This window comes from Streptomyces sp. NPDC051183, from assembly GCF_040682455.1.
Classification (GTDB): Bacteria; Actinomycetota; Actinomycetes; order Streptomycetales; family Streptomycetaceae; genus Streptomyces.
In genome coordinates, this window is the sequence record NZ_JBFBBA010000039.1 from 3,642 (window position 1) to 60,317 (window position 56,676).

The 56,676-nt window shown below is 71.7% G+C and carries 53 protein-coding genes (1 of these 53 cut by a window edge); 38 read left to right on the forward strand and 15 right to left on the reverse strand.

Features of this window, described 5'->3' with window-relative positions; all coding sequences use genetic code 11:
- Positions 1–161 precede the first annotated feature (161 nt).
- The 8 genes from AB0M99_RS28935 (at position 162) to aroC (ending at position 10,433) form a co-directional block, all read left to right on the forward strand.
- Complete coding sequence (locus AB0M99_RS28935) at positions 162–1,931, forward strand: non-ribosomal peptide synthetase (RefSeq protein WP_365925515.1); 1,770 nt, start codon at positions 162–164, stop codon at positions 1,929–1,931.
- Positions 1,928–2,656, forward strand: a complete 729-nt coding sequence (locus tag AB0M99_RS28940) for an alpha/beta fold hydrolase (RefSeq protein WP_365925517.1) — start codon at positions 1,928–1,930, stop codon at positions 2,654–2,656. Before AB0M99_RS28935 ends, AB0M99_RS28940 begins: the two co-directional genes overlap by 4 nt.
- Before the next feature lie 24 nt (positions 2,657–2,680).
- Positions 2,681–4,729, forward strand: a complete 2,049-nt coding sequence (locus AB0M99_RS28945; protein WP_365925519.1) for a chorismate-binding protein — start codon at positions 2,681–2,683, stop codon at positions 4,727–4,729.
- A gap of 35 nt (positions 4,730–4,764) precedes the next feature.
- Positions 4,765–5,943 carry a 3-deoxy-7-phosphoheptulonate synthase gene (locus AB0M99_RS28950; protein ID WP_365925633.1) on the forward strand — a complete coding sequence of 393 codons (1,179 nt, stop codon included), beginning with the start codon at positions 4,765–4,767 and terminating at the stop codon, positions 5,941–5,943.
- A 17-nt stretch (positions 5,944–5,960) separates the two neighbouring features.
- Positions 5,961–6,623, forward strand: a complete 663-nt coding sequence (locus tag AB0M99_RS28955) for an isochorismatase family protein (protein ID WP_365925521.1) — start codon at positions 5,961–5,963, stop codon at positions 6,621–6,623.
- Positions 6,620–7,939, forward strand: coding sequence for a peptide ligase PGM1-related protein (locus AB0M99_RS28960; RefSeq protein WP_365925523.1), 1,320 nt, complete (start codon positions 6,620–6,622; stop codon positions 7,937–7,939). Before AB0M99_RS28955 ends, AB0M99_RS28960 begins: the two co-directional genes overlap by 4 nt.
- A gap of 71 nt (positions 7,940–8,010) precedes the next feature.
- Positions 8,011–9,252 (forward strand): MFS transporter, encoded by a 1,242-nt coding sequence (locus tag AB0M99_RS28965; RefSeq protein WP_365925525.1) that lies wholly within the window; start codon positions 8,011–8,013, stop codon positions 9,250–9,252.
- On the forward strand, positions 9,249–10,433 hold the full coding sequence (gene aroC / locus AB0M99_RS28970) for a chorismate synthase (RefSeq protein ID WP_365925527.1): 1,185 nt from the start codon (positions 9,249–9,251) through the stop codon (positions 10,431–10,433). The genes AB0M99_RS28965 and aroC overlap by 4 nt, the downstream gene beginning before the upstream one ends.
- 71 nt (positions 10,434–10,504) lie before the next feature.
- Here the strand turns inward: aroC and AB0M99_RS28975 are convergent, their stop codons facing one another.
- Positions 10,505–10,993, reverse strand: coding sequence for a glutathione peroxidase (locus tag AB0M99_RS28975; RefSeq protein ID WP_365925529.1), 489 nt, complete (start codon positions 10,991–10,993; stop codon positions 10,505–10,507).
- Positions 10,994–11,052: 59 nt separating this feature from the next.
- On the reverse strand, positions 11,053–11,865 hold the full coding sequence (locus tag AB0M99_RS28980; RefSeq protein ID WP_365925531.1) for a hypothetical protein: 813 nt from the start codon (positions 11,863–11,865) through the stop codon (positions 11,053–11,055).
- 265 nt (positions 11,866–12,130) lie between these two features.
- On the opposite strand from AB0M99_RS28980, the gene gcl reads away from it, so the two are divergent.
- A complete protein-coding gene (gene gcl / locus AB0M99_RS28985) occupies positions 12,131–13,909 on the forward strand; it encodes a glyoxylate carboligase (RefSeq protein ID WP_365925635.1) in 1,779 nt (592 codons plus the stop codon).
- 107 nt (positions 13,910–14,016) lie between these two features.
- Here the strand turns inward: gcl and AB0M99_RS28990 are convergent, their stop codons facing one another.
- Positions 14,017–14,574, reverse strand: coding sequence for a TetR family transcriptional regulator (locus AB0M99_RS28990; RefSeq protein ID WP_365925638.1), 558 nt, complete (start codon positions 14,572–14,574; stop codon positions 14,017–14,019).
- A gap of 199 nt (positions 14,575–14,773) precedes the next feature.
- Here AB0M99_RS28990 and AB0M99_RS28995 point away from each other — a divergent pair, with 199 nt between their 5' ends.
- From AB0M99_RS28995 to AB0M99_RS29025, 7 genes are read left to right on the forward strand one after another with little or no spacing between them, the layout of a single operon-like run.
- Positions 14,774–15,871, forward strand: a complete 1,098-nt coding sequence (locus AB0M99_RS28995; protein WP_365925533.1) for an agmatine deiminase family protein — start codon at positions 14,774–14,776, stop codon at positions 15,869–15,871.
- Positions 15,868–16,806, forward strand: coding sequence for a nitrilase-related carbon-nitrogen hydrolase (locus AB0M99_RS29000; protein ID WP_365925535.1), 939 nt, complete (start codon positions 15,868–15,870; stop codon positions 16,804–16,806). Before AB0M99_RS28995 ends, AB0M99_RS29000 begins: the two co-directional genes overlap by 4 nt.
- Positions 16,807–16,856: 50 nt before the next feature.
- Entirely contained in the window at positions 16,857–18,485 is a 1,629-nt protein-coding gene (locus AB0M99_RS29005) for an ABC transporter substrate-binding protein (RefSeq protein ID WP_365925537.1), read from the forward strand.
- The gene (locus tag AB0M99_RS29010; protein ID WP_365925539.1) at positions 18,485–19,447 is read left to right on the forward strand and encodes an ABC transporter permease; all 963 of its coding nucleotides are present in this window, start codon (positions 18,485–18,487) and stop codon (positions 19,445–19,447) included. The genes AB0M99_RS29005 and AB0M99_RS29010 overlap by 1 nt, the downstream gene beginning before the upstream one ends.
- Positions 19,444–20,304, forward strand: coding sequence for an ABC transporter permease (locus AB0M99_RS29015; RefSeq protein ID WP_365925541.1), 861 nt, complete (start codon positions 19,444–19,446; stop codon positions 20,302–20,304). Before AB0M99_RS29010 ends, AB0M99_RS29015 begins: the two co-directional genes overlap by 4 nt.
- Complete coding sequence (locus AB0M99_RS29020; RefSeq protein WP_365925543.1) at positions 20,301–21,245, forward strand: ABC transporter ATP-binding protein; 945 nt, start codon at positions 20,301–20,303, stop codon at positions 21,243–21,245. Before AB0M99_RS29015 ends, AB0M99_RS29020 begins: the two co-directional genes overlap by 4 nt.
- Positions 21,242–22,039 carry an ATP-binding cassette domain-containing protein gene (locus tag AB0M99_RS29025; protein WP_365925545.1) on the forward strand — a complete coding sequence of 266 codons (798 nt, stop codon included), beginning with the start codon at positions 21,242–21,244 and terminating at the stop codon, positions 22,037–22,039. Before AB0M99_RS29020 ends, AB0M99_RS29025 begins: the two co-directional genes overlap by 4 nt.
- A gap of 409 nt (positions 22,040–22,448) precedes the next feature.
- Here the strand turns inward: AB0M99_RS29025 and AB0M99_RS29030 are convergent, their stop codons facing one another.
- From AB0M99_RS29030 to AB0M99_RS29040, 3 genes are all read right to left on the reverse strand, one after another.
- Positions 22,449–23,906, reverse strand: a complete 1,458-nt coding sequence (locus tag AB0M99_RS29030; protein WP_365925640.1) for a catalase — start codon at positions 23,904–23,906, stop codon at positions 22,449–22,451.
- A gap of 215 nt (positions 23,907–24,121) precedes the next feature.
- Positions 24,122–25,012 carry a 2-hydroxy-3-oxopropionate reductase gene (locus AB0M99_RS29035; protein ID WP_365925547.1) on the reverse strand — a complete coding sequence of 297 codons (891 nt, stop codon included), beginning with the start codon at positions 25,010–25,012 and terminating at the stop codon, positions 24,122–24,124.
- Between the two features lie 75 nt (positions 25,013–25,087).
- Positions 25,088–25,921, reverse strand: a complete 834-nt coding sequence (locus tag AB0M99_RS29040) for a TIM barrel protein (protein WP_365925548.1) — start codon at positions 25,919–25,921, stop codon at positions 25,088–25,090.
- A 126-nt stretch (positions 25,922–26,047) separates the two neighbouring features.
- Here AB0M99_RS29040 and AB0M99_RS29045 point away from each other — a divergent pair, with 126 nt between their 5' ends.
- From AB0M99_RS29045 to AB0M99_RS29075, 7 genes are all read left to right on the forward strand, one after another.
- Complete coding sequence (locus tag AB0M99_RS29045; RefSeq protein WP_365925550.1) at positions 26,048–26,299, forward strand: thiamine-binding protein; 252 nt, start codon at positions 26,048–26,050, stop codon at positions 26,297–26,299.
- Positions 26,296–26,694, forward strand: coding sequence for a helix-turn-helix domain-containing protein (locus tag AB0M99_RS29050; protein WP_365925552.1), 399 nt, complete (start codon positions 26,296–26,298; stop codon positions 26,692–26,694). Before AB0M99_RS29045 ends, AB0M99_RS29050 begins: the two co-directional genes overlap by 4 nt.
- 154 nt (positions 26,695–26,848) lie before the next feature.
- On the forward strand, positions 26,849–27,370 hold the full coding sequence (gene uraD, locus AB0M99_RS29055; RefSeq protein ID WP_365925554.1) for a 2-oxo-4-hydroxy-4-carboxy-5-ureidoimidazoline decarboxylase: 522 nt from the start codon (positions 26,849–26,851) through the stop codon (positions 27,368–27,370).
- A gap of 2 nt (positions 27,371–27,372) precedes the next feature.
- Entirely contained in the window at positions 27,373–27,762 is a 390-nt protein-coding gene (uraH, locus tag AB0M99_RS29060; RefSeq protein ID WP_030715205.1) for a hydroxyisourate hydrolase, read from the forward strand.
- A gap of 1 nt (position 27,763) precedes the next feature.
- On the forward strand, positions 27,764–28,687 hold the full coding sequence (pucL, locus tag AB0M99_RS29065; protein ID WP_365925556.1) for a factor-independent urate hydroxylase: 924 nt from the start codon (positions 27,764–27,766) through the stop codon (positions 28,685–28,687).
- Positions 28,688–28,875: 188 nt separating this feature from the next.
- Positions 28,876–30,279, forward strand: coding sequence for an 8-oxoguanine deaminase (locus tag AB0M99_RS29070; protein ID WP_365925558.1), 1,404 nt, complete (start codon positions 28,876–28,878; stop codon positions 30,277–30,279).
- Positions 30,280–30,561: 282 nt separating this feature from the next.
- Complete coding sequence (locus AB0M99_RS29075; protein WP_365925560.1) at positions 30,562–31,947, forward strand: nucleobase:cation symporter-2 family protein; 1,386 nt, start codon at positions 30,562–30,564, stop codon at positions 31,945–31,947.
- 135 nt (positions 31,948–32,082) lie between these two features.
- Here the strand turns inward: AB0M99_RS29075 and AB0M99_RS29080 are convergent, their stop codons facing one another.
- On the reverse strand, positions 32,083–32,688 hold the full coding sequence (locus tag AB0M99_RS29080; protein WP_365925562.1) for a 3'-5' exoribonuclease: 606 nt from the start codon (positions 32,686–32,688) through the stop codon (positions 32,083–32,085).
- A gap of 161 nt (positions 32,689–32,849) precedes the next feature.
- Between AB0M99_RS29080 and AB0M99_RS29085 the strand changes: the two genes are divergently transcribed.
- Entirely contained in the window at positions 32,850–33,230 is a 381-nt protein-coding gene (locus AB0M99_RS29085; RefSeq protein ID WP_365925564.1) for a VOC family protein, read from the forward strand.
- Positions 33,231–33,290: 60 nt separating this feature from the next.
- Here the strand turns inward: AB0M99_RS29085 and AB0M99_RS29090 are convergent, their stop codons facing one another.
- From AB0M99_RS29090 to AB0M99_RS29100, 3 genes are all read right to left on the reverse strand, one after another.
- The gene (locus AB0M99_RS29090) at positions 33,291–34,412 is read right to left on the reverse strand and encodes a GDSL-type esterase/lipase family protein (protein WP_365925642.1); all 1,122 of its coding nucleotides are present in this window, start codon (positions 34,410–34,412) and stop codon (positions 33,291–33,293) included.
- A gap of 440 nt (positions 34,413–34,852) precedes the next feature.
- Positions 34,853–36,472, reverse strand: a complete 1,620-nt coding sequence (aceB, locus tag AB0M99_RS29095; protein ID WP_365925566.1) for a malate synthase A — start codon at positions 36,470–36,472, stop codon at positions 34,853–34,855.
- 274 nt (positions 36,473–36,746) lie between these two features.
- Entirely contained in the window at positions 36,747–37,373 is a 627-nt protein-coding gene (locus AB0M99_RS29100) for a nucleotidyltransferase family protein (RefSeq protein WP_365925568.1), read from the reverse strand.
- Positions 37,374–37,601: 228 nt separating this feature from the next.
- Here AB0M99_RS29100 and AB0M99_RS29105 point away from each other — a divergent pair, with 228 nt between their 5' ends.
- The gene (locus tag AB0M99_RS29105; RefSeq protein ID WP_365925570.1) at positions 37,602–39,092 is read left to right on the forward strand and encodes a PLP-dependent aminotransferase family protein; all 1,491 of its coding nucleotides are present in this window, start codon (positions 37,602–37,604) and stop codon (positions 39,090–39,092) included.
- A 24-nt stretch (positions 39,093–39,116) separates the two neighbouring features.
- Here AB0M99_RS29105 and AB0M99_RS29110 read toward each other — a convergent pair whose 3' ends face one another.
- A complete protein-coding gene (locus tag AB0M99_RS29110) occupies positions 39,117–39,746 on the reverse strand; it encodes a response regulator transcription factor (RefSeq protein ID WP_365925572.1) in 630 nt (209 codons plus the stop codon).
- Entirely contained in the window at positions 39,746–40,957 is a 1,212-nt protein-coding gene (locus AB0M99_RS29115) for a sensor histidine kinase (RefSeq protein WP_365925573.1), read from the reverse strand. The genes AB0M99_RS29110 and AB0M99_RS29115 overlap by 1 nt, the downstream gene beginning before the upstream one ends.
- A gap of 134 nt (positions 40,958–41,091) precedes the next feature.
- On the opposite strand from AB0M99_RS29115, the gene AB0M99_RS29120 reads away from it, so the two are divergent.
- Both AB0M99_RS29120 and AB0M99_RS29125 read left to right on the forward strand, forming a co-directional pair.
- Positions 41,092–42,177, forward strand: coding sequence for an ABC transporter permease (locus AB0M99_RS29120; protein ID WP_365925575.1), 1,086 nt, complete (start codon positions 41,092–41,094; stop codon positions 42,175–42,177).
- Positions 42,174–42,869 (forward strand): ABC transporter ATP-binding protein, encoded by a 696-nt coding sequence (locus tag AB0M99_RS29125; protein ID WP_365925577.1) that lies wholly within the window; start codon positions 42,174–42,176, stop codon positions 42,867–42,869. The genes AB0M99_RS29120 and AB0M99_RS29125 overlap by 4 nt, the downstream gene beginning before the upstream one ends.
- Before the next feature lie 69 nt (positions 42,870–42,938).
- On the opposite strand, the gene AB0M99_RS29130 is transcribed toward AB0M99_RS29125, so the two are convergent.
- Entirely contained in the window at positions 42,939–43,742 is an 804-nt protein-coding gene (locus AB0M99_RS29130; protein WP_365925579.1) for an IclR family transcriptional regulator, read from the reverse strand.
- A 325-nt stretch (positions 43,743–44,067) separates the two neighbouring features.
- On the opposite strand from AB0M99_RS29130, the gene allB reads away from it, so the two are divergent.
- Both allB and alc read left to right on the forward strand, forming a co-directional pair.
- Positions 44,068–45,411, forward strand: coding sequence for an allantoinase AllB (gene allB / locus AB0M99_RS29135; RefSeq protein ID WP_365925581.1), 1,344 nt, complete (start codon positions 44,068–44,070; stop codon positions 45,409–45,411).
- Between the two features lie 2 nt (positions 45,412–45,413).
- Positions 45,414–46,532 (forward strand): allantoicase, encoded by a 1,119-nt coding sequence (gene alc / locus AB0M99_RS29140; RefSeq protein ID WP_365925583.1) that lies wholly within the window; start codon positions 45,414–45,416, stop codon positions 46,530–46,532.
- 121 nt (positions 46,533–46,653) lie between these two features.
- Here alc and AB0M99_RS29145 read toward each other — a convergent pair whose 3' ends face one another.
- A complete protein-coding gene (locus AB0M99_RS29145; protein WP_365925585.1) occupies positions 46,654–47,478 on the reverse strand; it encodes an ion transporter in 825 nt (274 codons plus the stop codon).
- Between the two features lie 301 nt (positions 47,479–47,779).
- Between AB0M99_RS29145 and AB0M99_RS29150 the strand changes: the two genes are divergently transcribed.
- The gene (locus tag AB0M99_RS29150; RefSeq protein ID WP_365925587.1) at positions 47,780–48,394 is read left to right on the forward strand and encodes a dihydrofolate reductase family protein; all 615 of its coding nucleotides are present in this window, start codon (positions 47,780–47,782) and stop codon (positions 48,392–48,394) included.
- A 261-nt stretch (positions 48,395–48,655) separates the two neighbouring features.
- Positions 48,656–49,576 (forward strand): DMT family transporter, encoded by a 921-nt coding sequence (locus AB0M99_RS29155; protein ID WP_365925589.1) that lies wholly within the window; start codon positions 48,656–48,658, stop codon positions 49,574–49,576.
- A 66-nt stretch (positions 49,577–49,642) separates the two neighbouring features.
- On the opposite strand, the gene AB0M99_RS29160 is transcribed toward AB0M99_RS29155, so the two are convergent.
- Complete coding sequence (locus AB0M99_RS29160) at positions 49,643–50,671, reverse strand: Gfo/Idh/MocA family oxidoreductase (protein ID WP_365925591.1); 1,029 nt, start codon at positions 50,669–50,671, stop codon at positions 49,643–49,645.
- 235 nt (positions 50,672–50,906) lie between these two features.
- On the opposite strand from AB0M99_RS29160, the gene AB0M99_RS29165 reads away from it, so the two are divergent.
- From AB0M99_RS29165 to AB0M99_RS29195, 7 genes are all read left to right on the forward strand, one after another.
- Complete coding sequence (locus AB0M99_RS29165) at positions 50,907–51,887, forward strand: sugar ABC transporter substrate-binding protein (protein ID WP_365925593.1); 981 nt, start codon at positions 50,907–50,909, stop codon at positions 51,885–51,887.
- Positions 51,884–52,918: an ABC transporter permease gene (locus AB0M99_RS29170; RefSeq protein ID WP_365925595.1), complete on the forward strand. Its 1,035-nt coding sequence runs from the start codon at positions 51,884–51,886 to the stop codon at positions 52,916–52,918. Before AB0M99_RS29165 ends, AB0M99_RS29170 begins: the two co-directional genes overlap by 4 nt.
- Positions 52,915–53,730: an ATP-binding cassette domain-containing protein gene (locus AB0M99_RS29175; protein ID WP_365925597.1), complete on the forward strand. Its 816-nt coding sequence runs from the start codon at positions 52,915–52,917 to the stop codon at positions 53,728–53,730. Before AB0M99_RS29170 ends, AB0M99_RS29175 begins: the two co-directional genes overlap by 4 nt.
- A 16-nt stretch (positions 53,731–53,746) precedes the next feature.
- Positions 53,747–54,925 carry an ROK family glucokinase gene (locus AB0M99_RS29180; protein WP_365925598.1) on the forward strand — a complete coding sequence of 393 codons (1,179 nt, stop codon included), beginning with the start codon at positions 53,747–53,749 and terminating at the stop codon, positions 54,923–54,925.
- Positions 54,926–54,936: 11 nt separating this feature from the next.
- Positions 54,937–55,515, forward strand: coding sequence for a hypothetical protein (locus tag AB0M99_RS29185; protein WP_365925644.1), 579 nt, complete (start codon positions 54,937–54,939; stop codon positions 55,513–55,515).
- A 67-nt stretch (positions 55,516–55,582) separates the two neighbouring features.
- Complete coding sequence (locus AB0M99_RS29190) at positions 55,583–56,215, forward strand: MBL fold metallo-hydrolase (protein ID WP_365925600.1); 633 nt, start codon at positions 55,583–55,585, stop codon at positions 56,213–56,215.
- A gap of 30 nt (positions 56,216–56,245) precedes the next feature.
- A protein-coding gene (locus tag AB0M99_RS29195; RefSeq protein WP_365925602.1) for an exodeoxyribonuclease III crosses the window boundary here: on the forward strand, positions 56,246–56,676 show its 5' portion. Its footprint extends 358 nt past the window's final position; only the first 431 of its 789 coding nucleotides appear in the window; it begins with the start codon at positions 56,246–56,248; the stop codon falls past the right edge of the window.

The window sequence follows — 56,676 nt, forward strand, 5'->3', positions numbered from 1 at the left end:
CGTCCGGGTCCGCGTCCGCGTCCGGGTCCGCGTCCGCGTCCGGGTCCGCGTCCGCGTCCGGGTCCGCGTCCGCGTCCGGGTCCGCGTCCGCGTCCGGGTCCGCGTCCGCGTCCGGGGCCGGAGTCACGTCCGCCGAGTACGCCACCGTGTACGAGTGGGTCATGGCCACCGCGGCCGAACACCCCGAGCTGACGGCCATCGTCGCCGACGGCGCCAGCACGTCGTACGGCGAGCTCGCGCGGACCGTACGCGCCATCGCGGACGGCCTGGCCGACCGCGGCGTGGGCCACGAGAGCGTCGTCGGCGTCGCCACCCGGGGACTGGCCGCGACCGTCGCGAGCGTGCTGGCGATCCTGGAGCGCCGGGCCGCCTATCTCCCGCTCGATCCCCAACTCCCCGCCGAGCGGCTCGACATGATGACCGCCCAGGCCGACTGCCGGCTCGTGGTCGGCGAAGGCGGCTTCGGCGCCGCCACCGTCCTCACCCCGGAGCTGCTGGCGGCCCCGCGCCCGGAGGGGGACGGGCAGGCGCATCGAGTTCCGCCCGCCGAGCGGGGCCCCGGGGACCCCGTCTACGCCATGTTCACCTCGGGCTCCACCGGGCGTCCCAAGGGCGTGCTCATGGGCAACGGGGCTCTGGTCAACCTGACCCGCTGGCAGCTCGACGTGCTCGCCATGGACGCCACCACGCGCTTCATGCAGTACGCGCCGATCGGCTTCGACGTCTCCTTCCAGGAGATCTTCCCGACCCTGGCCGCCGGGGGCACGCTGATCTCCCGCGAACCCGTGGACCGGCGCGACCTGCCCTCCCTGGTGCGACGGGTGGCCGAGACCGGGGTGACCCACCTCTACCTCCCGGTGGCGGCGTTGCGCCCCTTCGCCCTCGCCGCCGACGAACTGGCCGAGGGATTGGTGACGCTCCGTCACATCTGCGTCGCGGGCGAGCAGTTGCAGGTCGACCGCGCAGTGCAGGAGTTCTTCGCCCGCCGCCCCGGCATCGGCCTGTTCAACATGTACGGCCCCACCGAGACCCATGTCGTCACGGCGCAGGAACTGTCCGCCGACACCCAGCCCTGGCCCTCGCACGTACCGATCGGCCTCCCGATCCCCGGCGTCGGAGCCCAGGTCGTGGACGTCACCGGCCACCTGGCCCCGGCCGGCGTCCCCGGCGAGCTGCTGCTCGGCGGCGACTGCCCCGCCCAGGGCTACGTCAACGACCCCGAACGGACCGCGGAACGCTTCGTCCCCGACCCGTACGGCGCCGGCCCGGACGCACGCCGCTACCGCACCGGCGACGTCGTGTTCCGCGACGAGCGCGGGGTGCTGGTCTACGCGGGACGGGACGATCACCAGGTCAAGATCCGCGGCCACCGCGTCGAACTCGGCGAGCTGGAGAACGCGGCCCTGGCCGTACCCGGCGTCCGCGCCGCGGTCGCTGCGGCCCACAAGGAGGGCGCGCAGCGGGAGTTGGTGCTCTTCCTGGTCCCGGACGAGGGCCACCCGGCCCGTCCCGCGGACATGCGCGCCGCGCTCGCCGCGACACTGCCCTCCTACATGGTCCCGGCCCACGCCCTGACCGTGGCCGCCATCCCCACCAGCCACAACGGGAAGCTGGACCGGGCGGCGCTGCTGCGCGCACTGCCCGAGCTGCTCCCCGCCACCGCGTCGGCCGACGCGGACCCCGAGAGCACCGAGGGCCTCGACCCGTGGCTCGTCGAGGGACTGCGCGAGATCTGGAGCACGCTGCTCGACCGGCCGGTGACGGTGCACGGCTCCCTCTTCGACCAGGGCGCGCACTCCCTGAACGTACTGACCGCCCTCACCCGGATCGAGAACCGGTTCGGCGTACGGATCCCGGTCCTCGACTTCTTCAAGGCGCCGACGGTGGGAGCCCTCGCCGAAGCCGTCACCGCACGGAGGAACAAGGCATGACCACAGCGACCACACACCCACCGCTCCTCATCCCGCTCGGCGAGGGCGAAGGCGGCGACCAGACCGTCCTGCTGCCCGCGGCCGGCGGCGGCATCAGCCCGTACTACCAACTGGCCGGCGAACTCGTCCGCCGGGGCCCGGTCCACGCCATCCGCGCCGCGGGACTGCTGCCCGGCGAGCGGCCCGACCGCGACGTACCCGCCATGGTCGAGCGCTACCTCGCCGAACTGCGCACCCTGCCCCGCCCGCCCCGGTACCTCGTGGGCTGGTCCCTCGGCGGCGTACTGGCCTGGGAACTGGCCGCCCGGCTCGCGCAGGAGGGCGGCGCCCCCGCCCCGGCCGTGGTCATGGTGGACAGCTACGCCGAGCTCTCCGCCCGGCCCGGCACCGACCGCGAGGCGTTCCTGGACCGCATCGGCCGGTCCATGGGTTCGCGGCCCGACGGCGAACAGGGCGAGCGGCTGCGCGAGGTCGCCGCCGCCCACCTGGAAGCCGCCTACGCCCACCGGGCGTCCGACGCCCACACCGGACCCGCGCTGCTGGTCTCCTGCACCGCCGACCGGCACTCCGACCAGCTCGGGCAGTGGGCGCGGCGCGCACCGCAACTGCGCGTACGGGAACTGGAGTGCACCCACTTCGAAGCACTCGACGCCACCCGCGCACCCCTGCTCCACCACCACATCGACGGCTTCCTGACGGATCTCGCGCAGGACTCCGAGGGCTGACACGGTTCGACAAGGAAGAGCGACATGGTTACCACGGACACCAGCCCCCTCGACGGCGACATCACCGTCCCACTCGACGGCACCCCCTTCGCCCTGCTGCACCGCCCGCACGCAACCGGCCCCGACCGGCTCGAACTCCTCCTCGGGGACATCACGACGGTCGAGCACCTGGCCGCGATCCCGCTGGACGAGGACCCCGGCACCGCGACCGGCACCGCGACCGGCGGTCACGACCTGCTGGCGCTGCTCCCGTACCGGCAGATCGCCGAACGCGGCTACACCTGCACCGACGACGGCGCCCCGCTGACCGTCCTCAAGGTGCGCGAGCAGCACTCCCTGTCCACCGGCCGGTTCCTGGCCACCCTGCCCGAGGCGCCGCTCGCCCTGCGCGACGAGGCGTTCGACATCCCGGACGCCGAGTACGCGCAGATCGTGCGGAAGGTGATCGCCGAGGAGATCGGCCAGGGCGCGGGCGCGAACTTCGTCATCAAGCGCGCGTTCACCGCCACCATCGACGGCTACACCCCGGCCGCCGCCCTCACCTTCTTCAGCCGGCTCCTCGCCCGGGAGGCCGGCGCGTACTGGACCTTCCTGGTCCACACCGGGGACCGGACGCTCGTCGGGGCCTCGCCCGAGCGGCACGTCAGCCTGGAGTCGGGGACGGTCACCATGAACCCGATCAGCGGCACCTACCGCTATCCGGCGACGGGCCCCACCGTCGCCGGAGCCCTCGGACTCCTCGCCGACCGCAAGGAACGCGAGGAACTGCAGATGGTGGTCGACGAGGAACTCAAGATGATGTCCCGGATCTGCGAACCGGGCCTGCGGGTGGAGGGCCCCTTCCTCAAGGAGATGGCCCGGCTCGCCCACACCGAGTACTTCATCAGGGGCGAGAGCCGCCTCGACGTACGGGACATCCTGCGCGAGACGATGTTCGCCCCGACGGTCACCGGCAGCCCGGTGGAGAGCGCCTGCGAGGTGCTGCACCGGTACGAACCCCGCGGCCGCTCGTACTACAGCGGGGCGCTGGCGCTCGTCGGCCGGGACGCCGCCGGACGCCGGGCCATGGACTCCGCGATCCTCATCCGCACCGCCGAGATCGATACGGAGGGCCGGCTGGAGATCGGGGTGGGCGCCACCCTGGTACGCCACTCCGACCCCGAGAGCGAGGTCGCCGAGACGCACGCGAAGGCCGCCGGACTCCTCTCGGTCCTGCGCGAGCACCCGGCCGCGGCCGCGGCCGCCGACGCCGCCACCGTCGACCGCCCCGTACCCGTCACGGCCCGGCGGCTCGGCGAGCACCCGGAGGTGCGGAGGGGCCTCGCCTCGTACAACGAACGCCTCGCCCGGTTCTGGCTGGACCCGATGCCCGCCGGGGCGTACGCCGTACCCGAGCTCGCGGGGCTGCGGGTGGCCGTCGTGGACAACGAGGACACCTTCACCGCAATGCTCGCCCACCAACTGGGCTCCCTGGGGCCGTCGGTGACCGTACATCCCTGGCGCGAGGTCTCCGACGAGGACCTGGACCGGGCGGATCTGGTGCTCCTGGGCCCCGGGCCCGGGGACCCCCGGCGCACCGAGGACCTCAAGATCGCCACCTCGCGCCGGCTGGCCCGGCGGCTGCTGGCCGCCGGGACCCCCCTGGTCGCCGTGTGCCTCGGGCACCAGGTCGTGTCCTCGCTGCTCGGAGTCGAGCTGGTCCGCAAGGAGACCCCGAACCAGGGTCTCCAGCAGGAGATCGACTTCTTCGGCCGCCGCGCACGAGCAGGGTTCTACAACACCTTCGCGGGCCGGTCCGCCACCGACCGCCTGGACACCGCCACCGACGAGGACCACGACGCCGCCGGGCCCGCCACCGGCCCGGTCACCGGCCCCGCCACCCGGACCGTGGAGGTCAGCCGCGACCCGCACACCGGCGAGGTGCACGGACTGCGCGGACCCGGCTTCGCCACCGCCCAGTTCCACCCCGAGTCCCTGCTGACCGAGGACGGGCCCGCGCTGCTCCGCCAACTCGTCACCGCGGCCCTCGCCGACCCGACCGCCACGCCCACCCCGACCGGGAGCAACCGGTGAACACCCTGACCCGTCCCCGCCCCACCGACGCGGCCCTGCTGCCGCTCGCCGCCGCCGAACACGACGCGCTGCGCGCCCTGCCCGCCGCGCAGCAGCCGCACTGGCCCGACCAGGACCTCCTGGCCAAGGCCGTCCGCGAGATCCGCGACAGCCCGTCGCTCGTACCCTCGCGCGAGATCCTGCGCCTGCGCACGCTGCTCGCCGAGGTCGCGGCCGGCAACGCCCTGATCGTCCAGGCGGGCGACTGCGCCGAGGACCCCGCCGACCGCACCCCCGAGGCCGTGGCCCGCAAGGCAGGCCTCGCCGAGTGCCTCGCCGGCGTCCTCCAGGCGCGCTCCGGGCTGCCCGTACTCCGCGTCGGCCGGATCGCCGGACAGTACGCCAAACCCCGCTCCCAGCCGACCGAGCGGCGGGGCGGCGTCGAACTCCCCGTACACCGCGGTCCGATGGTCAACGGCCCGGAGTTCGACCCCCTGCTGCGCACACCCGACCCGCTGCGCATGCTCGACTGCCACCAGGCGGCCGGGGACGTACTCGGCCTGCTGCGCGAACGCCAGGACGGCTCCGACGGCGCTCCGCTCTGGAGCAGCCACGAGGCCCTCCTGCTCGACTACGAGCTGCCCCAACTGCGCCGCGACGCCTACAACCGGACCTTCCTCACCTCCGCGCACTGGCCGTGGATCGGCGAACGCACCCGCCAACTCGACGGCGCCCACGTCGCCCTGCTCTCCCAGGTCGCCAACCCGGTGGCCTGCAAGGTCGGGCCCGCCATGGACGCCGCCCACCTGCTCGCGCTGTGCGACCGCCTCGACCCCAACCGGCAGCCCGGCCGCCTCACCCTGATCCCCCGGCTCGGCGCCGACCTCGTCGCCGACCGCCTCCCCGCCCTCGTCGCGGCCGTACGGGACGCGGGGCACCCGGTGATCTGGCTGTGCGACCCCATGCACGGCAACACCGTCACCGGACCGGCCGGCCACAAGACCCGCTCCGTCGCCACCGTCGTACGGGAGGTCCAGGCCTTCCACTCCGCCGTGCTCCAGGAGGGCGGCGTACCGGGCGGGCTCCACCTGGAAGCCACCGCCGCCCCCGTCGTCGAGTGCTGGGCGGACGAGGCCGAGCTGAGCGCCCTGGGCGAGGCCTACACCACGCTGTGCGACCCCCGTCTCAACCTCGGTCAGGCCATCACGGTCGCCGAGTCCTGGCCCCACCAGTGAGAGGTTCCCCAACTCCCGTGTCCCTGCCAGCAATCCAGCCCTACCCGATGCCGGCCGAAGCCGACCTCCCGGCCAACACGGCCGACTGGACGGTCGACCCCGCACGCGCCGTGCTGCTCATCCACGACATGCAGCGGTACTTCGTCGACGCCTTCCCGGCCGGCACCGACCCCGTGCTCTCCCTCACCGCCAACGTCCGCAAGCTGCGGGAGCAGTGCGCCGCGCAGGGGATTCCGGTGGCCTACACCGCCCAGCCCGGCGGCATGAGCGAGCAGGACCGCGGCCTGCTGCGCGACTTCTGGGGGCCGGGCATGACGGTCGGCCCCGAGCAGCGCGAGGTCGTCGACGGCATCGCACCGCGGCCGGGCGACCAGGTGTACACCAAGTGGCGCTACAGCGCCTTCCACCGCACCGGACTCCTCGGCTTCCTGCGCGAGCAGGGCCGCGACCAGCTGGTCATCTGCGGGATCTACGCCAACATCGGAGTCCTGGCGACCGCCGTCGAGTCGTACACGAACGACATCCAGACCTTCCTGGTCGCCGACGCCGTGGCCGACTTCACCGCGGAAGACCACCGCAGCGCCCTGCACTACGCGGCCGGCCGCTGCGCCGTGGTGCTGCCCACCCAGACCGTCGCCGACCAGATCGAGCGGCTCGAAGCAACCGTGGAGACTCGATGAGCACCCTGTTCATAGCCAACAACCGCACCGCCCAGATGGTCGGCGACCTGGCGGAACTCACCGCGGAGCACCGCAGGACGGCAGGCGTGACCGCCCAGCGCATGATCTGGTACGCCTCCGAGGGCGACGTCCTCGTCGTACCGCACGTACCCAGCGAGGAGTTCCTCGCCTACGTCACCGCCCTGACCGGCGCCGACCGCGACCGGATCACCGTCCTCGCGCCGCCCGCGGGCGCCCTGGGCGTCGACGTCCTCACCCCGGAGCGCTGGGAGGACCGGCAGTTCGTCGAGGAACTCCGGCGCAGCGCCGAGGAGTCCGGCGTCGACCGGGTCTTCCCGATCTACTATGACAGCCCGGTCGTGCGCCTCGCCCACTCCCTGGAGCTCGGCCGCACGACCCCCGGATTCCGCTACATCCACCAGGGCGGCGGACAACTCCTCAACAGCAAGGCGACGTTCCGGGCGCTGGCCGCCGGCATCGGCAACCCCATCCCCAGGGGCGTGGTGGCCTTCGCCCGGGCCGAGGCCGAGGAGTTCCTGTGGGAACTCCTCGGACAGGACCGGCACGCCATCGTGAAGAAGGACTTCCACGTCGCCGGCTACGGCAACGCCATCCTCAGCCGCGACTCCGGCGTCACCCCCATCGGCGCCCCCGAAGTCACCGTCCTCAGCAGCCGGGAGGACCTCGCCCGCCACCTGGACCAGCGGTGGTCCTGGTACTCGGACGACGACAGCCGCCCGGTGGTCGTCGAGGACTACACCCCGGACAGCGTGCCCGTCTACGCCGAGTTCCGGATCGGCGAGGAGGAGACCGAGCTCTTCGGGCACGGCGAGATGCTCATGGGCCCGATCTTCAACGGTCTGGTCATTCCGGCGAAGTCGGCCGACCACCCGGGCTTCCCGCAGTTCCTCGCCGAGGCGCACCGCCTCTGCGAGACGGTCCGCGCCATGGGCTACCGCGGCCCGATCAGCGTGGACGCGATCGTCACGCCCGGCGGCGACATCCTGATCAACGAGTTCAACGGGCGCGTCGGCGGCTCGACCCACATCAACTACCTGGCCGAGCAGCTCGTGGGACCGGACTTCCTCCGGGAACGCATCCTCATCCAGCGCCACCACTGGCAGGTGCCGTCCTTCCGGGAGGCCGTCGACCGGATCCGGGAACTGGGCCTCGCCTTCGACCCGGAGACCCGGACCGGCGTCGTCATCACCTCCGACGACAGCACGCACGGCGGCACGGTCGAATACTGCCTCGTCGCCGAGGACATGGCCGCCGCGGAGAAGACCGAGGACGTCCTGTCCGGGCTGTTCGTCTGACGAGCGCTTGCGGCCGACCCCCACCCGCCACGGCCGGCGACCCGCAACAAGAAGCGAAGAGAAGAAGGACCATGAGTTACCGGAAGATCCTCAAAGGGAACGTCCTGCTGTGGATGGCAGCCGCCTTCGTCGGCAGGCTGCCCATCGCCGTAGCCCCCCTGGGCCTGGTGTTCCTCGTCCGCGACACCGCGGGCGGCTACTCGCTGGGCGCGACGCTGGCCGCCGCCTACGTCCTCGGCGAGGTGCTGGGATCCGTGGTGCTCGGGGCCTGGATGCGCCCCAAGCGTCTCCACGTCCACCTGGCCGTCGGCATGGCCGCCGGCGCCGCCGCGTTCGCCGGTCTCGCCCTGTTCCCCGAAGCCCCGGTGGCCGTGACCGCCGCACTGGCCTTCGCGGCCGGCGCGGCGCCGGCCGCGGGCCCCGGCGGAATGCGGTCGATGCTGATCGCCCTCGTGGACAAGGCCGACGAACCCCGGGCGCTGAGCGCCGAGACCGTCCTGACCCAGATCACCTGGGGCGGGGCTCCCGCGCTCGTCGTCGTCCTCGCGGTGAACGCCTCGCCGAGCGCGCCGATGGCGGTCGGTGCGGTCGGGTTCCTCGCGGCCGCGGTGATCCTCTTCCGGCTGCCCGCCTACCTGCCCGAGGCCGAGGCCCAGGCCGACGCGGGGGCCCCGGGGCAGACGGACGAGAAGGCCAGGGCCGCCGGCCGGGGCCGGGTGCTCGCCTCCGCCTGGCCCATCTACCTGACGAGCGCCGGTGCGATGTCCATGCTGGCCACCGCGGAGCTCGCCCTCACCCCGCTCCTGGAATACCGGCAGCTCACCGTCAACTGGGCCGGGGCCCTGCTCGCCCTGTTCTCCCTGACCAGCGCGGCCGGCGCGTTCCTCTACGGCCTGCGGACCTGGCCGGGCACGGTGCGGAGCCAGAGCCTGGTCTTCCTGCTGATCACCTCGGTCTGCGTCGCGCTGTCCGCGGTGTTCACCAACCTCGTCGGCATCGCCCTCGCCTTCCTCGCGGCCGGCGTCTTCCAGGCGGGCGTGATGGTCACCCGCAGCATGAGCCTGCGCGAGCGCCTCCCGGAGCACGCCCACACGGCCGGCTACTCCATCCAGTACGCCGTGCAGGGCGTCGGCTACACCATCACCGCCTCCGTGGCGGCGACCGTCCTCTCGGGCTCCACGCCCGTGGTGGCCATCCTCGGCGGTGTGGGGATCACCCTGCTGCTCACCCTGGTCAGCGCCGCCGCCGAGCTGCGCCGCCGCCCCGCACGCGACCCGGAGCTCCCGGCCGTACGCGAGGGGGCCCTCAGTTGAGCAGGTGGCGCTGGCTCACCGCGGGGGAGTCCCACGGACCGGCACTGGTGGCGATCCTGGAGGGCGTTCCCGCCGGCATACCGATCACCACGCAGGAGGTCGCCGACCACCTGGCGCGGCGGCGGCTCGGCCGCGGACGCGGCGCGCGGATGAGGTTCGAGCGCGACGAGGTCACCTTCCTCGGCGGTGTCCGCCACGGCCTGACCCTGGGCTCGCCCGTCGCGGTCATGGTGGGCAACACCGAGTGGCCCAAGTGGGAGCAGGTCATGTCGGCCGACCCCGTGGACCCGGAGGTCCTCGCGGACCTCGGCAGGGCCGCCCCGCTGACCCGGCCCCGCCCCGGCCACGCCGACCTGGCCGGCATGCAGAAGTACGGCTTCGACGAGGCCCGCCCGGTCCTGGAGCGCGCCAGCGCCCGGGAGACGGCGGCCCGGGTGGCACTGGGCGCGGTGGCGAGGTCGTACCTCAGGGAGACGGCCGGCATCGAGATCCTCTCGCACGTCGTCGAACTGGCCGCCGCCAAGGCCCCGCACGGCCTCTGCCCGGTCCCCGGCGACGTGGACCGGCTGGACGCGGACCCGGTGCGCTGCCTCGACGCGCGGGCCTCGGAGGCGATGGCCGCCGAGATCGACCGGGCCCACCGGGAGGGCGACACCCTGGGCGGGGTGGTGGAGGTCCTGGCGTACGGAGTGCCGGTCGGTCTGGGCTCGCACGTCCACTGGGACCGCCGCCTGGACGCCCGGCTGGCCGCCGCCCTGATGGGCATCCAGGCCATCAAGGGCGTCGAGGTCGGCGACGGCTTCGACCTCGCGCGGGTGCCGGGATCGCGGGCCCACGACGAGATCGTGCCGACCCCGGACGGCATCCGCCGCACCTCCGGCCGCTCCGGAGGCACCGAAGGCGGCCTGACGACGGGCGAGCTGCTGCGCGTACGGGCCGCGATGAAGCCCATCGCGACCGTGCCGCGGGCCCTGGCCACCGTCGACGTGGCCACGGGCGAGGCCGCGGCGGCCCACCACCAGCGCTCGGACGTCTGCGCCGTCCCGGCCGCGGGCATCGTGGCCGAGGCCATGGTCGCGCTGGTGCTGGCCGACGCGGTCGCGGAGAAGTTCGGCGGCGACAGCGTGCCGGAGACGCGCCGCAACGTGCGGTCCTACCTCGACGCCCTGGCCGTCAGGTAGTCCCTCGAACGCCGACAGCCCGGGCCGGAAACGGCCCGGGCTGTCGGCGTTGAGGGGTGTCCGCGTCGGCCCTACGCGGGCAGCAGCGCCTCGATGGCCGCGACGACCTCGGGGGACTCGGGCTCGGTGCGCGGCCGGAAGCGTGCCACGACCTCGCCGGCGGGGGAGATCAGGAACTTCTCGAAGTTCCACTGGATGTCGCCCGCGGCGCCCTCCGCGTCGGGGGTCTGCACCAGCTCCTGGTAGAGCGGGTGCCGGTTCTCGCCGTTGACCTCGGTCTTCTCCAGCATCGGGAAGGTCACGCCGAAGCCCGCGGCGCAGAAGGTCTGGATGTCGTCGGCGGTGCCGGGCTCCTGCTCGCCGAACTGGTTGCAGGGCACGCCGATGACGGTGAAGCCCTTCTCCTCGTACTTGAACTGCAGCCGGGCCAGGCCCGAGTACTGGGGAGTGAGCCCGCACTGCGACGCGGTGTTCACCAGCAGGATCGCCTTGCCCTTGTGGGCCGCGAGGCTGGTGGGCTCGTCGGACAGGGTGGTCAGCGGGATGTCGTACAGGCTCATCGAGCTCTCCTCGGCGGGAAAAGGCAGCTAATGCCTCCGAGCTTAAGGGGACGGGGCCCTCAGGCCCCGCCGCCGACGAGTGCGTCCGCCGGGTCGTTGACCGGCTGCGGCATGCCGGTGAGGTCCATGACGAACAGCGGTATCCCCAGATCGTCCGCGCGCGTGCGCGCGTCCTGGGTGTATCCGGCGAGCGCGAAGTAGACGCTGGTCGCGGAGGCCGTCAGGCCGTTCAGCCAGACGCACTCCACCGCCCGCAGCCCGGCCGGCGCCGTGGTCGGATCCACCTGCGCGACCAGGCCCGGAGCCCGCAGGTCCACCGCCGCCGACGGGATCGGCCGCCCGTCGGGCTGCCGTACGTCCTGGAAGCCGAGCCAGCGCAGGTACAGCGCGGCCGTGGCCACTGCGTCGCGGGCCGTACGGATGGTCACCGGGTGGAAGGCGGGCCGCGGCACCGGAGCCGCCGGCGGCGTCGCGGGCGGGGCGTGCGCCGGTCCGGGCTCCGCCGGAGCCTGCGGCCGCAGGGGCGCCGTGCGCTGCGGCGGCCGTACCTCGCCCGTACGCCCGGGAGCCGGACCCGGCTCGGGACCCGGAACCGGTTCCGGGGTCTCCAGCGGATGCACCGGAATCTGCACCACCGTCCCGCAGGACCCGCACCCCAGCTCCGGGTGCGGCCACTCGCTCTCCCGCCCGCAGGCGGTGCACCGTACCGCCACCCAGCTGTCCGACCAGGTGCGATGGGTCAGCGGCTCGGGCGGTCCCGCCAGGTCCAGCGGCGGGGTGACCGGGCTCCCGCAGGCGCAGGGGAAGACCGGGGCGACGTAGCTGTTCTCGCGCAGGCACGCCGGGCAGCGCACCGGTACCGCATCCGCCATGAGTCCTGGATCCCCTCCGTCGCCGTGCGTAGCTCCATGCTCCACCACCAGCTACCACCGGGGCGAGGCGGTCCTCGAATTTCCGTCGAGCGCTGGACATTCGTACAGCTCACCGCCCAAGACGCGGCTTTTGGTGGGTTCCTGGCAGCCGTATCGCCTTGACGTGCGCGAAGTCGCCGCTTAGCTTGTTCCGTATAGCAGAACAAAACTTCCGGATTACGGAAAAGCCTGACCGTCAGACCCGCAGGAGAACTCGATGCCTCGTATGACAGCCGCCGCCGCTGCAGTGGAGATCCTCAAGCGCGAGGGCGTTTCGCAAGCGTTCGGCGTGCCCGGCGCTGCGATCAACCCGTTCTACCGCGAGCTCAAGAACGTCGGTGGCATCAACCACACGCTGGCCCGCCACGTCGAGGGCGCCTCGCACATGGCGGAGGGCTACACCCGCACGACCCCGGGCAACATCGGCGTCTGCATCGGTACCTCCGGCCCCGCCGGCACCGACATGATCACTGGCCTGTACTCGGCCATCGCGGACTCGATCCCGATCCTGTGCATCACCGGTCAGGCCCCGGTCTCCAAGCTCCACAAGGAAGACTTCCAGGCCGTCGACATCGCGTCGATCGCCAAGCCGGTCACCAAGAAGGCCACCACGGTCCTGGAGGCCGCGCAGGTCCCCGGCGTGTTCCAGGAGGCCTTCTACCTGATGCGCTCCGGCCGTCCGGGCCCGGTCCTCATCGACCTGCCGATCGACGTCCAGCTGACCGAGATCGAGTTCGACCCCGACCTGTACGAGCCGCTGCCCGTGCACAAGCCGGCCGCGACCCGCAAGCAGGCCGAGCGCGCGATCCAGTTCCTGCTCGCGTCCGAGCGCCCGCTGATCGTCGCCGGCGGCGGCATCATCAACGCCGACGCCTCCGACCTGCTGGTCGAGTTCGCCGAGCTCATCGGCGTCCCGGTCATCTCCACCCTCATGGGCTGGGGCACCATCCCGGACGACCACGAGCTGGCCGCCGGCATGGTCGGTGTCCAGACCTCGCACCGCTACGGCAACGCGACGTTCCTGGAGTCGGACTTCGTCCTCGGCATCGGCAACCGCTGGGCCAACCGTCACACCGGTTACAACCTGGACGCGTACCTGGGCGACCGCAAGTTCGTCCACGTCGACATCGAGCCCACCCAGATCGGCAAGATCTTCGCCCCGGACCTGGGCATCGTCTCCGACGCCAAGGCCGCGCTGACGATCTTCATCGAGGTCGCCAAGGAGCTCAAGGCCGAGGGCAAGCTGCCCGACTTCAGCGCCTGGGTCGCCTCGCACCTGGAGCGCAAGGGCTCGCTCCAGCGCCGCACGCACTTCGACAACATCCCCATGAAGCCGCAGCGCGTCTACGAGGAGATGAACAAGGCCTTCGGCCCGGAGACGCGCTACGTCACCACCATCGGCCTCTCCCAGATCGCCGGCGCGCAGATGCTGCACGTCTTCAAGCCGCGCCACTGGATCAACTGCGGCCAGGCCGGCCCCCTCGGCTGGACCATCCCGGCCGCGCTGGGTGTCGCCACCGCCGACCCGCAGACCCCGGTCGTCGCCCTCTCCGGCGACTACGACTTCCAGTTCATGCTGGAGGAGCTGGCGGTCGGTGCGCAGCACAAGATCCCGTACGTCCACGTCCTGGTGAACAACGCCTACCTGGGTCTGATCCGCCAGGCGCAGGGCGGTCTCGGCATCAACTTCGAGGTCAACCTCGAGTTCGAGAACATCAACGCCCCCGAGCTGGGTGTCTACGGCGTCGACCACGTCAAGGTCGTCGAGGGTCTGGGCTGCAAGGCGATCCGCGTCCAGGACCCGAACGAGCTGGGTGCCGCTCTGGAGGAGGCCAAGAAGCTGGCCGCCGAGTACAGCGTCCCGGTCGTCGTCGAGGCCATCCTGGAGCGCGTCACCAACATCTCGATGAGCAAGACGGTCGACATGAGTGACGTCACCGAGTTCGAGGAGCTGGCGACCGAGCCGGGCCACGCCCCGACCGCGATCCGCCCGCTGACCGTCTGACGGTCCCCGCGGTAGCGGCAGCAGTACGCACGACCCCCGTCCCTCCCGGAGGAGGAACGGGGGTCGTTCTGCGTCCCGGGTGCGTTTCCGCGGTCCCGCGCGGCCGGCTACTCGGGGCGGGGGCCGAGTTCCGCGTCCACGGCGCCGGCGAGCAGTTCGCGGGCCCGCTCCAGGGTCAGGGAGCCGCTCAGCCAGCGCTCGCTCAGGCCCTCGACCAGGGCGGTCAGCCGGTCCGCGACATCGAGCGGGCTCACGCGCAGGTCGGCGAGGCCTGCGGCCTGGGCGTCCGAGACGGCCTCGGCGGTGTCCTGGGTCCAGCTCCGGGTGGACTCGGCCAGGGTCGCGCGCAGCTCGGTGTCGAAGATGGCGCTGGCCCGCAGCTCGCCCCAGGCGATGCTGTTCTCGCGGACCCGGTCGGTGTCCTGGAGCTCGCTCAGCAGTAGTTGGAGCAGGACGGTGCGGGCGTCCTCGGTGCCGGACACGGCCTCGTCGGTGTAGCCGGTGGCGCGGTCGCTGATGAAGGCCAGGGTGCGCTGGATCAGGCCCGCGCGGTCCTTGAAGTGGTAGTAGAGCAGCGCGGTGGAGACCTCGGCCTCGGCGGCCAGCTCCTCCACCCGCAGCCCTCTGACGCCGCTGCGTGCGATGACTCGTACCGCTGCTTCCAAGATCAACGTCTGACGATCGGCCACGCCGGCTCGCACCTTTCGGTCGGATACCCCTTGACTGATCTTTCAGTCAGGTCCCACGATAGCTCCCACCGACCACCTGACTGGATTTTCAGTCCATCTGGTCCTGACTGAAATTTCAGTCAGGATGCCGAGTGGTGGGTGTACCGGCCCGACCGCATCAAGGGAGCCACCCCCGATGTCCACGCAATCCACGCAGCCCTCGCAGCCCTCGCAGTCCCCGCGCACCGCGCAGAGTCCGCCGGGCCCCCGCATGCCCGCCGAGTGGGCCGAGCACGAGGCCTGCCTGATGGTCTGGCCGACCCGCGCGTCCCTGTGGGGGCCGGCCCACGAGGCGGCCAAGCGCGAGTACGCGGCCGTGGCCCTGGCCATCGCAGGCTTCGAGCACGTGATCATGATCGCCGCGCCCGGCCTGGCCGACGAGGCCCGCACCGCCTTCGGCGACGCCGCGGCCGAGGGCCACGGCGTCGAGGTCATCGAGCTGCCGGCCGACGACTCCTGGCTGCGCGACTCCGGCCCGATCTTCGCCCACGACGAGCGGGGCAACCGCGTGGGCGTCGACTTCCGCTTCAACGCCTGGGGCGAGAAGCACTACCCCTGGACCGCCGACGACAAGCTCGCCTCGCTCCTCCTCGACCGGCTCGGCGTGGAACGCGTCCACTCCTCGATGATCCTCGAAGGCGGAGCCATCACCGTCGACGGCGAGGGCACGCTCATCACCACCGAGCAGTGCCTGCTGCACCCCAACCGCAACCCGCGCATGAGCCGCACCGAGATGGAGGAAGAGCTGCGGCGCCGCCTCGGCATCGAGAAGGTCATCTGGCTGCCCTACGGCGGCCTGGAGGACACCGAGACCGACGGCCACGTGGACGGCGTCGCCGCCTTCGTCGCCCCCGCCAAGGTGGTCGTCTCCCTCCCCGAGGACCCCGGGCACCCCGACTACGCCCGGATGCGCGCCAACCTCGCCGTCCTGGAGGCCTCCACCGACGCCCGCGGCCGCGCCCTGGAGGTCGTGCCCGTACCGCAGACCGCGTACGGGGAGGTGGCGGGCACCCCCGTCGAGGTCTGCTACCTCAACTTCTACCTCGCCAACGGCGGCTGCGTGGTCCCCGTCGGCGGCGACGGCCGGTCCGGGACCGACGCGGCTGCCCTCGCCGTCATCGCCGCCGCCCTGCCCGGCCGCAAGGTGGTCGGCGTACCGACCCCCGTCCTCGCCTACGGCGGCGGCGGCATCCACTGCATCACCCAGCAGCTCCCGAAGGCGGCCCGCGCGTGACGACGTACGAACTCCTCACCTCCTACGGCTCCCCGCTCGGCTCCCCGGCCCGGACGGAGCCCGCCGAGCGCACCCCGCTGCGCGTCGGCCTCGTCCAGATGCGCTGGTACTCCGACGAGGACGAGCACGACGAGCGGCTGCGCGAGGGCGCCCGGCTGGCCGCCGCCGAAGGCGCCAAGGTCGTCTGCCTGCCGGAACTGACCCGCAGCCCGTACTTCTGCAACACCGACGACCCGATGGCCGCCGGCGCCGCCCGGTACCTGGAGGACCTGGAGACCGGGCCCACCGCCCGGCTGGCCGCCGCTCTCGCCGCAGAGCTCGACATCACCGTCCACGCCTCCCTCTACGAGCGCGCCGAGGACGGCGGCCTCGGCTACAACACCGCCGTCTGCGTGGACCGGGACGGCAAGGTGATCGCCCGGACCCGCAAGAACCACATCCCCGCCTTCCCCGGCTACCGCGAGGACCTGTGCTTCCGCCCCGGCGACAGCGGATTCCCGGTGGTCTCCCACGAAGGGGCCCGGTTCGGCTTCCCCACCTGCTGGGACGAATGGTTTCCCGAGCTCGCCCGTGCCTACGCCCTGCACGGGGCAGAGATCCTGGTGCACCCCACCGCCATCGGCTCCGAGGTGGACCTGCCGGACTTCGACACCCGGCCCATGTGGGAGCACGCCATCAGCGCCAACGGACTCGCCAACGCCCTCTTCATGATCGTGCCCAACCGGATCGGCACCGAGGGCCGCTCCACCTTCTACGGCTCCTCCTTCATCTCCGACCCCTACGGCCGCATCGTGCTGCGCGCGCCCCGGGACCGCCCCGCCGTACTCGTCGCCGACCTCGACCTCGACCAGCGCCGCGACTGGCTGGAGTTCGGCCTCCTCCAGACCCGCCGCCCCGAGCTGTACGGCCAGCTCACCGAGCCACTCGCCCCGTAGGGCCCCGGCCCTCCAGGCCCCGTCCGGGGCCCCTCCGCCAAGGAGCGTGCATGCCGATCCCCTCACGGCACCGCCTGGCCGGTCCCGCCGCCGCAGTCCTCGCCCTGATCCTCACGGGCGCGGGCTGCGCGGCCCCGGCCGGTGGCGCCGGCACCACCGGAACACACCTCTCCACCGCCACACCCCCCGCCCGCGGCGACATCGACGGCTTCACCTGGGCCCTCTACGCCGAACCGCCCGTCCTCGACTACATCTACGCCTTCGACTACCCGCAGAACACCGTCCTCGCCAACGTCTGCGAATCCCTGATGCGCTGGACCCCGCAGCTCACCATGGAGCCGGGCCTCGCCGAGAGGGCCACGAACCCCGACCCCACCACCTGGGTCTACGACCTGCGCCCGAACGTGCGCTTCCACTCGGGCGCCGCCCTCACCGCCGACGACGCCGTCGCCAGCCTGAACCGGCACCTCGACCCCGAGCTGGGCTCGTACTGGACCGAGGACTTCAAGAACGTCGACTCCGTCGAGAAGACCGGCCCGCTCCAGGTCACCGTCCACCTCAAGCGCCCCGACGCGCTGTTCGCGCAGGCCATGGCCAACTCCGCGGGCACCGTCGCCAATGCCCGTGCCTTGGCGGAGCAGGGCGAGACCTTCGGCACCGCCGACGGCGGCCTCGACTGCACGGGCCCGTACCGGCTGGGGGAGTGGGAGCAGGGCCGGTCCCTGCGCCTGGACCGCTTCGACGGCTACTGGGGCCGGCGCGCCAAGGCCGGGCACGTCACCTTCAGCTTCCTGCCCGACTCCGCCGCCCGTACCAACGCCCTGCTCACCGGTGAGGTGGACGGCTCCTTCGCGGTCCCGCCGGAGTCCCTGTCGCGGTTCCGCGCCGCCGACAACGGCCGGCTCTACGCCGGGGAGGCCCTGACCAACATCAACCTCGCGGTCGCCGACCTCGGCGGCACCCTGGGCGACGTCCGGGTCCGGCGCGCCCTGATGCTGGCCCTGGACCGCGAGGGCTTCGCCAAGGGCGCCATGCGCGGCGCCGCCTCGCCCACCGGCTCACTGGTGGCCAAGGAGACCTGGCGCGGAGTCCCGCCGGAGCAGGTGGCCGGGCAACTCGCCGCGCTGCCCCCGGTCCACCGCGACCTGGAGCAGGCGAAACGCCTCGTGGAGGAGGCCGGCGCGCGCGGCAGGAAGGTCACCGTCGCCTCCAGCCCGGTCGGCCCGGACGTCGCGCTCCTCGCCATCGCGGTCCAGGACGCCGGCCGCCGGATCGGCCTGGACGTGGAGATCCGGACCATCGCGCCCGACGCCTTCACCGCGCTGTTCTCCGACGCGGAGGCCCGCAAGGGACTCGACCTCTTCCCCTACACCTACTACTTCTCGATCACCGACCCGCTGAGCCTGTACTCCAACTTCCGCACCGACCAGTTCGAGAACTACGGCGGCCACAGCAACCCGGAGTACGACGCGGTCGTAGACGAGGCGAGCGCCGAATACGACCCGGCCAAGCGCGGGGCCGTCACCGCCCGGCTCGCCAGGATGGCCGCCGACGAGGCCGTGTGCCTGCCCGTCGCCGAATACCCGGGCACCGTCTTCCTGAACAAGCGCATCACCGGCGCCCCGACGACGATCTCGTACATGTACTCCCCGTGGGCCGCGGAAGTGGGTGCCTCCTGATGAACCCGGGCGTGATCCGCTTCCTGCTGAGACGTTTCGGCGAGCTCCTCGTCACCCTGCTCATCGCCTCGTTCCTCGTCTACGCCTCCATCCGCCTCGCCCCCGGCAGGCCCGAGACCTTCCTCCTCGGCGGCCGCGGGGCCAACCCCCAGGCCCTGGCCGCCATCCGCGAGCACTACCACCTCGACGACCCGTTCTTCGTGCAGTACGGGAAGTGGCTCGCCGGAGCCGTCACCGGAGACCTCGGCACCTCCGTCCAGTACCGCAGCGACGTCCTGGACCTGGTCTCGGCCCGCATCCCCGTCACCCTCTCCCTGATCGGAATGTCAGCCTCCCTCGTCATCGCCGGCGGGCTCCTGCTCGGCCTGCTCGCCGCCGTCCGCGGCGGCCGCACCGACCGCGCCGTCCTCGTCGCCACCTCGGTCGCCGTCGCCACGCCGTCGTTCATCGCCGCGATCCTGCTGCTGTCGCTCTTCTCGGTGCGGCTCGGCTGGTTCCCCGTACTCGGCAGCGGAGACGGCTTCCTCTCCACCCTCCACCACCTCGCCCTGCCGGCCGTGGCACTGGCCCTGCCGTTCGTGGGGGTCCTCGCCCGCGTCACCAGGGCGGCCCTGCTGGAGCAGTTCGCCCAGGACCACGTCACCGTCGCCCGCAGCCGGGGCGTGCCCGAACGGACCGTCGTACGCCGCCACGTGCTGCGCGGCGCGCTCGGCACGGTCGTCACCCAGGCCGGGCTCGCCATCTCCGGGCTGATGGTCTGCACGATCCTCGTGGAGTCGGCCTTCGGCCTCGGCGGGCTCGGCGAGTTCCTCGCCAAGTCGGTGACCGTGAAGGACTTCCCGGTGGTCCAGGCGATCTCCCTCCTCACCATCGGCCTCTTCGTCCTCGTCAACCTCGCCGTCGACCTCGTCCACCCGCTCATCGACCCCCGGGTCCGGCTCGGCGCGAGGAGCTCCGAATGACCGCTCTGCTGCTCCGCTCCACCACGAGACCCCGCCGCAAGGCCGGGGGCGGCGGCTCCCTGCTCCACCGCGCCTGCCTCGGCTTCGCCGCGCTCGTCGTCCTGACCGCCCTCGCCGCGCCCTGGCTGGCGCCGCACGACCCCAATGCCGTCGACTTCGCGGCCTCCCTCGCCAACCCCACCCCCGACCTGCTGCTCGGCGGGGACATCAGCGGCCGCGACACCCTGTCCCGCCTGATCACCGGCGCCCGCACCTCGCTCCTCGGCCCGCTCGGCGTCGTCGCCCTGTCCACCCTGCTCGGCGCGGCCATCGGAGTCACCGCCGCCTGGCGCGGCGGCTGGCTCGACGCCCTGCTCTCCCGTACCGGCGAACTGCTGCTCGCCTTCCCCGGGCTGCTGCTGGCGATGCTGCTCGTCTCCCTCTACGGGCGCGGGCTGATCGCCCCCGTGGTCGCGCTTTCCCTCGCGTACACCCCCTTCGTCAGCCGGCTCGCGCGCAGCCTCGCGCTCGCCGAGGCGGGCAAGCCGTACCTCGCGGCGTACCGGGTCCAGGGTTTCTCCGGGCTGCGGATCTGCGTGCGCCACCTCGTCCCGAACATCGCCCCGGTCGTCCTCGCCCAGTCCACGGTCAACTTCGGCTACGCCCTCCTCGACCTGGCCGCCCTGTCCTTTCTCGGCCTCGGCGTGCCACCGCTCACCCCCGACTGGGGAGCCATGATCAACGACGGCCAGTCCGCGATCCTCGAAGGGGCGCCGCTCTCCGCGCTCGCCCCCTGCCTCGCGGTGATCCTCACCGTCGTCGCCTTCAACGTCGTCGGCGAACGCTTCGCCGACCGGGTCGCAGGGAGGACCGCATGAGCACGAGCCCCGCCCCCGTGCTGGAGGTGGAGTCGCTCCACCTCACCCTCCCGGGCCTGCCGCGCCCCGTGCTGGCCGGGGTCGACCTCACCGTCCGGGCCGGCGAGACCGTCGCCCTCGTGGGGGAGTCCGGCTCCGGCAAGTCCCTCACCTCCCGCGCCGCCCTCGGCCTGCTGCCGCCGGGTGCGACGGCCGCCGGAACCGTACGGGTGGCGGGCGAGGACGTACTGGCCATGGCCCCGGACCGGCTGCGCGGCCTCCGCGCCTCCACCGCCTCGATGATCTTCCAGGACCCCCGGGCGGCCATGGACCCGCTGCGCCGCCTCGGCGACTTCCTCACCGAGGGCGTGCGGTACGCCTCCGCGAAGGCACCCGACGGCCGCCTCGCCGAACTCCTCGACGCGGTCGGCCTGCCCCCGCGCATCCTGCGCCAGTACCCGCACGAACTCTCCGGCGGCATGCTGCAACGCGTCATGATCGCCGCCGCGCTGCTGCCCGGCCCCCGGCTGCTGCTCGCCGACGAACCCACCACCGCCCTCGACACCACCACCCAGGCCGAGACCATCGCCCTGCTCACCCGGCTCCGCGAACGCGAGGGCTGCGGGCTGCTCTTCGTCACCCACGACCTCGAACTCGCCGCCGCCATCAGCGACCGCGTCTACGTCATGTACGCCGGCCGCATCGTGGAGACCGGCGCGGCCGCGACCCTCTTCGAGCACCCCCGCCACCCCTACACCCGAGCCCTGCTGGCCGCGACCCCGCGCCTGGAGGCCCCGCCCGGCCCGCTCCCCGCCATCCCGGGCCGGCCGCCGGACCTGCGTACGGTCCTCACCGGATGCGCCTTCGCCCCGCGCTGCGCCCGCGCCACCGACCTGTGCGGCGCCGAGGTCCCGGTCCCGCGCGCGGGCGTGGCCTGCCACCACTCGGAGGTCCCGCGATGAACCCGGCACTGGAAGTCCGCGGCCTTCGCCGCACGTACGGCGCCACGCGCGCGGTGGACGACGTGTCGTTCACCGTCCCGGCGGGCGGCTCGCTGGGCATCGTCGGCGGATCCGGCTCGGGCAAGACCACCACGGCCCGCATCGTGACCGGCCTGGAACAGGCGGACGCGGGCGAGGTGCGCGTACGGGGAACCGTGCGCGAGCCCGCCGCCCGCGGCCGCGCCGCCCGGCTGCGCAGGGCGCGCGAGGTCCAGCTGGTCTTCCAGGACCCGCTGCTGTCCCTGGATCCGAGGGTCCCCGCGGGAGAGGTGCTGCGGGAGACCCTGCGGCTGCACTTCCCGGACCGCGACCCGCGCCCGCGGGTCCGCGAACTGCTGGACCAGGTGGGCCTGGGCGAACGGGAGGCGGCGGCGCGCCCGCGCGAACTCTCCGGCGGCCAGCGCCAGCGCGTCGCCATCGCCCGGGCCCTGGCCGTGGAGCCCGCGGTCCTGGTGCTGGACGAGGCGGTGGCGGCCCTGGACGTCTCCGTGCAGGCGCAGATCCTGAACCTGCTGGCCGACATCCGGACCCGCACGGAGATCGCGTACCTCTTCATCACGCACGACCTGGGCGTCGTACGGGCGGTGACCGACTCCCTGGTGGTCATGAACTCCGGCCGGATCGTGGAGCAGGGCCCGACGGCCTCGGTGCTGGCGGCCCCGGAGCACGCGTACACGCGGCTGCTCCTGGACTCCGTACCGGGGCCCGGCTGGGACCCGCAGGCCATCGCGGCCCGCCGGCCAAGCCGGACATGACAAAGCGCCGAGTCACGGGACCGTCCGTGACTCGGCGCTCTGGTATGGGGGGATGGGCCGTGCTGTTACCGCCCGACGGAGCGAGGCTGGCGCGACAGGACGTTCGCACCGCCGGGCGGAGACTGTGGAGAGGTTTCCGTCCCCTCTGTACAGGGGGCTCTGTGCGTAGCCCCTGGACACGGGGACGGAGATTTGGCTGGGACCGTGGCGGGCGGCGACGAGAACTCCGGCTTCGTCTCCCTCAGGTCAAGAGACGGGCCTCGGAACCCATTACCACCGCACTGGCTCGCACGCTCGCCACGGTCCTCGTCCTGCCCTTACCGCGTACCACCCCTCATCCGGGTCCGCAGCTCGGGCTCAGCACCCGGAGCCTGACCTCCCGTCAGGCTCCCGGCGCAGCTTGGGGCTCTCAGGCGTCGCGCAGGGCGCGAACGGCCTCCTCGACGCGCTTGCCGTAGTCGGCGTCCGCGGCGTGGAAGTGAGCCAGGTTCTTCTCGATGACGTCTTCGAGGGTGACCTGAGACAGGCCGCCGGCGATGTTCGCCACCAGACGCTGCTTCTCGGCCTCCGACATCAGGCGGTAGAGCTCACCGGCCTGGAAGAAGTCGTCGTCCTTGGTGTGGGCCGGGGCCTCGTGGGTGCCCGTGTAGCCGGAGACGGCCTTGGGGGCGCCGAGCGCCAGACCGGTCTCGGCCGGGCCCTGGTACGAGTTGGGCTCGTAGTTCTTGTCGTGGCGCGAGCCGTTGCGCAGCGCCATGACACCGTCGCGGCCGTAGTTCTCGGCCTTCGTCGCCTTCGGGGCGTTGACCGGCAGCAGGGTGTGGTTCACACCGAGGCGGTAGCGCTGGGCGTCGGCGTACGCGAAGAGACGGCCCTGGAGCATCTTGTCCGGCGAGGCGGTGATGCCCGGGACGAAGTTGTTCGGGGAGAAGGCGGACTGCTCGACCTCGGCGAAGACGTTGTCCGGGTTGCGGTCGAGGACCAGACGGCCCACGCGCTGCAGCGGGTAGTCGCTGTGCGGCCACACCTTGGTGAGGTCGAACGGGTTGAAGCGGTAGTCCGCGGCCTCGGCGGCGGGCATGATCTGGACGTAGAGGGTCCAGCTCGGGTTCACACCGCGCTCGATGGCCTGGAGCAGGTCGGTCTGGTGCGAGTTCGCGTCCGAGCCGACGAGCTCGGCGGCCTGCTCGCCCGACAGGCAGCGGATGCCCTGGTTCGTCTTGAAGTGGTACTTGACGAAGAAGGCCTCGCCCTGGGCGTTGGTCCACTGGTACGTGTGGGAGCCGTAGCCGTTCATGTGACGGTACGACGCCGGGATGCCGCGGTCACCCATCAGCCAGGTGATCTGGTGCGTCGCCTCGGGGGCGTGCGCCCAGAAGTCCCAGACGTTGTCCGGCTCCTGCTTGCCCGTGAAGGGGTCGCGCTTCTGGGAGTGGATGAAGTCGGGGAACTTGATCGGGTCCTTGATGAAGAACACCGGGGTGTTGTTGCCGACGAGGTCGTAGTTGCCCTCTTCGGTGTAGAACTTCAGCGCGAAGCCGCGCGGGTCGCGGACCGCGTCCGCGCCACCCAGCGAGTCGGCCACGGTGGAGAACCGCAGGAAGGTCTCGGTCTTCTTGCCGACCGTGTTCAGGAACGCGGCGCTGGTGTACGCGGTGACGTCGTCGGTCACCTCGAAGTGGCCGTACGCGGCGCTGCCGCGGGCGTGCACCACGCGCTCCGGGATGCGCTCGCGGTTGAAGCGGGCGAGCTTCTCGAGGAGCTGCTGGTCCTGGACCAGGAGCGGGCCACCGACGCCGGCGGTAGCGGAGTTCTGGTTGTCGGCGACCGGGGCGCCAGACTCGGTCGTCAGCGTGCGCTTCGACATGGTGACCTTCCGTACGGGGAACTGCTGGCGGAAATCGTCTTCCGTCATGCGGAACAGCCTAATTTCGGCGTGAACGCATCGTCAACAGTTTGTTGAAAAGAAAGATGGCGGAGAGGTGATCCGGACGGTGCCGGCGCTTGGGCGCGACAGGACAGGTGTCAGCACCGGCACCATCCGGAAACTCAGGCCCCCCGGATGTCAGGGGGAGGGGGTGCTCAGATCTGGGCGCCGGAGAGGCGCTCGACGGCACGGAGCAGGGCCGAGTGGTCCAGGCCGCCGTCACCCTGGGCGCGCAGCGAGGCGACCAGCTGGGCGACGACCGCGCCGACCGGAAGGGCGGCACCGACGTTGCGGGCGGCGTCGGTGACGATGCCCATGTCCTTGTGGTGCAGGTCGATCCGGAAACCGGGCTTGAAGTCGCGGTTCAGGAAGTTGTCCTTCTTGCGGGTCAGGACCGTGGAGCCGGCCAGACCGCCGTTGAGGACGTCCAGGGCGGCCTGGAGGTTCACGCCGGACTTCTCCAGGAAGACCACGGCCTCGGCGCACGCCTGGATGTTCACCGCGACGATGAGCTGGTTGGCGGCCTTCACCGTCTGGCCGGAGCCGTGCGGACCGCACAGGACGATGGTCTTGCCGAGGGCCTCCAGGACCGGCAGGGCCTCGTCGAAGTCGGCCTGCTCGCCACCCACCATGATCGACAGTACGGCCTCGATGGCGCCGGCCTCGCCGCCGGACACCGGGGCGTCGATGACGCGGATGCCCTTGGCGGCGGCGTTCTTCGCGAGGTCGATCGAGGTCTGCGGGGTGATCGACGACATGTCGATGATCAGCGCGCCGGACTTCGCGTTCTCGAGGATGCCGTTCTCACCGTAGGAGATGGCCTCGACCTGCGGGGAGGCGGGAACCATCGTGATGATGACGTCGGCGTCCTTGACGGCCTCGGCGATCGAGCCGGCCGCGGAGCCGCCGGCGGCGGCCAGGCGGTCCAGCTTGTCCTGCTCCAGGGTGAAGCCGGTGACGGAGTAGCCGGCCTTCAGGAGGTTCTCGGCCATGGGGGAGCCCATGATTCCGAGACCGATCCAGGCAATCTTGGGGAGGGTGCTCATGATGAGGGTCCTTCTCTTAATGCTTTGTACGAAAAGTTCGTGACGTGCCTGGCTGATCGCCTGGACTTTGTCCGCCTACTTCGCGGCGCGGGCCTCGGCCGGCAGCCACTCGAAGGAGGCGGCGGCGTCGGCGGCCTTGTACTCCAGGCCTACGTAGCCCTCGTATCCGGCCTTCTTCAGCTGGTCGAGCAGCTCCTCCAGGGGCAGCTCGCCGGTGCCGGGGGCACCTCGTCCGGGCTTGTCCGCGATCTGGACGTGCCCGGTCTTGGCGGCGTACTTTTCGATGACCTCGGAGAGGTCCTCATCGTTCATCGCCAGGTGGTACAGGTCGAGCAGGAACTTGGCGTTGCCGAGGCCGGTGGCCTCGTTCACCTTGTCCACTACCTCGATGCCGGCCGGGGCGCTCACCAGCGGGTAGAGCGGCGACTCGGGCTTGTTGAGGGTCTCGATCAGGAGGATCGCGCCGACGCGGTCCGCGGCCTGAGCCGCCACGACCAGGTTCTTCAGCGCGAGCTCGTCCTGGACGGCCGGGTCCACGCCTTCGACGCGGTTGCCGTACAGGGCGTTCAGCGCCTTGCAGCCGACCGAGGCCGCGAAGTCCGCGGCCACGTTGATGTTGGCGTTGAAGCGCTCCGACTCCTCGCCGGGAACCGATACCGCACCGCGGTCCGGGCCCGGCAGCTGGCCGGCGTAGAAGTTCAGGCCCACCAGCTGGGTGCCGGCGTCCTCAAGAGCCTTCTTGAGGGCGTCGAGCTCCGCCTGAGCGGGGGTGGGGGTCTCGATCCAGGGCCACCACAGCTCGACCGCCGTGAAGCCCGCCGCGGCGGCAGCCGCGGGGCGCTCCAGGAGCGGGAGTTCCGTGAAGAGGATCGAAAGGTTCACATCGAAGCGCTGGTCCGTGTATCCCATGAGGGGTGTGCGCTCCTTCCGTATTGCGGAAGTTAGTTTCTGCTTGATGGAAGACTGCATCGGGCTTGTCCTGGATGTCAAGTGCGGACTGCCGGAAAATCGTGACCGGGAGGTAGCTTGACCAGCGTGCGATTGAGAGTGGAGTTCACGACCGAGCCCTTCGATCTCGAAGAGGCCCCCGCCCATGCCGTGGCTGCTCGCGAGGTCATTCAGAAGGCGCAGCTGGACGCGGTGGATGTCGGCCCGTTCGGCAACACCGCCGAGGGCGGCGCCGACGAGGTGCTGACCGCGGTGGCCGCGCTGCTGCGCCGTTCGCTGGAGTCCGGGGCGACGCGCGTCTCGCTCCAGGTCAACGTGATCGGGGAGGACACCCCATGACCGAGCCCCGCGACCACCCGTTCGTCACCGCGGTCAAGCCGCTGGTGGACGCGATGGGCGGCGAGCTGATGGATCCGGCCCTGGCGCAGCCCGACGACGTGGTGCTGGCCTGGGAGGGTCAGGACCTGCTCGCCGTACGCCTGCCGCAGCTGTCCGACTCGCTGGACCACATCCTGGCGGCGCTGGAGCGCCGGCACGGCGTACCGTTGTCGCAGCTCGACCGGAAGTCCAAGCAGGACGTCGTGCGGATACTGGAGGCGCGCGGCGCCTTCTCGGTCCGGCACGGAGTGGAGACGGTCGCGGGTGCCCTGGGTGTCAGCCGCTTCACGGTCTACAACTACTTGAACAGGGACGCAAACACTCCCAAAGGGCCCGCCAAAACCAACCAAGAGTGAAACGACTCTGACCCACTGTGACGAGCCGCCGCCCAATTCACCCGGGCGGCGGCTTTTGTGTACGGGAAGTTTCAACAAAGTGTTGACGCCGTGTTGTCGAGGGCGTTAGCTATGCGCAGCCCGTCAAAGCAACAACAGGCCACGGAGGCCTACCGTGACTTCGAGTCCGACCCCGGGTCTCACCCGGTTCAACGCCTTGGACGACAGCGCGGCCACGGCCGAGCTCCACGAGGTGTGCGCCAGCTCGGCATGGGGGAGCAAGCTGCTCGCCCAGCGCCCCTTCGCCGGCGCCGAAGCCCTGTTCTCGGCCAACGAGACCGCCATGGCGGAGCTCACCGCCGAGGACCTGGGCGAGGCGATGGGGGGCCACGCGCCGATCGGCCGGCCGAAGCCGGGAGACCCGACCTCAGCCCGCGAGCAGCGGGGCATGGCCGGTGCCTCGGAGGAGCTCAAGAACGAGCTCCTGGAACTGAACCTGGCCTACCAGGAGAAGTTCGGCCACGTCTTCCTCATCTGCGCCACCGGTGCGACCGGTGAGTTCATGCGGGACGCGGTCAAGGTCCGGATCGACAACTCGCCGGAGCAGGAGCGAGAGATCGCCCGCGGTGAGCTCGTCAAGATCAACAAGATCCGCCTGACCCGCCTCGTGGAACTCGCAGAAGAAGAAGGAGCGTGAGCATGAGCACCGAGACCACCGCGTCGGTGTCCACGCACATCCTGGACACCAGCATCGGCAAGCCCGCCGAGGGCGTCGCCATCTCCCTGTCGGCCCGTACGGGCCTCGACGGCGAGTGGGCGGCCCTGGGCGGCTCCGCCACCGATGCGGACGGGCGCTGCAAGGACCTGCCGGCCCTGCCGGAAGGCACCACCCACGTACGCCTCGACTTCGAGACCGAGACGTACTTCTCAAAGAAGCAAGCCGAGGCGCAGCAGGACGCCCCCCGCGTAAGGGACAGCGGTGCGTTCTTCCCCGAGGTCACCATCACCTTTGCGGTGAACCCGGGCGAGCACTATCACGTACCGCTGCTGCTCAACCCGTTCGGCTACTCCGTTTACCGAGGGAGCTAGCATGGCCACGATTCTGGGCCAGAACCAGTACGGCAAAGCAGAGAACCGCGTCGTAAAGATCACGCGGGACGGCGACACGCACCACATCAAGGACCTGAACGTCTCGGTCGCCCTCTCGGGCGACATGGACGACGTCCACTACTCCGGCTCGAACGCCAACGTCCTTCCGACGGACACCACCAAGAACACGGTGTACGCGTTCGCCAAGGAGTACGGCATCGAGTCCGCCGAGCAGTTCGGCATCCACCTGGCGCGCTGGTTCGTCAACAGCCAGGAGCCGATCCAGAAGGCCCGCATCCGGATCGAGGAGTACTCCTGGTCCCGGATCGCCACCTCGGACGCCAACTCCAAGTTCATCGGCTCCGACGAGGTGAACCACTCCTTCGTCCGTGAGGGCCAGGAGACCCGCGTCACCCAGATCACGTACGACGGTCAGAACTGGGAGGTCATCTCCGGCCTCAAGGACCTGGTCGTCATGAACTCCACGAACTCCGAGTTCTGGGGTTACGTGAAGGACAAGTACACGACGCTGAAGGAGGCCTACGACCGCATCCTGGCCACCCAGGTGTCGGCTCGCTGGCGCTTCAACTGGTCGGACGACGAGCAGCGGATGCCCAACTGGGAGAAGTCCTACGCCGAGACCCGCAAGCACATGCTGCAGGCCTTCGCGGAGACCTACTCCCTGTCGCTGCAGCAGACCCTGTACCAGATGGGTTCGCGCATCATCAACCACCGTTCGGAGATCGACGAGGTCCGCTTCTCGCTCCCGAACAAGCACCACTTCCTCGTCGACCTGGAGCCCTTCGGCCTCAAGAACGACAATGAGGTCTACTTCGCCGCGGACCGCCCGTACGGTCTGATCGAGGCGACGGTCCTCCGCGACGGCGTCGACGCCCGTATCCCCGTGGACATGACCAACCTCTGACGCGGCACGCGCGTCCCGGGGCTCCGCAGTGGCCCCGGGACGCGCGACACCCCCAACTTCCTGAATCGGCACCCGGACGCAACACACGGGGCGGCAGTACTGTCAGCTGTCAAGGCCCCCGGCTCCGGCACTCAAATCCCCAGGGTTTTGCCGTGCCCGCACCGCCACTGAAAGCACGAGGAAGTCCCATGGCAGCATCGGCAGCCCATGACAGCGCCGTAGAGCGCATCGTCATCGAGAACTGTGCGATTGCGACCGTCGACGCGAACGACACCGAGTACGCCTCGGGCTACGTGGTCGTCGCCGGCAACAAGATCGAGTCCATCGGTGCGGGCAAGGCCCCCGAGAAGCTCGACAACGTGGTCCGCCGCATCGACGGCACGGGTCACCTCGTCACCCCGGGTCTGGTCAACACCCACCACCACTTCTACCAGTGGATCACCCGTGGTCTGGCCACCGACCACAACCTCTTCAACTGGCTCGTCGCGCTGTACCCGACCTGGGCGCGCATCGACGAGCAGATGACGTACACGGCCGCACAGGGCTCCCTCGCGGCGATGGCCAAGGGCGGCGTCACGACCGCCATGGACCACCACTACGTGTTCCCCAAGGGCTCCGGCGACCTCTCCGGCTCGATCATCCGCGCCGCGTCCGAGATGGGCGTGCGGTTCACCCTCGCCCGCGGCTCGATGGACCGCAGCGAGAAGGACGGCGGCCTGCCGCCGGACCACGCCGTCGAGACCCTCGAAGGTGCGCTCGCCGACACCGAGGCGACCGTGAAGAAGTACCACGACGCCTCCTTCGACGCGATGACCCAGGTCGCCGTCGCCCCGTGCTCCCCCTTCTCGGTCTCCACCGAGCTGCTGAAGCAGGGCGCCGAGCTGGCCCGCCGCCTGGGTGTGCGCATGCACACGCACGGCTCCGAGACCGTCGAGGAAGAGCAGTTCTGCAAGGAACTGTTCGGCATGGGCCCCACCGACTACTTCGAGTCGACCGGCTGGCTCGGCGAGGACGTGTGGATGGCGCACAGCGTCCACATGAACGACTCCGACATCGCCGCGTTCGCCCGTACCAAGACCGGTGTCGCGCACTGCCCGTCCTCCAACGCCCGTCTGGCCGCCGGCATCGCCCGCGTCCCGGACATGCTGGCCGCCGGCGTCCCGGTCGGCCTCGGCGTGGACGGCACCGCCTCCAACGAGTCCGGCGAGCTGCACACCGAGCTGCGCAACGCGCTGCTGATCAACCGCCTGAACCCGGTCCACCGCGAGCGCGCGCTCAACGCCCGCCAGGCCCTGCGCCTCGGTACGTACGGTGGCGCCCAGGTCCTCGGCCGCGCCGACAACATCGGTTCGCTGGAGGTCGGCAAGTGCGCCGACCTGGTGATGTGGAACCTGAGCACCTTCCTGCACTCCTCGATCGCCGACCCGGTCACCGCGCTGGTCTTCGGCGCCGCGGCCCCCGTGACGGCTTCGTTCGTCAACGGTAAGCAGATCGTCGAGAACAACCGACTGCTCTTCGCCGACGAGGACGCCATCGCCGTGTCCACGCGGGAAGAGGCCCAGCGCCTCGCGCGGATCTCCGCGCAGGCCTGATCCCACGGAGTCCGGCCGGGGGGGACGGCCCCCGGCCGGCGGCCGCGGACCCGAGCGGGGTCCGCGGCAGCTGTTCCCGGGTAGCGCCTGAGGAAATCCGAAGGCGCCCCCGGGAGCGGTGACTCGTGCCACTGCTTGCTCTCCTCTGACGGAACGACTCGGGCGAATCGTTTCCGCATGCCCTCACAACTGAACAAGAGATCGACTCGCACAGCTTTCGCACCACCTCCAAGACACCCACGTCCCTGCCGACGTGTTACCCGACCGGAGGAAGCCGTGGCCATGGCGCCCAGGTTTCGCAAAGACGCTGTCGCAGTACCGGAGGAGAAGCACCCGGTCGATGAGACCCTGCCTCCTCTGAAGATGTTCACGAGCGGTCTCCAGCACGTGGCCGCCATGTACGCGGGTGTCGTGGCCCCGCCCATGATCGTCGGCCCGGCCGTCGGGCTCTCCGCCACCGAGACCGCCTTCCTGATGGGCGCCTCGCTCTTCACCGCAGGACTCGCCACCCTCCTCCAGACCCTCGGATTCTGGAAGATCGGCGCCAAGCTCCCCTTCGTCAACGGCGTCTCCTTCGCCGGTGTGACCCCGATGATCGCGATCGGCAAGGGGGAGGGGGCGGACGCGATCCCCGTCATCTTCGGCGCGATCATCGTCGCCGGAGCCATCGGCTTCTTCGCAGCCCCCTACTTCGGCAAACTCGTCCGCTTCTTCCCGCCGGTCGTCACCGGTACGGTCATCACCCTGATCGGCGTCTCGCTCCTGCCCGTGGCCTTCAACTGGTCGCAGGGCGGCACCCCGACCGCCACCGACTACGGCTCGATGAAGAACATCGGCATGGCCGCCGTCACCCTGGTGATCGTCCTGCTGATGCGCAAGTTCCTGACCGGCTTCCTCCAGCAGATCTCCATCCTGCTCGGCCTGGTCGCCGGCACGCTCATCGCGATACCGCTGGACATGACCGCGTTCGACGCCGTGCGCAACGCGTCTCTCGTCGGCTTCCCGACCCCGTTCCACTTCGGCGCCCCGCAGTTCCAGGTCGCCGCCATCGTCTCGATGTGCATCGTGATGCTCGTGTGCATGACCGAGTCCACCGCCGACATCCTGGCGCTCGGCAAGATCGTCGGCCGTCCGGCGGACGCGAAGACCATCGAGGGCGGCCTGCGCGCGGACACCCTGGGCAGCGCGCTCAGCCCGCTGTTCAACGGCTTCATGTGCAGCGCCTTCGCCCAGAACATCGGGCTCGTGGCGATGACCAAGGTCCGCAGCCGCTTCGTCGTCGCCGCCGGCGGCGGCATCCTGATCCTGCTGGGCCTGTGCCCGATGGCCGCCTCCGTCATCGGCGTGGTCCCGCTGCCGGTCCTCGGCGGCGCGGGCATCGTCCTCTTCGGCTCGGTCGCGGCCAGCGGCATCCAGACCCTGGCGGGCGCGGCCATGGAGAGGGGCGAGAACGCCCTGATCGTCGCCGCCTCGGTGGGTATCGGCCTGATCCCGATCGCAGCGCCGGACTTCTACCACGCCTTCCCGAAGGACCTGCTGGTCGTCCTCGACTCCGGCATCAGCACCGGCTGCGTGGTGGCCATCGTGCTGAACCTGGCCTTCAACCACCTCGGCGCCAGGAAGGGCGCGGCCCCGGCCGTCGGCCCGGATCCGGTGCCGGTGCACTGACCGGCGCTCCGGCGCCCGGACGTGCGGATCGTGCGACGGTGCGCACGCCACCCACTGCGGGTGTGGCGTGCGCACCGCCGCCGTCGTTGCCTCCCGCGCGGTCGGCGCGGCCGGCGGGCGCACCCCGCTGCGGGATCAGGACCCGTCGTCGGCCGGGGGAGTCCAGAGCATCAGGTTGCTCATCAGCTCGGCCTGCTCGACCGCGTCGTCCAGCGCGTGGTGGGTGTGCGGGCGGCGGGAGAGGAGCTGGCGCGGCATCCGGCCCTTGACGGCCGCGCGCAGCGGGACCCGCGCCTTGGCCGCGTAGAGGGTCTTCATGTCCAGGCAGCCGGAGTGGCCGAACGGGCTGTCCCCGCCGAACCGGATCAAGTACCAGTACAGGAAGGTCCAGTCGAAGGAGGCCGGGTACCCGCACATGACGGGCTGCGCCCCGGCGGACACCTCCCGCACCCAGATGCGGAACTCCGCCATCGCGGCCGCCGGGTCGGCGCCCTCGCGCAGCAGCCGGTCCCGGTCCAGGCCGCTCACGGCCAGCGCCGCGGGCACGAACTCCTCGCTGATCGGCCGCAACTCCCGGTAGAAGGTGTGCTGTTCGGGATCGGCCGCCGTATACGAAGCGCCGTCCTGCCGCCCGGCGACGGCGGCCCCGAAGCTGATCATCGAATACGGCCCGGGGATCGGTCCGTCGGCCTCGATGTCGACGGAGATGTAGAGACTGGGACGTGCGGTACGGGCTGCCATGGGCCAGAGCATGTCAGCCGGCGCCGCCCCGGCCCACGGATTTTCCGGCGGGTACGCACGGTGGCCCGGCGCGGACGGTACGTGCGCGGGCCCGCCGGTCGCCGGGCGGCGCGACCGGGAGGAAGATGGAAAGCGGGGCGCGTCGGATCGAAGGAATGGCCATGTTCGAAGACGCCAAGGCATTCAGCGGATTCTCGGTCGACGACATCGGCAGGGCCAGGGAGTTCTACGGCGACACCCTCGGCCTGCGCGTCTCGGAGGAGCAGGGCATGCTCGTCCTGCACCTCGCGGGCGACACCACGGTCCTGGTCTACCCGAAGGACGACCACGAGCCCGCGACCTTCACGATCCTCAACTTCCCGGTGGCCGACGTCGAGCGGGCCGTCGACGAGCTCGGCGCGCGCGGTGTCGGCTTCGAGCGGTACGAGGGCTTCGAGATGGACGCCAAGGGCATCGTCCACGGGGACGGCGACATGCCCACCATCGCCTGGTTCAAGGACCCGGCGGGCAACGTCCTGTCGGTGCTGGACGGATCGCTCTAGGGCCACGGCACCAGCGCCGGTTCGGCGGCGCGACCGGAGCCGCGCCGCCGAGGTGGACGGCTACCCGACGGGCGTCAGGAACATGCCCGTCTGGTCGGCGCCCGGCGTGTTCTTGCAGCCGAAGTTGGACGTGGCCGGCTGGGCCGTGACCAGCGCCAGGCAGCGCCCCGCCGCGAGCTGCCCGAAGTAGTTCGGGTGCATGGACTCCTGGACCAGGCTCTGGGTCTCGCTGCTGTCGATCCAGCGCGCCCACTCGCTCGTCTGCGCCGACGCGGGCGCCGAGGTGGTCACGTGCTTGCTCGCCTTGGCGCACACCTCGCGCCCCTGCATCATGTCCCGCAGGTCCATGAACTGGACGCCCTTGCTCGCGGCGACCCCCTTGAGGCGGTTGGCGAGCTGCGGCACCAGCGAGTCCCGCGCCCAGTCCGAGTCACGGTTCCAGAAGGGGCATCCGCCGGTGTTCAGACGGCTCCAGTCGCTCTGCGTGTAGCGGTTCTCCGCCCCGCGCGGGATCGGCGAGGGGTAGGACTGCAGCACGATGCGGTACGAGGAGTCGGTGTAGCCGGCCCCGCGCATGACCGTCCGTATCTCGTCCACGGACTTGCCGACCTTGCCCATCACGGCGTCGATCTTCGCGTCGACGCCCTCCTGCTGGTCGTCGTAGCAGTAGGAGTTCCAGATGACGAAGTCGAGCGCGCAGTCCTTGATGATGTCGGCGAAGCCGAGGTCGTTGCCGCCGATGGACAGCGCGATGACCTTCACGTTGTGGCTCGCGGCCACGGCGGCGAGCTGGTCGGCCTGCGGGGCCTCGCCCTTGTAGGCGACGCCGCCGTTGGAGGCGCGGAAGACGTTCTCCGAGGTCGCCCCGGAGCAGGCCAGGTTCACGGCGACGTCGGCGATGGCTCCGGCGCTCTTCACCTCGGCGGAGTCCGAGCGGTGGCACCCGCCGACGGTGGTCCCGTACACCTTGCCGGGGTCGTAGGTGCTGCCGCTCACCCATGCCCGGTCGGTGCCGGTCCGGTTGCCGGTGTTGGTGAGGCTGTTGCCCTTCCAGCGCCCGGCCTCGCCGGAGATGTAGCTGTCGCCCATGGACACCACGGCCGTGGGTCCGGTCCCGGGGCTGGCGGCGGAAGTGCCGGCCCCGCCGGCCAGCAGCGCGCTGACGGCGAGCGGCACGACCATCCCGGCCCCGGCAAGTCGTCGCACTCGACTGCGGGTCGGGCTGTTGCTGTCGTTGCGGAATCCGATCACTGCGGAACTCCTGCTGTTGGCCATGCGGGAGCCAGGAACAACTCCGGCGCATGGCTGGGGAAGTGGGGGTACCTCCGGCCGGTGGCAACCGGAAAGGTGACATGCCGCCGCTTGTTACCGCTAGGTACAGGCAAGTTACGAACAAGTAACAACCGATCGGTCGTTCGGCCACCGAGTGGCCCCGTGGTCGAGTCCGAGGGTTCTTCCAGTGCCTATACCGCGGCTATCCCGTGACGGGCCGCAGGGTGAACGCCCCGCCTGTGCACCCGGAGTTCCCGTACGCGAAGACAGCTCCGCCCCCGGGGCCTGGGGGCCGCGGGGGCGGAGCTGTCGGGTTCCGGCTGCTGTGCGATTCGGCCGGAGGCGGGGTCTCAGCCGATGAGCTGGTCGTACGCGGGGAGGGTGAGGAAGTCCGCGTAGTCCGCGTCCAGGGAGACCTGGAGGAGGAGGTCGTGGGCCTGCTGCCACTTCCCGGCCGCGAAGGCCTCCTCGCCGACCTCGGCGCGGATGGCGGCCAGTTCCTCGGCGGCGACCTTGCGGGCCAGGTCCGCGGTGGCCGTCAGGCCGTTCTCGAAGACGACGCCGGCGTTGATCCACTGCCAGATCTGCGAGCGCGAGATCTCGGCGGTGGCCGCGTCCTCCATCAGGCCGAAGATGCCGACGGCGCCCAGGCCGCGCAGCCAGGCCTCGATGTAGCGGGTGCCGACCTGGACGGCGTTGCGCAGGCCCTCGTAGGTGGGCCTGGCGTCCAGGGAGTCGATCGCGATCAGGTCGCCCGGGGCCACGGCGACGTCCTCGCGCAGCCGGTCCTTCTGGTTCGGCCGGTCGCCGAGGACCGCGTCGAAGGAGGCCATCGCGATCGGGACCAGGTCGGGGTGCGCGACCCAGGAGCCGTCGAAGCCGTCGCCCGCCTCGCGGTCCTTGTCGGCCTTGACCTTCTCGAACGCGACCTTGTTGATCTCGGCGTCCTTGCGGGACGGGATGAAGGCTGCCATGCCGCCGATGGCGTGCGCGCCGCGCTTGTGGCAGGTCTTGACCAGCAGCTCGGTGTACGCGCGCATGAAGGGGGCGGTCATCGTCACCGCGTTGCGGTCCGGCAGGACGAACTTCTCGCCGCCGTCACGGAAGTTCTTGACGATGGAGAAGAGGTAGTCCCAGCGGCCCGCGTTCAGGCCCGCCGCGTGGTCCTTGAGCTCGAAGAGGATCTCTTCCATCTCGTAGGCGGCGGTGATGGTCTCGATCAGGACCGTCGCGCGGACGGTGCCCTGCGGGATGCCGACGTAGTCCTGGGCGAAGACGAAGATCTCGTTCCAGAGGCGGGCCTCAAGGTGCGACTCGGTCTTCGGCAGGTAGAAGTACGGGCCCTTGCCGAGGTCGATCAGGCGCTGGGCGTTGTGGAAGAAGTACAGGCCGAAGTCCACGAACGCGCCCGGCACGGAGCGGCCGTCGAGCTGGAGGTGACGCTCCTCCAGATGCCAGCCGCGCGGCCGCATCACGACGGTGGCGAGCTGCTCGGCGGGCTTGAGGGCGTAGGCCTTGCCCGAGCGGGCGTCGGTGAAGTCGATGCGGCGCTCGTAGGCGTCGATGAGGTTGAGCTGGCCGAGGACCACGTTCTCCCAGGTGGGAGCCGAGGCGTCCTCGAAGTCGGCGAGCCAGACCTTGGCGCCCGAGTTCAGGGCGTTGATGGTCATCTTGCGGTCCGTCGGACCGGTGATCTCCACGCGGCGGTCGTTCAGCGCGGCCGGTGCCGGCGCCACCTTCCAGTCGCCCTCGCGGACCTGTGCGGTGTCCGGGAGGAAGTCGAGGTGGGAGGTGCGGGCGATCTCGGCGCGCCGCTCGGCCCGGAGGGCGAGGAGCTCGTCGCGGCGGGGGGTGAACCGCCGGTGGAGCTCGGCCACGAAGGCGAGGGCCGCATCGGTGAGGACTTCGTCCTGCCGGGGCAGGGGCTCGGCGTCGACGATGGCCAGCGGGGACGGCGCTGGTGCGGACATATCTGTCACTCCTTCAGCGGCGGTGCCTTGCGTCCGCGGGGGAATGCTCGCGCGAGACGGCACGCAGTGCCGTCGGGTGTGGAGAGTTCCGGGATACGGTCGCGGGCGCCGTCTTGGGGTTCAGGGCGCTTCTGACCAGTGGATAGTAATTTCCTCATGGTGGAAGTTCAATGGTTTGTTGATATCGAGATTCTCCGGGTCGACAGATTCCGATGACTGGTGGCCCTCAGTGCCATGCCCGTTACGCCCTGCTCAGGCCGGAGCCGAGTCCCGCTCAAGCCAGACGTGCCAGGTCGGGCGGCGTGTCGATGTCGAAGGCCTCCGCGACGTCCCCGCACTCGACCAGCGTGAGCTCCGCCGCGTGTGTGCTCAAGTGCACCCGCGCGCCCTTGTCGCCCGTGGCCGTCGCCGCGATGTCCGCCCAGCGGTCCGCCCCGAACAGCACCGGATGCCCGCGCTCCCCTTGGTAGGCCGCCGCCACCAGGCTCGCCGGGGAGCGGTACGCCCCCAGGACCCGGGCCACCGCCGCCGGCCCGATGCCCGGCTGGTCCACCAGCGACACCAGGGCCGCGCGGGCGCCCGTACCGGCCAGCGAGGCGAGGCCGACCCGCAGGGACGAGCCCATGCCCTCGGCCCAGTCCGGGTTGTCGGTCACCACGCACCCGCTCAGGTCGGCGCGCTCGCGGACCTCGGCCGCCGAGGCGCCGAGCACCACGTGCACCGGGCCGCAGCCGGCCTCGCGCAGTACGCGTACGGCGTTCTCGACCAGCGGGCGGCCGCGGTAGGGGAGCAGGGCCTTGGGCCGCCCGCCGAGCCGGCGGCCGCCGCCGGCCGCCAGGAGCAGGCCGGCGATCACGGGCGGAGCGGCGGGGGCGGGAGAGGGGGAGCTGTGGGCTGACATGCCACCGATTCTCGCTCCTGCGCCGAAGCCCGCGTCAGGACCCGGCGTACGGCGGCCAGCGCGGCCCCGATCCGCAGTGGCGCGGCGATCCGGTTCTCGGCGGCTGCCAGCAGGGCTCGTTCGTCACGGTCCGTGAACACTTCGGCATCTCCTTGCCAATCGGGGGCCAATGCAGCGAGTCTGGACCTGGATTGGCCTGGCTGGCAGAGCCAATCGGGGGAGGTTGGCATGGCAAACGGGCGAGTGGTCCATACGGCGGACAGGACGATCGGCAGCCGCCAGCTCGCGGCGCTGCTCCCGGCCGAGGTGCTGGCCCGCCCCGGCTACCGCGCCCTCGCCGACGCCGTGCGGACCCTGGTCCTGGACGGCCGGATCCCCCTGCACGTACGGCTCCCCGCCGAACGCGAGCTGGCGGAGGCGGTCGGCGCCAGCCGAGCCACCGTCACCGGCGCCTACGACCTGCTCCGCGAGAGCGGCTACGTCCGCAGCCGCCGCGGCTCCGGCACCTGGACCGAGCTCCCCGACGGCCACCTGCCGGTCGGCTCGCCCGCCATCCTCGGCGGCGGCACCGGCGGCCGGCCCGACGGCGACCCCGGCATCGACCTCGCCATCGCCGCCATGGGGGCCCCGGACGGCAGCCTCGCCGAAGCCTTCGCCTGGGCCGCGCCCCGGCTGCCCGGGCTCGCCCGCACCCCCGGCTACCACCCCTTCGGCCTGCCCGACCTGCGCACGGCCGTCGCCGACCGGTTCACCCGGCGCGGACTGCCCACGCGCCCCGAGCAGATCCTCGTCACCGCCGGCGCCCAGCAGGCCTTCTCGCTGGTCGTCAGCCTGCTCTGCCGGCCCGGAGACCGGGTCGTCACCGAGAACCCCACCTACGCCAACGCCCTCGACGCCCTGCGGCACGCCCGGCTGCGCACCGGGTCCATCGCCGTCTCCGACGCGGGCTGGGACATGGAGATCGCCGAGTCCACGCTGCGCCAGACCGTGCCCAGGCTGGCGTACGCGATCCCCGACTTCCACAACCCGACGGGCGCGCTGATGCCGCCGGAGCAGCGCCTGCGGCTGCTCGCCGCGACCCGGTCCACCGGGACCTGGCTGGTGGTCGACGAGACCATCGCCGACATCGCGCTGGACGTCCCCGCGCCCGCGCCCCTGGCCTCGCTCGCCCCGCGGGGCGGCGCGGAGCACGTCATCACCATCGGCTCGCTCAGCAAGACCCACTGGGGCGGCCTGCGGGTGGGCTGGATCCGGGCCACCGCGAAGATGATCACCGAGCTGACGGCCGTCCGGGTCTCGGCCGACATGACCGGCTCGGTCCTCGACCAGCTGGTCGCGCTCCCGCTGATGGAGGCCCTGGACCGGTCCCTGCCGGCGCGGCTCGCACAGCTGCGCATCCAGCGCGAGGCCCTGGTCCGGTCGCTCCAGCGGCACACCCCGGAATGGTCCTGGCAGCTCCCGCCGGGCGGGCTCTCGCTCTGGGTCGACCTGGGCGAGCCGGTCAGCTCCGCCCTGGCCGAACGGGCCTCGGCCGCCGGGGTGCACCTCGGCCGCGGGGCCCGGTTCGGGGTGGACCCCGGAACCTTCGAGCACCGGCTGCGGATCCCGTACACCCTGCCCGCCGACCGGCTGGACGAGGGCGTACGGCGCCTCGCGAGCGCCTTCCACGACGGGGTCCCGCTGCCCTCGGCGGTGGAGCGCCCGCACTGGGTGGCGTAGGCGTTCCGTGCGGGCCCGCGGACCCTACGGCGTGCGGATCAGGCGGCGGGTGGCGGCCGCGGCCACCGCCGAGGTGCGGGAGTCGACGCCGAGCTTGGCGTAGATGTGGACCAGGTGGGACTTGACCGTGGCCTGGCTCAGGAACAGCTCCTTGGAGATCTGCTGGTTCGACAGCCCGTCCGCGACCAGCTGGAGCACCTCCAGCTCGCGCTTGGTCAGCGCCTCCGCGGGCGTGCGCATCCGGTCCATCAGGCGCAGCGCCACCGCCGGCGCGAGCGCCGACTGGCCCGCGGCCGCCGTGCGGACCGCCGCCGCCAGCTCCTCCGGAGGGGCGTCCTTGAGCAGGTAGCCCGAGGCGCCCGCCTCCACCGCCGCCAGGATGTCCGCGTCGGTGTCGTACGTGGTCAGGACCAGCACCCGCGGCGCCCGCTCCGAGGCGGTGATCAGGCGGGTGGCCGCGGAGCCGTGCATCCCGGACCCGAACTGGAGGTCCATCAGGACCACGTCCACCGGCTCGGAGGCGGCCAGCTCCACCGCCCGCTCCGCGGTGGCGGCCTCGGCGACCACCGCGAAGTCCGGTTCCGTGTCCAGTACGGCCCGCAGCCCGGCCCGGACCACCGGGTGGTCGTCGGCGAGGAGCAGCCGGATCGTCATCAGGGGGCCTCCACGGGCAGCGGAAGGGTGACGGCCACGGCGGTGCCCTGGCCCGGGGCGGACTCGACGGTGAACAGCCCGCCCAGCGTCTCCGCCCGCGAACGCATCGCCGGCAGGCCGAAGCCGCCGCCGTCGCCGGACGGCGCCGAGCCGGGGTCGAAGCCGGTCCCGTCGTCCACGATGTCCAGGGTGACCGAGGCTTCCATGAAGGTCAGGGTGATCTCGGCGCGCCCGGCCCGGGCGTGCCGCACCACATTGGCCAGGGCGGACTGCGCGATCCGCAGCAGGGCCACCTCGTACGGGGTGGGCAGCACCCGCGGGGTGCCGCTCAGGCAGAAGCGGACCCGCGGCCCGGGTGCCGCCGTGCACAGCCGCTCCAGGGCGGCCGCGAGCGATCCGTGCTCCAGGTCCGGTGGGGTGAGGGCCCGTACGAACCGGCGCGCCTCGGCGAGGTTCTCCTGGGCGGCCTCCCGGGCCCGGCCGATGTGCTCCAGCGCGGGGGCCTCGGGCGGCAGTCCCCGCTCCGCGGCCCGCAGCAGCAGCTGGATCGAGGACAGGCCCTGGGCCAGGGTGTCGTGGATCTCCCGGGCCAGGCGCTCGCGCTCCGCCAGGATCCCGGCGCCCCGCTCGGCCGCCGCGAGCTCGGCCCGCGTGGTGATGAGCTCCTCGATCAGCTCGCGCCGCCGCTCGCTCTCCCGGTACAGCGCCTGGTAGCCCAGTACGGTCGCCACCGCCACGGCCCCGCCGAGCAGCGGCCCGAGGAAGGCTCCGGGGGTCACGGCGCTGCTGTGCGCGAGGAAGCCGCCGATGGCCGCGCAGGCCGTCACGGCGACGGCGGTGACGCCCCAGCGCAGCCGCAGCAGGTGCAGCTCCAGGAAGTACAGCGGGAAGGCGATCCACAGCCCGTCGGGGGAAACCACCAGCAGCCCGCCCCAGGCGGCGCCGAGCCCGGTGAGCCACACGGCCCCGGCGCGCGGCGAGCGGTGCACCACCGGGGCCAGCACCCCGGCGAGGTACACGGCGGCCAGCACCGCGCACGCGGCGACCACCCACCCCGACCGGGGCGCGGAGTCGGCGACGGCCCGCCCGGCGGCCAGGGCCAGCAGCCCGAACAGCAGCGCGTGCAGGCACAGCTGCAGGACGCGCGAGACGGGGGTCAGCGGGCGGCCGGGCCGGGCGGGACGGGTGGGGCGGGTATCCGGAGCAGTCATGACCTGACCAGCGTAAGTGGGCCCCGGCCGCCCCCGGTCAACCGAAAGTTTGATGTCCGCATGGGTCCTTCGATACGAGGATCGCTACCGTGGCGCGATGCCTTGCGTCCACGCGGAGGACCAAGGTGGGGGACATGTTCGTCGCATGGAGAGATCTACGGTTCGCCAAAGGCCGCTTCGCCCTCATGGGCTCGGTCGTACTGCTGATCACGCTGCTGGTCGGCCTGCTGTCCGGGCTCACCTCCGGCCTGGCCCGGGAGAACATCTCGGCCATCACCGGCCTGCCCGCCACCCACCTCGCCTTCGCCGCACCCACCGGGGACCAGGAGGTGTCCTTCACCAACTCGCAGGTGCCCGAGAAGGCCTGGCTCGCCTGGCGGCAGCAGCCCGGGGTGAAGTCCGCGGAACCGCTCGGCATCCGTACGACGAACGCCGTCTCGGGTGAGCGCACCGCGGCCGTCTCCGTCTTCGGCGTGGAGCCGGCGGGGAAGCTCGCCCCGCAGGGCGCGGGCCTGACTCAGGGCCAGGTCGTCCTCAGCGAGAAGGCCGCCAAGGAGCTCGGCGGCCTCGGCGCGGGCGCCAAGCTCAAGGCGGGCACCCTCGAACTGACCGTGGCCGCGGTGTCCGGCACCGCCTCCTACAGCCACACCCCGGTCGTCTGGATGGACCTCAACGACTGGCAGCGCATCGGCAACCCCGGCACCTCCATCGACACGCTGGCCACCGTGGTCGCCGTGTCCGGCAGCGGGGTGGACCTCGCCGCCGCGGACGGGGCCGCGGGCACCGAGGCCCGGACCGTCGACGAGGCGCTCGGCGCCATAGGCTCCTACCAGGCCGAGAACGGCTCGCTCCAGCTGATGCGCGGCTTCCTCTTCGCCATCTCGGCCCTGGTCATAGGGGCCTTCTTCACGGTGTGGACGATCCAGCGCAGCGGGGACATCGCCGTCCTGAAGGCACTCGGTGCCTCCACCGGCTACCTGCTGGGGGACGCCCTCGGCCAGGCCGTCGTCATGCTCGCGATCGGCACCGGGGCCGGTACCGCGCTCGCGGCCGGCTTCGGAGCCCTGATCAGCGGGGGCGACGTCCCCTTCGTGCTCGACGCCGCCACCGTGCTGGTGCCCGCCGCGATCATGATCGCGCTCGGCGCGCTCGGCGCGGCCCTGTCCATCCGGCGCATCACCGCCGTAGACCCCCTGACCGCCCTCGGGAGCGTCCGATGACCCTGCTCGTCCACGACGTCACGCTCACCTACCCGGACGGCGAGAGCCGGCTGACCGCCCTGGACTCCGTGTGCCTGGAGGTCCCCGCGGGCACGCTGACCGCGGTGATAGGCCCTTCCGGGTCCGGCAAGTCCAGCCTGCTCGCGGTCGCGTCCACCCTGGTCACCCCGGACTCCGGGCGGGTGGTCGTCGCGGGGGAGGACACCGCGCGGCTCGGCGCGGCCGAGAAGTCGGCGCTGCGCCGGGAGAAGATCGGCATCGTCTTCCAGCAGCCGAACCTGCTGGCCTCCCTCACCGCCGCCGAGCAGCTCCTGGTGATGGCGCACCTCTCCGGCCGCCCCCCGCGCGCCCTGCGCCGCCGGGCCCTGGACCTGCTGGACGCGGTGGGCCTGGCCGACAAGGCCGACAAGCGCCCCCACCAGCTCTCCGGAGGGCAGCGCCAGCGCGTCAACATCGCGCGCGCCCTGATGAACGAGCCGGGGGTGCTGCTGGTCGACGAGCCGACCAGCGCCCTCGACCACGAGCGGGGCGCGGCGGTGCTCGACCTGCTGGTCACCCTCACCCGGGACCGCGCCACCGCCACGGTCCTGGTCACGCACGACCACGCCCACCTGGAGCGCATGGACCGGACGGTGACCATGACGGACGGCCGCCTGACCGAGGCCGCGGCGCGGGCCGTCCCGGCGGTCTGAGGACGTACGTACGAAGGCCCCGGCCCCTCCGCACTGGGAGGGGCCGGGGCCTTCGTACGCGGACGGGACCTACGCGGGGTTCTGGCTCTGCAGGGCCACCGACAGCTCGTCCGCGATGCCCTGGAGGATCGGCACGATGGAGTCGGTCAGCGCCTCGGTGACCCGGCCCGCCGGGCCCGAGATGGAGATCGCGGCGGCGGTCGGCGAGTTCGGCACCGACACGGCGAGGCAGCGAACCCCTATCTCCTGCTCGTTGTCGTCGACCGCGTAGCCGACCTTGCGCACCTGCTCCAGGGCCTCCAGGAAGCCCTCGGGCGTGGTGATGGTCTTCTCGGTCGCGGCCGGCATCCCGGTGCGCGCGAGCAGGGCCCGTACCTCATCGGCGGGGGTGTAGGCGAGCAGGGCCTTGCCCACGCCGGTGGAGTGCGGGAGCACGCGGCGGCCGACCTCGGTGAACATGCGCATGGAGTGCTTGGACGGCACCTGGGCGACGTAGACGATCTCGTCCCCGTCGAGCAGCGCCATGTTCGCGGTCTCGCCGGTCTCCTCGACCAGACGGGCGAGGTAGGGGCGGGCCCAGGTGCCCAGCAGCCGCGACGCGGACTCGCCGAGGCGGATCAGCCGGGGGCCGAGGGAGTACCGTCGGTTGGGCTGCTGGCGGACATAGCCGCATGCCACGAGGGTGCGCATGAGACGGTGGATCGTCGGCAGCGGCAGGCCGCTGGCTGTGGAGAGCTCGCTGAGGCCGACTTCGCCCCCGGCGTCGGCCATGCGTTCGAGCAGATCGAAGGCGCGCTCAAGGGACTGGACACCACCGCTGGCGGCGGTGGGCTTGGCGGAAGCGTCGGTGGTGCTGGCGCTGGACGTCGGCACGGCGCGGTCCTTTCGGTGCTGGCAGGCAAGCAAGCAGCCTACCGGTCGGTCGGCGTCGGCCCTAGAGCCGGGGACCGTCGTCTCCGCCGGTCAGAGGCGGTTTGTCCGGCGGCGGACGGCCTCGGGAAGTTGGCCGTCCGGCTTCCGGTGGTGGTAGCTACATTCTGTAGAGCGAAATCTTAATTCCATCCTGTGGAAACATCCAATTGCGATGAAGGTGCGTCGGCGGTCCGTCCGGGCGCTCTTGACTGGCCCCGGATCCGCGGGAAGACTCCGTCAACAGAACGTTGAATTTTGCTCTGTGGAAGTAGATGGGGAGGTTCCGGTGTCCGACCTGGCTGTGGAACTGGTACTGCGCTCGACGCGCGTCATCACCCCCGAGGGGACGCGCGCCGCCTCGGTGGCCGTCGCCGGCGGGAAGATCGCGGCCGTGCTGCCGTACGAGGCCGAGGTGCCGGCCGGAGCCCGGCTGGAGGACTTCGGGGACGACGTGCTCCTCCCCGGCCTCGTCGACACCCACGTCCACGTGAACGACCCCGGCCGCACCGAGTGGGAAGGCTTCTGGACGGCCACCCGCGCCGCCGCGGCCGGAGGCATCACCACGATCCTCGACATGCCGCTCAACTCCCTGCCGCCGACCACCACGACGGAGAACCTGCGCGTCAAGCAGGAGGTCGCCCGCACCAAGGCGCACGTGGACGTCGGCTTCTGGGGCGGCGCGCTGCCCGACAACGTCAAGGACCTGGCGCCGCTGCACGACGCCGGCGTGTTCGGCTTCAAGTGCTTCCTGTCGCCCTCGGGCGTCGAGGAGTTCCCCGAGCTCGACCAGGACCAGCTGGCCGCCTCCCTGGCGGAGATCACCGGCTTCGGCGGCCTGATGATCGTGCACGCCGAGGACCCGCACCACCTGGACTCGGCCCCGCAGAACCCGGGCCCCAAGTACGCGGACTTCCTCGCCTCCCGCCCCAAGGACGCCGAGAACACCGCGATCCAGAACCTGATCGACCAGGCCAAGCGGCTGAGCGCCCGCGTGCACGTCCTGCACCTGTCGTCCAGCGACGCGCTGCCCCTGATCGCCGCGGCCAAGGCCGAGGGCGTGCGGATCACCGTCGAGTCCTGCCCGCACTTCCTCACCCTGACCGCCGAGGAAGTCCCGGACGGCGCCACCGAGTTCAAGTGCTGCCCGCCCATCCGCGAGGCCGCCAACCAGGACCTCCTGTGGGACGCGCTCGCCGACGGGACGATCGACTGCATCGTCTCCGACCACTCGCCCTCCACCGCGGACCTCAAGACCGGCGACTTCGCCACCGCCTGGGGCGGCATCTCCTCCCTCCAGCTGGGCCTCCCCGCCATCTGGACCGAGGCGAAGAAGCGCGGGCGCACCCTCGAAGAGGTCGTCCGCTGGATGTCCGCCGCCCCGGCCGCCCTCGCCGGACTGGCGCAGAAGGGCGCGATCGAGGCGGGCCGCGATGCCGACTTCGCCGTCCTGGCCCCCGAAGAAACCTTCACCGTGGATCCCGCGGAACTGCACCACCGCAACCAGGTCACGGCGTACGCGGGCAAGACCCTGTACGGCGTCGTGAAGTCCACCTGGCTGCGCGGAACGCAGATCGCCGACCACGGCACCCCGACCGAGCCCACGGGCCTCCTCCTCGAAAGGCAGAACTGACAGTGGCGATTCCCTCTTTCACCGGTAACGCGAACCCGTACGGAGGCGGCGACCCGTACGCGGACTACCGCACCGCGGACTTCCCGTTCACCCAGTACGCGAACCTCGCCGCCCGTGAGCTGGGCGCCGGTGTCATCGCCGCCAACGACGAGTTCTTCGCCCAGCGCGAGAACCTCCTCATCGCCGAGGCCGGACACTTCGACCCCGAGCACTTCGGCCACAAGGGCAAGATCATGGACGGCTGGGAGACCCGCCGCCGCCGTGGCGTCTCCGCCACCCAGCCCTGGCCGACCGCCGACGACCACGACTGGGCGCTCGTACGCCTGGGCGCCCCCGGCGTGATCCGCGGCATCGTCGTCGACACCGCCCACTTCCGCGGCAACATGCCGCAGGCCGTCTCCGTCGAGGGCACCAACTGGGAGGGCGCCCTGGCGCCGACCCCGGAGGAGCTCCAGGGCGACGACGTCAAGTGGACGACGCTGGTCCCGCGCACCCCGGTCGGCGGCCACGCGGCCAACGGCTTCGAGGTCACCGTCGAGCAGCGCTTCACGCACCTGCGCGTCAATCAGCACCCCGACGGCGGCATCGCCCGCCTGCGCGTCTACGGCGAGGTCCTGCCCGACCCGAAGTGGCTCGCGGCGCTCGGCTCCTTCGACGTGGTGGCGCTGGAGAACGGCGGCTCCGTCGAGGACGCCTCCAACCGCTTCTACTCCCCGCCGACCAACACCATCAACCCGGGCCGCTCCCGCAAGATGGACGACGGCTGGGAGACCGCCCGCCGCCGTGACAACGGCAACGACTGGATCCGCTACCAGCTCGTCACCGAGTCCGAGATCCGCGCCGTCGAGATCGACACCGCGTACCTCAAGGGCAACTCGGCCGGCTGGGCCTCGCTGTCCATCAAGACGGGCGAGGAGGGCGAGTGGACGGAGTTCCTGCCGCGCACCCGCCTGCAGCCCGACACCAACCACCGCTTCGTGCTGGACGCCCCGGCGGTCGGCACGCACGTCCGGATCGACATCTTCCCGGACGGCGGTTTCTCCCGTCTGCGCCTGTACGGCTCGCTGACGGAGACGGGCGCCGCCGCGCTGGCCGCCCGTCACCAGGAGCTGGGCGGCTGACGCCACCCTCCGCCCGGCCCGGGGGCCGACACCCCCGGGCCTGCGAACCGCCGATGGGGCGCACCGGAATCCGGTGCGCCCCATCGGCGCGTCGCGGGAGCGCCCCCCGGCGGCCCGCCCGCTACCCGGAGTGCCCGGCCGGTTCGAGGCGCCGCTCCCCGGCCGCCGCCGACGGGGCGTCGTCGAGGCTGGCCTCCAGCGCGTCCAGGGCGAGGCGCGCCGCGACGATCCGGTCCCGGACCTCCTCGGCGGGACCGCCGGGATCCTGTGCCCGCTTGCGCGCCCGCGCCTCCTCCGCCTCCATCTCCCTCGCCTCGTCGAGGGAGTTGAGCACCACCCCGATCAGGACGTTGACCAGCACGAACGAAGCGAGCAGCGCGTAGGAGGCGTAGTACAGGATGCTGAGCCGGGAGATCTGCAACCCGGCGCGGACGGCGTCGGTCAGGCCGTCCAGGGTGGTGAGCAGGAACAGGGTGAGCCCGGCCCGCCCGATCGAGCCGAAGTGCTGCGGATCGGACTCCGCGAAGCAGACCCAGCCGACCATGGCGTACACGTACAGCACCAGCGCGCCGACGAACAGGAAACTGGCGGTGCCCGGCAGGCTGCGGCCCACCGCGACCAGCAGGATGCGCAGGTGCGGGAGGAAGCGGGCGGTGCGCAGCACCCGGGCGAGGCGCAGCAGCCGGAGCACGGTGGTGTTCTCACGCAGCAGCGGCACGAACGCCGAGGCCACGATCAGCAGGTCGAAGATGTTCCAGGGATCCCGGAAGAATGCTTTCGGCCGGTCCGCGTAGGAGCCCAGGCGGAGCAGCATCTCCAAGGTGAACAGGGTGAGGCAGCACTCCTCCAGGGCTTGCAGGGCCTGGTGGTGCGACTCGGCCAGCCCGTGGTACGTCTCCGCCCCCATCAGCCCCGCGTTGAGCATGATCACGGCGAAGACGGTCATCCCGAACGCAGGGTCCTCGGTGATCCGCCGACAACGGCCTGCCAGTCTCGCTCGGCCCTGTCCGGCCTGCGTCGGGTCCGTCATCTCGCTCCTCGTACTCGTACTCGTACCGGCATCGTCGGGACCGCGGCGCGCGCGGGCGCACGCGCCGGTCCGCCCTGCTAACGCCGCACGCCGGTACGGGTTTCTGCGCGCCGGCCGGAATCGGCCCGCGGGTTCGCGCGCGCCGCACCGATGAGTCCGGGCGCTGCCGGGAGTCTGAACCGGTGGACAGGACACACCGACCAAGGAGCGCGGAACCATGGGCAAGCTGACCCTCACCACCTTCCTGACCCTCGACGGCGTGATGCAGGCCCCCGGCGGGCCCGACGAGGACCCCAGCGGCGGGTTCGCGTACGGCGGCTGGCTGGTGCCGTTCGCCGACGAGGGCATGGGGGAGTTCATGACCGAGGTCTTCGACCGGGCCGGGGCCTTCCTCCTCGGCCGCCGGACGTACGAGATCTTCGCGGGTTACTGGCCGAAGGTCACCGACCCGGCCGACCCGATCGCGAGCAGGCTCAACGGACTGCCCAAGTACGTGGCCTCGGCCACGCTGAAGGAGCCCGGGTGGGCCGGGACGACGGTGATCGACGGGGAGCAGCTGCAAGGCGAGATCGTGCGGGTCAAGGACGCGCTCGACGGCGAGCTCCAGGTGCACGGCAGCGGCCTGCTCGCGCAGTGGCTGCTGGCGCGGGACCTGGTCGACGAGCTGAACCTGCTGGTGTTCCCCGTCTTCCTGGGGGCCGGGCGGCGGCTGTTCCCCACCGGCGGCCTGCCGACGGCCTGTGAACTGGTCGCCTCCCGCACCACGGCGAGCGGAACGGCCGTCCACACCTACCGGCCGGCCGGCCGCGCCGCCTTCGGCACCTTCGAGTGACCGGGCGGTCCCCGCCGAGCAGCCGATCCCCTCCCGAGCAGCCGATCCCTCCTGGGCGGCCGATCCCTCCCGGGGCGGCCGCCCCCCGAGCGGCCAATCCCCCCGAGCGGCCAATCCCGCCCGAGCGGCCAATCCCCCGTGGCGGCCGATCGTCCCGGGCGGTAATCCCCTCGACCGGTGTGATCATGCTCCGGTAGCGTGATCCGCACCCCGTGCGAGCCGCCGACGCCTCCACCCGCTTCCCGCTGTTGGAGGACCCAGGTGACCTCGTCCGCCGTCGCAGGCCCCGCCCCCGCGCTCGCTCCCCGCAGGGGCTGGCTCGCCGATCTGCCCGTTCTCGCCGTGGCCGTCGTGTGGGGCGGCAGCTACCTCGCCGCCAAGGGCATCACCGCCGCCCACACCGTGGTGGCCGTGCTCGTCCTGCGCTTCGCGCTGGTGCTGCCCGTCCTCGTGATCGCCGGCCGCCGCCGGCTGCGCGCCCTGACCCCCGCCCAGCTGCGCGGCGCGGGCGTGCTGGGGCTCGTACTCGGCGGGATCTTCCTGCTGGAGACCTACGGGGTCGTCCACACCTCCGCCACGAACGCCGGGCTGATCATCAGCCTGACCATGATCTTCACCCCGCTGGCCGAGGCCGCCGTACGGCGAACCGCCCCCTCGGCGGGCTTCCTCGGCGCCGCCGCCGTCTCGGTGGCCGGAGTCGTACTGCTCACCCAGGGCGCCGGGTTCACCGCCCCCAGCCTCGGCGACCTGCTCATCCTCGGCGCGGCCCTCGCCCGGACCCTGCACGTCCTGCTGATGGCCAGGACCAAGGCCGTCCAGGACGCCGACTCCCTCTCCCTGACCACCGTCCAGCTCGCGAGCGCCGTCCTGGTCTTCGCCGTACTCGCCGCCCTGCCGGGGACCGGGGCCTCGCCCTGGTCGGTGGCCGCGGGCTTCGGGGCCGCCGAGTGGGCGGGGCTCGTCTTCCTCTCCGTCTTCTGCACCCTCTTCGCCTTCTTCGTGCAGATGTGGGCCGTGCGCAGCACCTCGCCCTCCCGCGTCAGCCTGCTGCTGGGCACCGAACCCCTGTGGGCGGCGGCCGCCGGCATCGCGATCGGCGGGGAGCAGCTCGGCGCCCCCGGACTCGTGGGGGTCGTCCTGGTGCTCGCCGGCACCGCCTGGGGCCGGCGCGCGGCCGCCTGAACAGATTGTCGAAAACCGCCCTCGTCCGGCGATCGGCGGCCTACTGTGGCCCCCATGCCCGCGCACTTACCGGTCGGGGAGCCCCGGGTCGCGCAGATCCGGCAGCTCCTCCAGGCGTACCCGGCGCCGCTCCCGCCGCGACAGCTCGCACGCCTCCGCGACCCGGAGCGCGGCGAGCGCCTCGCGGCCGTCGCACGGGTTGGGGCCCTCGCCGCGGACCAGCCGGACGAAGGCCGTCAGTTCCGCCTCGTACGCCGGGCCGAACCGCTCCAGGAACCCCGTCCACGGCTTGCTCGCCGGGGGCGGGCCCTGCGGTTCGGTCGAGGCGATCGGCGTACGGTCGTCCAGTCCGGCGGAGACCTGGTCCAGCTCCCCGGCCAGCTCCATCCGGACGTCGTAGCCGGCCCCGTTGCAGCGCGTCCCGGTCGCCGTCACCAGCGTTCCGTCGTCCAGCGTGAGCACGGCCGCCGCCGTGTCGATGTCGCCCGTCTCGCGGAAGCGCACCGGCCCCGCGTCCGAACCGGCTGCGTACACCTCCACCACCTCGTGCCCGGTCACCCAGCGGACCATGTCGAAGTCGTGCACCAGGCAGTCCCGGTACAGTCCGCCGGAGGTCGCCAGGTACTCGGCGCTCGGCGGCGCCGGGTCCGCGGTCATCGTCCGTACCGTGTGCAGCCGCCCCAGGGCACCCGAACGGACCAGTTCGCGCGCCGTGCGGTAGCCGGCGTCGAAGCGCCGCATGAAGCCCATCTGGAGCACCCCGCCCGCGGCCGCCACCTCGCGCAGCACCGACAGGGTCCGGGCCAGGTCCGGGGCCACGGGCTTCTCGCAGAACACCGGCAGCCCGCCGCGCACCGCCCGTACGACCAGCTCCGCGTGCCCGTCGGTCGCGCAGGCCACCACCACCGCGTCGACGCCCCAGGTGAAGACCTGCTCCACCGTGGGCGCGGCGGTGGCCCCGAGCCGGTCGGCGAGGCGCGCCGCCCGCGCGGGGTCGGCGTCCGCGAGCAGGAGCGAGCCCGCCTCCGGGTGGCGGGCCAGCGCCGCCGCGTGGAAGGACCCGATCCGGCCCGTCCCGATGAGCCCGATGCGCATGCACTCAACGTGGCCCCGTCCGGGGGACCTGTCAATCTGCCCGGCTCTGTCCCCCGAAGGCCACGATGGTTCGCGATGGCCCCGATGGCCTTGCATGGTCCACTGTGACGGATACTGGGCGGCTGGAAACGGAATGCACCGATTTCTCGAGACCGGATCTCTCAAGACCGGCAAGCGTGGCAGGACAAGGGAAGGCGCGGCAGACGTGGCTAGGGTTCGGACAGGGGTACGCGTCGTGGGCGCCGTGCTCGCGGCGGTACTGGGAGCCTCCCTCGTGGGCTGCAGCAGTACGGGCGGCAAGCGGGCCGAGGATCGGGCGAAGGCCGCCGCGGCGGGCCGCCCCGCGGTCTCCACACCGCGCTGGACCTTCGCGATGGTCACGCACGCGGGCGACGGCGACACCTTCTGGGACATCGTGCAGAAGGGCGCCAAGGAGGCCGCGGCGAAGGACAACATCAACTTCGTCTACGCCCACGACGACCAGGCGCAGCAGCAGGCGCAGTTCGTACAGAACGCCATCGACCAGAAGGTCGACGGGCTGATCGTCAGCCTCGCCAAGCCCGAGGCCCTCAAGGACGTCATCGCCAAGGCCGTCAAGGCCGGCATCCCGGTGGTCACGGTCAACTCCGGATCGGCCCAGTCCGCCGAGTACGGAGCCCTGACCCACATCGGCCAGGACGAGGAGGTCGCCGGCGAGGCGGTCGGCACCGAGCTGACCAAGCGCGGCAGGAAGCGCGCCGTGTGCGTCCTGCACGAGCAGGGCAACGTCGGCCACGAACAGCGCTGCGCCGGGGCGAAGAAGACCTTCGGCGGCACCATGGAGAACCTGTACGTCGAGGGCACCAACATGCCCTCCGTCCAGGCCTCCCTCCAGGCGAAGCTCCAGGCGGACCCGTCCATCGACGCGATCCTCACCCTCGGCGCGCCCTTCGCCCCCACCGCCGTCAAGGCGAAGGACGCCGCGGGCAGCAAGGCCGAGGTCGACACCTTCGACCTCAACGCCTCGGTCGCCCGCGACCTGAAGTCCGGCGCCCTCGGCTTCGCCGTCGACCAGCAGCCCTACCTCCAGGGCTACGAGGCGGTCGACCTGCTCTGGCTCTACCGCTACAACGCCGACGTGCTCGGCGGCGGCCGCCCGGTGCTCACCGGACCGCAGATCGTCACCGCGGCCGAGGCCGCCAAGCTGGAGGAGTACATCAAGCGGGGCAGCCGATGAGCACCGCCTCCGCCGTCGACGAACGGCTCGCGCCCGCCTCGCTGGTGCGCCGCCTGCTGGGCCGCCCCGAGCTGGGCGCGGTCGTCGGCGCGGCCGCCGTCTTCGTCTTCTTCTCCTTCGCAGCCGACAGCTTCCTGCGCGCCTCCAGCCTGAGCACCGTCCTGTACTCGGCCTCCACCATCGGGATCATGGCCGTCCCGGTGGCCCTGCTGATGATCGGCGGCGAGTTCGACCTGTCCGCCGGCGTCATGGTCACCACCTCGGCGCTGCTCAGCTCGATGTTCAGCTACCAGATGACCGCCAACGTCTGGGTCGGCGTCCTGGTGTCCCTGCTGGTCACCCTCGCCGTCGGCTTCTTCAACGGGTTCATGCTGACCCGTACCAAGCTGCCCAGCTTCATCATCACGCTGGGCACCTTCCTGATGCTGACCGGCCTGAACCTGGGCTTCACCAAGCTGATCAGCGGCTCGGTCTCCACCAAGACCATCGCCGACATGGAGGGCTTCTCCTCCGCCCGGGCGCTCTTCGCCTCGCAGTGGAACATCGGCACGGTCACCCTCAAGGTCACCATCCTGTGGTGGCTGGTCCTGGTCGCGGTGGCCACCTGGATCCTGCTCCGTACCCGCGCCGGGAACTGGATCTTCGCGGTGGGCGGCGGCGCGGACGCGGCCCGCGCGACCGGCGTCCCGGTCGTGAAGACCCGTATCGGCCTCTACATGGGCGTCGCCCTGTGCGCCTGGATCTCCGGCCAGCACATCCTCTTCTCGTTCGACGTGGTCCAGTCCGGCGAGGGCGTCGGCAACGAGTTCCTGTACATCATCGCGGCCGTCATCGGCGGCTGCCTGATGACCGGCGGATACGGCTCCGCCATCGGCTCGGCGGTCGGCGCGTTCATCTTCGGCATGACCAGCAACGGCATCGTCTACGCCCAGTGGAACCCGGACTGGTTCAAGTTCTTCCTCGGCGCGATGCTCCTGCTCGCGACGCTGCTCAACGCATGGGTCCGCAAGCGGGCGGAGGCGAGCAAGTGACGGCCCTGGTGAAGCTGACCGAGGTCAGCAAGTACTACGGCAACATCCGCGCCCTCCAGGGCGTGTCGCTGGAGGTCTCGGCCGGCGAGATCACCTGCGTCCTCGGCGACAACGGCGCCGGCAAGTCCACCCTCATCAAGATCATCGCGGGGCTGCACCGGCACGACGCCGGCACCTTCGAGATCGAGGGCGAGGAGACGGCCCTCGCCAACCCGCGCGCCGCCCTGGACCACGGCATCGCCACCGTGTACCAGGACCTCGCCGTCGTCCCGCTCATGCCCGTCTGGCGCAACTTCTTCCTCGGCTCCGAGCCCACCAGGGGGCGCGGTCCCTTCCGCCGCCTCGACGTGGAGTTCATGCGCGAGACCACCCGCGCCGAACTCCTGCGCATGGGCATCGACCTGCGGGACGTGGACCAGCCCATCGGCACCCTGTCCGGCGGCGAGCGGCAGTGCGTGGCCATCGCCCGCGCCGTCTACTTCGGCGCGAAGGTCCTCGTACTGGACGAGCCGACGGCCGCCCTCGGCGTCAAGCAGTCCGGCGTGGTCCTCAAGTACGTCGCGGCCGCCCGCGACGCGGGCCTCGGCGTGGTCCTGATCACGCACAACCCGCACCACGCCTACCTGGTCGGGGACCGTTTCGTGCTCCTCAAGCGCGGCACGATGGCGGGCAGCCACACCCGCGATTCGATCACGCTGGACGAGCTCACCCGCCAGATGGCGGGTGGATCGGAGCTCGACGAGCTGAGCCACGAACTGGAGCGAGTGGCAGAATCAGGGCCTGAGGCCGTTTCCGGCACCACCGAACCATGAGGGACGACACGACTCGATGAGCACGTACCGGGACTTCACGCTCGCCCACCGGGGGTCGGCGCGAGGCACCGTCCTGCGGACCATCGGGACCCGTGAGCGCCGGTCGCACCTGACCGCCCCGCGCGTCCCGACCGTCGGCATCGACATCGGCGGCACCAAGGTGATGGCCGGCGTCGTCGACGCCGACGGCGTCATCCTGGAGAAGATCCGGACCGAGACCCCGGACAAGTCCAAGAGCCCCAAGGTCGTCGAGGACACCATCGTCGAGCTGGTCCTCGACCTCTCCGACCGGCACGACGTGCACGCCGTGGGCATCGGCGCCGCCGGCTGGGTCGACGCCGACCGCTCCCGCGTGCTCTTCGCCCCGCACCTGGCCTGGCGCGACGAGCCGCTGCGCGACGCCCTCCAGTCCCGGCTCGCGGTCCCCGTCATGGTCGACAACGATGCCAACACCGCGGCCTGGGCCGAATGGCGCTTCGGTGCCGGGCGCGGCGAGGACCACCTCGTCATGATCACGCTCGGCACCGGCATCGGCGGGGCCATCCTCGAAGGCGGCCAGGTCAAACGCGGCCGCTACGGGGTGGCCGGCGAGTTCGGGCACATGCAGGTCGTCCCCGGCGGCCACCGCTGCCCCTGCGGCAACCGCGGCTGCTGGGAGCAGTACAGCTCCGGCAACGCCCTGGTCCGCGAGGCCCGCGAGCTGGCCGCCGCCGACTCCCCGGTCGCGTACAACATCATCGCCAGGGTCGGCGGCAACGTCCACGAGATCACCGGGCCGCTCATCACCGAGCTGGCCCGCGAGGGCGACGCCATGTGCGTCGAGCTCCTCCAGGACATCGGCCAGTGGCTCGGCGTCGGCATCGCCAACCTCGCCGCCGCCCTCGACCCGTCGTGCTTCGTCATCGGCGGCGGCGTCAGCGCCGCCGACGACCTGCTGATCGGCCCCGCCCGGGAGGCCTTCCGGCGCCACCTCACCGGCCGTGGCTACCGCCCCGAGGCCCGTATCGCCAAGGCCCAGCTCGGCCCGGAGGCCGGCATGGTCGGCGCCGCCGACCTCTCCCGGCTCGTCGCCCGCCGCTTCCGCCGCGCCACGCGCCGGCGCGTCGAGCGGTACGAGCGGTACGCGCAGCTGGGCCGGCAGGGCGCCACCGGCCCGGCCGGCACCACGGACCCCAAGGATCAGGACCAGCAGTGACACCGCCCCCCATGCTGCCCCGCCAGGCCTCCGCACCGGACGACGGCGCCGCCGCGCAGCGGCCCGCCGAGGACCGCAAGCACGTCGTCCGGCGCCGCTGGGTCACCGCGATCATCATCCTGCTGCTGGTCGGAGTCCCGGCCGGCTACCTGGCCGTCTCCGCGCAGCAGAGCCGCCAGAGCGGACGCGACAAGGCCGCCAAGGTCGGCGCCGCCAAGGTGCGCACGGCCTGGCCGTCGAAGGTGCAGCGCAGCATCTACGAGGTCCCCATCCCGCCGAAGGCCTGGCGGGTCGGGTTCCTGGAGACCAACAACTGGCACACCAGCCGGCTGTACGTGCAGTTCGCGGTGACCCCGGCCCAGCTGGAGGACTTCCTCGACGACGTCGGCTCCAGCCGGGCCGAGCTGACCCGCGGGGTCTCGATCTCCGCGCACGACGCCGCCGTCGCCGGCTGGAGCTGGAGCCCGAAGCACTCCTGGTACGGGACCACCCTGGACCCGGAGAACCCCCGGCCCACGCGGGACATCACCGTGGACCTGACCGACCCGGACAACCCCAGGGTGTACGTGGTCTCCACCGCGATCCCGTAGACGGCCCTCCGTGAACGGCGGAACCCGTTCTCCTTGATCCGCCGGGTTCGGTGACTAGCCTGGGATCATGAAGCTCACGAAGCGGTTGCACTCCTGCGTCCAACTGGAGAAGGACGGGCGCGTGCTCGTCATCGACCCGGGCGTCTTCAGCGAATCCGACGCGGGCCTGGGGGCCGACGTCCTGCTGGTCACGCACGAGCACCCCGACCACTTCGACGAGGGCCGCCTGCGGGCCGCCCTCGACGCGAACCCGGCGGCCGCGCTGTGGACGCTGCGCAGCGTCGCCGAGCGGATCGGCCCCGCCTATCCGGGCCGGGTGCACACCGTGGGGCAAGGAGACGCCTTCACCGCCGCCGGCTTCGACGTCCAGGTGCACGGAGAACTGCACGCGGTGATCCACCCGGACTTCCCGCGGGTCACCAATGTCGGCTACCTCGTGGAAGGTTCGCTCTTCCACCCCGGGGACGCGCTGACCGTGCCCGGGGCCCCGGTGGACACGCTGATGATCCCGGTGCACGCGCCCTGGAACAAGGTCTCCGAGGTGATCGACTACGTCCGCGAGGTCAAGCCGCGCCGGGCCATCGACATCCACGACGCCTACCTCTCCGACATCGCCCGGCCCATCTACGACGCCTCCCTGGACGCCCTCTCGGGCGCCGACCACAGCCGACTCACCGCGGGGGACTCCACGAACCTGTGACTGTCGGTGCCGGGCGGTAGGTTGGGATGCATGCGTATCGCCACGTTCAACGTCAACTCGATCACCGCCCGGCTGCCGCGCCTGCTGGCCTGGCTGGAGAGCTCCGGCACCGACGTCCTGTGCGTCCAGGAGACCAAGTGCTCCGCCGAGCAGTTCCCGCACGCCGAGCTGCGCGAGCTGGGCTACGAGGCGGCCGTCAATGCCACCGGCCGGTGGAACGGCGTGGCGCTGATCTCCCGGGTGGGCCTGGACGAGGTGATGCTCGGGCTGCCCGACGGCCCGGACTACGAGGGCGTGCAGGAGCCCCGCGCGATCTCCGCCACCTGCGGCGGGGTGCGCGTCTGGTCGGTGTACGTGCCCAACGGCCGCGAGGTCGAGCACGACCACTACGGCTACAAGCTGAACTGGTTCCGCTCCCTCGCCGCCGCGGTCGCGGAAGACGCGGCCGGCCCGCGGCCGTT

Bases quoted from the DNA above. Each gene is read 5' to 3' on its own strand.
- AB0M99_RS28935 (WP_365925515.1), top strand. From the start codon at position 162: ATGGCCACCGCGGCCGAACACCCCGAGCTGACGGCCATCGTCGCCGAC.
- AB0M99_RS28940 (WP_365925517.1), top strand. From the start codon at position 1,928: ATGACCACAGCGACCACACACCCACCGCTCCTCATCCCGCTCGGCGAG.
- AB0M99_RS28945 (WP_365925519.1), top strand. From the start codon at position 2,681: ATGGTTACCACGGACACCAGCCCCCTCGACGGCGACATCACCGTCCCA.
- AB0M99_RS28960 (WP_365925523.1), top strand. From the start codon at position 6,620: ATGAGCACCCTGTTCATAGCCAACAACCGCACCGCCCAGATGGTCGGC.
- AB0M99_RS28965 (WP_365925525.1), top strand. From the start codon at position 8,011: ATGAGTTACCGGAAGATCCTCAAAGGGAACGTCCTGCTGTGGATGGCA.
- AB0M99_RS28975 (WP_365925529.1), bottom strand. From the start codon at position 10,993: ATGAGCCTGTACGACATCCCGCTGACCACCCTGTCCGACGAGCCCACC.
- AB0M99_RS28980 (WP_365925531.1), bottom strand. From the start codon at position 11,865: ATGGCGGATGCGGTACCGGTGCGCTGCCCGGCGTGCCTGCGCGAGAAC.
- gcl (WP_365925635.1), top strand. From the start codon at position 12,131: ATGACAGCCGCCGCCGCTGCAGTGGAGATCCTCAAGCGCGAGGGCGTT.
- AB0M99_RS28995 (WP_365925533.1), top strand. From the start codon at position 14,774: ATGTCCACGCAATCCACGCAGCCCTCGCAGCCCTCGCAGTCCCCGCGC.
- AB0M99_RS29005 (WP_365925537.1), top strand. From the start codon at position 16,857: ATGCCGATCCCCTCACGGCACCGCCTGGCCGGTCCCGCCGCCGCAGTC.
- AB0M99_RS29010 (WP_365925539.1), top strand. From the start codon at position 18,485: ATGAACCCGGGCGTGATCCGCTTCCTGCTGAGACGTTTCGGCGAGCTC.
- AB0M99_RS29015 (WP_365925541.1), top strand. From the start codon at position 19,444: ATGACCGCTCTGCTGCTCCGCTCCACCACGAGACCCCGCCGCAAGGCC.
- AB0M99_RS29020 (WP_365925543.1), top strand. From the start codon at position 20,301: ATGAGCACGAGCCCCGCCCCCGTGCTGGAGGTGGAGTCGCTCCACCTC.
- AB0M99_RS29025 (WP_365925545.1), top strand. From the start codon at position 21,242: ATGAACCCGGCACTGGAAGTCCGCGGCCTTCGCCGCACGTACGGCGCC.
- AB0M99_RS29030 (WP_365925640.1), bottom strand. From the start codon at position 23,906: ATGTCGAAGCGCACGCTGACGACCGAGTCTGGCGCCCCGGTCGCCGAC.
- AB0M99_RS29035 (WP_365925547.1), bottom strand. From the start codon at position 25,012: ATGAGCACCCTCCCCAAGATTGCCTGGATCGGTCTCGGAATCATGGGC.
- AB0M99_RS29040 (WP_365925548.1), bottom strand. From the start codon at position 25,921: ATGGGATACACGGACCAGCGCTTCGATGTGAACCTTTCGATCCTCTTC.
- AB0M99_RS29050 (WP_365925552.1), top strand. From the start codon at position 26,296: ATGACCGAGCCCCGCGACCACCCGTTCGTCACCGCGGTCAAGCCGCTG.
- uraH (WP_030715205.1), top strand. From the start codon at position 27,373: ATGAGCACCGAGACCACCGCGTCGGTGTCCACGCACATCCTGGACACC.
- pucL (WP_365925556.1), top strand. From the start codon at position 27,764: ATGGCCACGATTCTGGGCCAGAACCAGTACGGCAAAGCAGAGAACCGC.
- AB0M99_RS29070 (WP_365925558.1), top strand. From the start codon at position 28,876: ATGGCAGCATCGGCAGCCCATGACAGCGCCGTAGAGCGCATCGTCATC.
- AB0M99_RS29075 (WP_365925560.1), top strand. From the start codon at position 30,562: ATGGCGCCCAGGTTTCGCAAAGACGCTGTCGCAGTACCGGAGGAGAAG.
- AB0M99_RS29080 (WP_365925562.1), bottom strand. From the start codon at position 32,688: ATGGCAGCCCGTACCGCACGTCCCAGTCTCTACATCTCCGTCGACATC.
- AB0M99_RS29085 (WP_365925564.1), top strand. From the start codon at position 32,850: ATGTTCGAAGACGCCAAGGCATTCAGCGGATTCTCGGTCGACGACATC.
- AB0M99_RS29090 (WP_365925642.1), bottom strand. From the start codon at position 34,412: ATGGTCGTGCCGCTCGCCGTCAGCGCGCTGCTGGCCGGCGGGGCCGGC.
- aceB (WP_365925566.1), bottom strand. From the start codon at position 36,472: ATGTCCGCACCAGCGCCGTCCCCGCTGGCCATCGTCGACGCCGAGCCC.
- AB0M99_RS29100 (WP_365925568.1), bottom strand. From the start codon at position 37,373: ATGTCAGCCCACAGCTCCCCCTCTCCCGCCCCCGCCGCTCCGCCCGTG.
- AB0M99_RS29105 (WP_365925570.1), top strand. From the start codon at position 37,602: ATGGCAAACGGGCGAGTGGTCCATACGGCGGACAGGACGATCGGCAGC.
- AB0M99_RS29110 (WP_365925572.1), bottom strand. From the start codon at position 39,746: ATGACGATCCGGCTGCTCCTCGCCGACGACCACCCGGTGGTCCGGGCC.
- AB0M99_RS29115 (WP_365925573.1), bottom strand. From the start codon at position 40,957: ATGACTGCTCCGGATACCCGCCCCACCCGTCCCGCCCGGCCCGGCCGC.
- AB0M99_RS29120 (WP_365925575.1), top strand. From the start codon at position 41,092: ATGTTCGTCGCATGGAGAGATCTACGGTTCGCCAAAGGCCGCTTCGCC.
- AB0M99_RS29125 (WP_365925577.1), top strand. From the start codon at position 42,174: ATGACCCTGCTCGTCCACGACGTCACGCTCACCTACCCGGACGGCGAG.
- AB0M99_RS29145 (WP_365925585.1), bottom strand. From the start codon at position 47,478: ATGACCGTCTTCGCCGTGATCATGCTCAACGCGGGGCTGATGGGGGCG.
- AB0M99_RS29150 (WP_365925587.1), top strand. From the start codon at position 47,780: ATGGGCAAGCTGACCCTCACCACCTTCCTGACCCTCGACGGCGTGATG.
- AB0M99_RS29160 (WP_365925591.1), bottom strand. From the start codon at position 50,671: ATGCGCATCGGGCTCATCGGGACGGGCCGGATCGGGTCCTTCCACGCG.
- AB0M99_RS29170 (WP_365925595.1), top strand. From the start codon at position 51,884: ATGAGCACCGCCTCCGCCGTCGACGAACGGCTCGCGCCCGCCTCGCTG.
- AB0M99_RS29180 (WP_365925598.1), top strand. From the start codon at position 53,747: ATGAGCACGTACCGGGACTTCACGCTCGCCCACCGGGGGTCGGCGCGA.
- AB0M99_RS29185 (WP_365925644.1), top strand. From the start codon at position 54,937: ATGCTGCCCCGCCAGGCCTCCGCACCGGACGACGGCGCCGCCGCGCAG.
- AB0M99_RS29190 (WP_365925600.1), top strand. From the start codon at position 55,583: ATGAAGCTCACGAAGCGGTTGCACTCCTGCGTCCAACTGGAGAAGGAC.